General features: G+C 65.9%; 45 protein-coding genes and 1 pseudogene (2 of these 46 cut by a window edge). 22 read left to right on the top strand and 24 right to left on the bottom strand.

Annotated elements, in window-relative coordinates; genetic code table 11:
- Together BoBH3_RS09480 and BoBH3_RS09475 are read left to right on the top strand one after the other, a co-directional pair.
- Positions 1-6 carry the 3' end of an NAD(P)/FAD-dependent oxidoreductase gene (locus BoBH3_RS09480; protein ID WP_262330560.1) on the top strand. It extends 1,305 nt beyond the left edge of the window, so 6 of the gene's 1,311 nt are visible here — the last part of the coding sequence; its start codon lies beyond the left edge, outside the window; its stop codon occupies positions 4-6.
- 88 nt (positions 7-94) lie between these two features.
- The gene (locus BoBH3_RS09475; RefSeq protein WP_262330559.1) at positions 95-994 is read left to right on the top strand and encodes a LysR family transcriptional regulator; all 900 of its coding nucleotides are present in this window, start codon (positions 95-97) and stop codon (positions 992-994) included.
- Positions 995-1,004: 10 nt separating this feature from the next.
- Here BoBH3_RS09475 and BoBH3_RS09470 read toward each other — a convergent pair whose 3' ends face one another.
- The 4 genes from BoBH3_RS09470 to BoBH3_RS09455 are packed head-to-tail and all read right to left on the bottom strand — an operon-like array spanning position 1,005 to position 6,755.
- On the bottom strand, positions 1,005-2,387 hold the full coding sequence (locus BoBH3_RS09470; protein WP_262330558.1) for an NAD(P)/FAD-dependent oxidoreductase: 1,383 nt from the start codon (positions 2,385-2,387) through the stop codon (positions 1,005-1,007).
- A complete protein-coding gene (locus tag BoBH3_RS09465; RefSeq protein ID WP_262330557.1) occupies positions 2,384-2,701 on the bottom strand; it encodes a (2Fe-2S)-binding protein in 318 nt (105 codons plus the stop codon). Before BoBH3_RS09465 ends, BoBH3_RS09470 begins: the two co-directional genes overlap by 4 nt.
- Positions 2,698-4,686 (bottom strand): hydantoinase B/oxoprolinase family protein, encoded by a 1,989-nt coding sequence (locus BoBH3_RS09460; protein WP_316045094.1) that lies wholly within the window; start codon positions 4,684-4,686, stop codon positions 2,698-2,700. The genes BoBH3_RS09465 and BoBH3_RS09460 overlap by 4 nt, the downstream gene beginning before the upstream one ends.
- A 5-nt stretch (positions 4,687-4,691) precedes the next feature.
- Positions 4,692-6,755, bottom strand: a complete 2,064-nt coding sequence (locus BoBH3_RS09455) for a hydantoinase/oxoprolinase family protein (protein WP_262330556.1) — start codon at positions 6,753-6,755, stop codon at positions 4,692-4,694.
- 184 nt (positions 6,756-6,939) lie between these two features.
- On the opposite strand from BoBH3_RS09455, the gene BoBH3_RS09450 reads away from it, so the two are divergent.
- Positions 6,940-8,082, top strand: coding sequence for an NAD(P)/FAD-dependent oxidoreductase (locus BoBH3_RS09450; RefSeq protein WP_262330555.1), 1,143 nt, complete (start codon positions 6,940-6,942; stop codon positions 8,080-8,082).
- 79 nt (positions 8,083-8,161) lie between these two features.
- Here BoBH3_RS09450 and BoBH3_RS09445 read toward each other — a convergent pair whose 3' ends face one another.
- The 7 genes from BoBH3_RS09445 to BoBH3_RS09415 all read right to left on the bottom strand — a co-directional run bounded on the left by BoBH3_RS09445 (position 8,162) and on the right by BoBH3_RS09415 (position 14,659).
- A complete protein-coding gene (locus BoBH3_RS09445) occupies positions 8,162-9,346 on the bottom strand; it encodes a trans-sulfuration enzyme family protein (protein WP_262330554.1) in 1,185 nt (394 codons plus the stop codon).
- 2 nt (positions 9,347-9,348) lie between these two features.
- Positions 9,349-10,590 (bottom strand): amidohydrolase, encoded by a 1,242-nt coding sequence (locus BoBH3_RS09440; RefSeq protein ID WP_262330553.1) that lies wholly within the window; start codon positions 10,588-10,590, stop codon positions 9,349-9,351.
- Positions 10,591-10,611: 21 nt separating this feature from the next.
- The gene (gene ehuD, locus BoBH3_RS09435) at positions 10,612-11,271 is read right to left on the bottom strand and encodes an ectoine/hydroxyectoine ABC transporter permease subunit EhuD (protein ID WP_262330552.1); all 660 of its coding nucleotides are present in this window, start codon (positions 11,269-11,271) and stop codon (positions 10,612-10,614) included.
- Positions 11,261-11,920 (bottom strand): amino acid ABC transporter permease, encoded by a 660-nt coding sequence (locus tag BoBH3_RS09430; RefSeq protein ID WP_262330551.1) that lies wholly within the window; start codon positions 11,918-11,920, stop codon positions 11,261-11,263. The genes ehuD and BoBH3_RS09430 overlap by 11 nt, the downstream gene beginning before the upstream one ends.
- A gap of 17 nt (positions 11,921-11,937) precedes the next feature.
- Positions 11,938-12,822, bottom strand: coding sequence for an ectoine/hydroxyectoine ABC transporter substrate-binding protein EhuB (gene ehuB / locus BoBH3_RS09425; RefSeq protein WP_262330550.1), 885 nt, complete (start codon positions 12,820-12,822; stop codon positions 11,938-11,940).
- 35 nt (positions 12,823-12,857) lie between these two features.
- The gene (locus tag BoBH3_RS09420; protein WP_262331157.1) at positions 12,858-13,574 is read right to left on the bottom strand and encodes an amino acid ABC transporter ATP-binding protein; all 717 of its coding nucleotides are present in this window, start codon (positions 13,572-13,574) and stop codon (positions 12,858-12,860) included.
- Between the two features lie 206 nt (positions 13,575-13,780).
- Positions 13,781-14,659 carry a LysR substrate-binding domain-containing protein gene (locus BoBH3_RS09415; protein WP_262330549.1) on the bottom strand — a complete coding sequence of 293 codons (879 nt, stop codon included), beginning with the start codon at positions 14,657-14,659 and terminating at the stop codon, positions 13,781-13,783.
- Between the two features lie 209 nt (positions 14,660-14,868).
- Between BoBH3_RS09415 and BoBH3_RS09410 the strand changes: the two are divergent.
- A pseudogene (locus BoBH3_RS09410) lies at positions 14,869-15,579 on the top strand (adenylate/guanylate cyclase domain-containing protein); the annotation flags it as partial.
- Between the two features lie 180 nt (positions 15,580-15,759).
- Here the strand turns inward: BoBH3_RS09410 and BoBH3_RS09405 are convergent.
- From BoBH3_RS09405 to BoBH3_RS09390, 4 genes are all read right to left on the bottom strand, one after another.
- The gene (locus BoBH3_RS09405; protein ID WP_262330548.1) at positions 15,760-16,392 is read right to left on the bottom strand and encodes a MarC family protein; all 633 of its coding nucleotides are present in this window, start codon (positions 16,390-16,392) and stop codon (positions 15,760-15,762) included.
- 88 nt (positions 16,393-16,480) lie between these two features.
- Complete coding sequence (gene poxB, locus BoBH3_RS09400) at positions 16,481-18,214, bottom strand: ubiquinone-dependent pyruvate dehydrogenase (RefSeq protein WP_410050576.1); 1,734 nt, start codon at positions 18,212-18,214, stop codon at positions 16,481-16,483.
- Between the two features lie 138 nt (positions 18,215-18,352).
- Complete coding sequence (locus tag BoBH3_RS09395; RefSeq protein ID WP_262330546.1) at positions 18,353-19,123, bottom strand: acetoacetate decarboxylase; 771 nt, start codon at positions 19,121-19,123, stop codon at positions 18,353-18,355.
- 56 nt (positions 19,124-19,179) lie between these two features.
- A complete protein-coding gene (locus tag BoBH3_RS09390; RefSeq protein WP_262330545.1) occupies positions 19,180-20,343 on the bottom strand; it encodes a patatin-like phospholipase family protein in 1,164 nt (387 codons plus the stop codon).
- 251 nt (positions 20,344-20,594) lie between these two features.
- On the opposite strand from BoBH3_RS09390, the gene BoBH3_RS09385 reads away from it, so the two are divergent.
- Together BoBH3_RS09385 and BoBH3_RS09380 are read left to right on the top strand one after the other, a co-directional pair.
- Positions 20,595-21,677 carry a lactonase family protein gene (locus BoBH3_RS09385; RefSeq protein ID WP_262330544.1) on the top strand — a complete coding sequence of 361 codons (1,083 nt, stop codon included), beginning with the start codon at positions 20,595-20,597 and terminating at the stop codon, positions 21,675-21,677.
- 380 nt (positions 21,678-22,057) lie between these two features.
- A complete protein-coding gene (locus tag BoBH3_RS09380; protein ID WP_262330543.1) occupies positions 22,058-22,726 on the top strand; it encodes a response regulator in 669 nt (222 codons plus the stop codon).
- Here the strand turns inward: BoBH3_RS09380 and BoBH3_RS09375 are convergent.
- Complete coding sequence (locus tag BoBH3_RS09375) at positions 22,689-24,200, bottom strand: sensor histidine kinase (protein WP_262330542.1); 1,512 nt, start codon at positions 24,198-24,200, stop codon at positions 22,689-22,691. The two genes, BoBH3_RS09380 and BoBH3_RS09375, sit on opposite strands and share 38 nt — an antisense overlap.
- Positions 24,201-24,382: 182 nt before the next feature.
- Between BoBH3_RS09375 and BoBH3_RS09370 the strand changes: the two genes are divergently transcribed.
- From BoBH3_RS09370 to BoBH3_RS09355, 4 genes are all read left to right on the top strand, one after another.
- The gene (locus BoBH3_RS09370; RefSeq protein ID WP_262330541.1) at positions 24,383-34,726 is read left to right on the top strand and encodes a peroxidase family protein; all 10,344 of its coding nucleotides are present in this window, start codon (positions 24,383-24,385) and stop codon (positions 34,724-34,726) included.
- Between the two features lie 77 nt (positions 34,727-34,803).
- Positions 34,804-36,588 (top strand): type I secretion system permease/ATPase, encoded by a 1,785-nt coding sequence (locus BoBH3_RS09365; protein ID WP_262330540.1) that lies wholly within the window; start codon positions 34,804-34,806, stop codon positions 36,586-36,588.
- On the top strand, positions 36,585-38,843 hold the full coding sequence (locus BoBH3_RS09360) for a cadherin-like domain-containing protein (protein ID WP_262330539.1): 2,259 nt from the start codon (positions 36,585-36,587) through the stop codon (positions 38,841-38,843). The genes BoBH3_RS09365 and BoBH3_RS09360 overlap by 4 nt, the downstream gene beginning before the upstream one ends.
- Before the next feature lie 18 nt (positions 38,844-38,861).
- Positions 38,862-40,211 carry an HlyD family type I secretion periplasmic adaptor subunit gene (locus tag BoBH3_RS09355; protein ID WP_262330538.1) on the top strand — a complete coding sequence of 450 codons (1,350 nt, stop codon included), beginning with the start codon at positions 38,862-38,864 and terminating at the stop codon, positions 40,209-40,211.
- A gap of 37 nt (positions 40,212-40,248) precedes the next feature.
- Here BoBH3_RS09355 and BoBH3_RS09350 read toward each other — a convergent pair whose 3' ends face one another.
- A complete protein-coding gene (locus BoBH3_RS09350; RefSeq protein WP_262330537.1) occupies positions 40,249-41,160 on the bottom strand; it encodes a LysR family transcriptional regulator in 912 nt (303 codons plus the stop codon).
- Between the two features lie 159 nt (positions 41,161-41,319).
- Here BoBH3_RS09350 and BoBH3_RS09345 point away from each other — a divergent pair, with 159 nt between their 5' ends.
- Positions 41,320-42,084 carry a type 1 glutamine amidotransferase domain-containing protein gene (locus BoBH3_RS09345; protein ID WP_262330536.1) on the top strand — a complete coding sequence of 255 codons (765 nt, stop codon included), beginning with the start codon at positions 41,320-41,322 and terminating at the stop codon, positions 42,082-42,084.
- A gap of 172 nt (positions 42,085-42,256) precedes the next feature.
- Positions 42,257-42,940, top strand: a complete 684-nt coding sequence (locus tag BoBH3_RS09340; RefSeq protein WP_262330535.1) for a glutathione S-transferase family protein — start codon at positions 42,257-42,259, stop codon at positions 42,938-42,940.
- 18 nt (positions 42,941-42,958) lie between these two features.
- Here the strand turns inward: BoBH3_RS09340 and BoBH3_RS09335 are convergent, their stop codons facing one another.
- Positions 42,959-43,549, bottom strand: coding sequence for an Lrp/AsnC family transcriptional regulator (locus BoBH3_RS09335; protein ID WP_262330534.1), 591 nt, complete (start codon positions 43,547-43,549; stop codon positions 42,959-42,961).
- Between BoBH3_RS09335 and BoBH3_RS09330 the strand changes: the two genes are divergently transcribed.
- Positions 43,548-44,774: an aminotransferase-like domain-containing protein gene (locus BoBH3_RS09330; protein WP_262330533.1), complete on the top strand. Its 1,227-nt coding sequence runs from the start codon at positions 43,548-43,550 to the stop codon at positions 44,772-44,774. The genes BoBH3_RS09335 and BoBH3_RS09330 overlap by 2 nt on opposite strands.
- Position 44,775: 1 nt before the next feature.
- A complete protein-coding gene (locus BoBH3_RS09325; protein ID WP_262330532.1) occupies positions 44,776-45,453 on the top strand; it encodes an RraA family protein in 678 nt (225 codons plus the stop codon).
- Positions 45,454-45,531: 78 nt separating this feature from the next.
- Here the strand turns inward: BoBH3_RS09325 and BoBH3_RS09320 are convergent, their stop codons facing one another.
- Genes BoBH3_RS09320 through BoBH3_RS09310 form a run of 3 tightly spaced genes read right to left on the bottom strand, consistent with a single transcriptional unit; the run spans position 45,532 to position 48,904 of the window.
- Positions 45,532-46,767, bottom strand: coding sequence for an SAM-dependent methyltransferase (locus tag BoBH3_RS09320; RefSeq protein ID WP_262330531.1), 1,236 nt, complete (start codon positions 46,765-46,767; stop codon positions 45,532-45,534).
- Positions 46,764-47,567 (bottom strand): DUF1365 domain-containing protein, encoded by an 804-nt coding sequence (locus BoBH3_RS09315; RefSeq protein ID WP_262330530.1) that lies wholly within the window; start codon positions 47,565-47,567, stop codon positions 46,764-46,766. Before BoBH3_RS09315 ends, BoBH3_RS09320 begins: the two co-directional genes overlap by 4 nt.
- Complete coding sequence (locus BoBH3_RS09310; RefSeq protein ID WP_262330529.1) at positions 47,564-48,904, bottom strand: NAD(P)/FAD-dependent oxidoreductase; 1,341 nt, start codon at positions 48,902-48,904, stop codon at positions 47,564-47,566. Before BoBH3_RS09310 ends, BoBH3_RS09315 begins: the two co-directional genes overlap by 4 nt.
- 142 nt (positions 48,905-49,046) lie before the next feature.
- On the opposite strand from BoBH3_RS09310, the gene BoBH3_RS09305 reads away from it, so the two are divergent.
- Genes BoBH3_RS09305 through BoBH3_RS09280 form a run of 6 tightly spaced genes read left to right on the top strand, consistent with a single transcriptional unit; the run spans position 49,047 to position 53,174 of the window.
- Positions 49,047-49,646, top strand: coding sequence for a hypothetical protein (locus BoBH3_RS09305; protein WP_262330528.1), 600 nt, complete (start codon positions 49,047-49,049; stop codon positions 49,644-49,646).
- A gap of 29 nt (positions 49,647-49,675) precedes the next feature.
- Positions 49,676-50,044, top strand: coding sequence for a DUF2147 domain-containing protein (locus BoBH3_RS09300; RefSeq protein ID WP_262330527.1), 369 nt, complete (start codon positions 49,676-49,678; stop codon positions 50,042-50,044).
- Positions 50,045-50,069: 25 nt separating this feature from the next.
- On the top strand, positions 50,070-50,732 hold the full coding sequence (locus BoBH3_RS09295) for a sigma-70 family RNA polymerase sigma factor (protein WP_262330526.1): 663 nt from the start codon (positions 50,070-50,072) through the stop codon (positions 50,730-50,732).
- Positions 50,729-51,355: a ChrR family anti-sigma-E factor gene (locus BoBH3_RS09290; RefSeq protein WP_262330525.1), complete on the top strand. Its 627-nt coding sequence runs from the start codon at positions 50,729-50,731 to the stop codon at positions 51,353-51,355. The genes BoBH3_RS09295 and BoBH3_RS09290 overlap by 4 nt, the downstream gene beginning before the upstream one ends.
- Positions 51,352-52,155, top strand: coding sequence for a DUF1295 domain-containing protein (locus BoBH3_RS09285; RefSeq protein WP_262330524.1), 804 nt, complete (start codon positions 51,352-51,354; stop codon positions 52,153-52,155). Before BoBH3_RS09290 ends, BoBH3_RS09285 begins: the two co-directional genes overlap by 4 nt.
- The gene (locus tag BoBH3_RS09280) at positions 52,152-53,174 is read left to right on the top strand and encodes an SAM-dependent methyltransferase (protein ID WP_262330523.1); all 1,023 of its coding nucleotides are present in this window, start codon (positions 52,152-52,154) and stop codon (positions 53,172-53,174) included. Before BoBH3_RS09285 ends, BoBH3_RS09280 begins: the two co-directional genes overlap by 4 nt.
- A gap of 11 nt (positions 53,175-53,185) precedes the next feature.
- Here the strand turns inward: BoBH3_RS09280 and BoBH3_RS09275 are convergent, their stop codons facing one another.
- The 3 genes from BoBH3_RS09275 to BoBH3_RS09265 all read right to left on the bottom strand — a co-directional run bounded on the left by BoBH3_RS09275 (position 53,186) and on the right by BoBH3_RS09265 (position 55,249).
- Positions 53,186-53,599, bottom strand: a complete 414-nt coding sequence (locus BoBH3_RS09275) for a DUF2177 family protein (protein WP_262330522.1) — start codon at positions 53,597-53,599, stop codon at positions 53,186-53,188.
- 118 nt (positions 53,600-53,717) lie between these two features.
- Entirely contained in the window at positions 53,718-54,494 is a 777-nt protein-coding gene (locus BoBH3_RS09270; protein WP_262330521.1) for an SDR family oxidoreductase, read from the bottom strand.
- Between the two features lie 26 nt (positions 54,495-54,520).
- Entirely contained in the window at positions 54,521-55,249 is a 729-nt protein-coding gene (locus BoBH3_RS09265) for a GntR family transcriptional regulator (protein ID WP_262330520.1), read from the bottom strand.
- A gap of 134 nt (positions 55,250-55,383) precedes the next feature.
- Between BoBH3_RS09265 and BoBH3_RS09260 the strand changes: the two genes are divergently transcribed.
- Positions 55,384-56,646, top strand: coding sequence for an ABC transporter substrate-binding protein (locus BoBH3_RS09260; protein WP_262330519.1), 1,263 nt, complete (start codon positions 55,384-55,386; stop codon positions 56,644-56,646).
- Positions 56,647-56,809: 163 nt separating this feature from the next.
- A protein-coding gene (locus tag BoBH3_RS09255; RefSeq protein WP_262330518.1) for a branched-chain amino acid ABC transporter permease crosses the window boundary here: on the top strand, positions 56,810-57,671 show its 5' portion. The gene runs 14 nt beyond the window's last position; only the first 862 of its 876 coding nucleotides appear in the window; the start codon lies at positions 56,810-56,812; its stop codon lies beyond the right edge, outside the window.

The raw sequence follows: 57,671 nt of genomic DNA, 5'->3' as shown, positions 1-57,671 counted from the left end.
CGATAGATCGGGAGGCAAGCCCCACAGCGCTTGAGGCTGGACATCCGCGCCCACGGCGGCGATGTCTGCGCTATCGCCTTTGATGGGACGACAGATGCGGGCGCGCCAACTCGAAGTCTTCTGCACGCTGATGCGCTGCGGCACGGTCACCGGCGCGGCAGCGATGCTGAACATCTCGCAGCCGGCGCTGAGCCAGATCCTGCTCCATGCCGAGGACCAGCTCGGCTTCAAGCTGTTCAACCGCGTGCGCGGCCGGCTGGTGCCGACACAGGAGGCGGAGGAACTCTATTCCCAGGCCGAACACATCTTCGGCGAACTTGATGCGCTCCGGCGCCGGACGGTCGACATGCGACATGGGCGCACCGGCCTCGTGCGGCTCGCTGCCTCCGCTCCGCCTTCGATGTCGATCGTGCCGCGCGCCCTGACAGCCTTCCGGGAAGCCCATCCCGAGATCGTGGTGCGCTCGCTCATCGGCTCGCAAACATCCATCGTCGAGATGCTGCGCAATGGCGAGGTCTCACTCGGCATCGCCATGAACAACCTCCCGCATGCCGGCATCCATGCCGAGACGGTGGGGCGGGCCTCGCTGGTCTGCGTCGTCTCGGCCGAGCATCGGCTGGCGAAGCTCGACTGCGTCCGCTTCGCCGATATCAGCGACGAGACCCTGATCTCCTATCGCGCCGACACCTTGCCGGGGCGCTTGCTGGCCGCCTCGGCGGAAGCCGAGGACTTCTCCTATGCACCCGCGATCGAGATCGACCTGTCGATCACGGCCCTGCCCTATGTGCGGGACGGTCTCGGCATCGCCATCGTCGACAATCTCCTGCCCTGGGAGCAGTTCAACGGCGTCGTCACCCGGCCGTTCGAGCCCCGGATCGAAGTGCCGATCGCGATCCTGACCAGCAACGACCGGCCGCTCTCGCCCAGCCATGAATTGATGCGCGATTGTCTGCGCGCAGCCTGCCGGGCCCTCAATCGCTCGCCTGGTCCCTGAACACGCCGCCCTATCCCCCTGCAGCCGCATCCTGAATCAGGGCGGAGATCGGTGCCGGCCTCACCGGCGCCTGCCCACGCAGCCGCCCCGCTTCCCCTGCACTGTGATAACCCGCGCAGCCGGCGACGATCTCCGCTGCGGCGAGTTCGCAATAGCGCCCCTGGCAGCGCCCCATCCCGGCACGCCCGAGCGATTTGACGCGGTTGACCTCACCGCCTCCGAAATCGACGGTCCGGCGCAGTTCGCCGGCCGTCACGCCTTCGCAGCGGCAGACGACCGTCTCATCCGGCAATTTGGCCGCAGTCTCAGCCGGCCAGGGAAAGGCCGCAGCGACGCCGCGCGCGAAGCGGCCGAGATGGACAAGGCGGCGTCTCTCCGCCGCAATGTCAGGGGCCGGCAAGCCGAGGTCCCGCAGACAGGCCGCAGCGGCAAGCCGACCCGCGACCTCTGCGCCGTCGGCCCCGAGTATCCTGAGCCCGTCCCCGGCGAGATAGACGCCGCGTCCCGCCCGCCCCATGGCGTCGGCCTGCGGCAGCCATTGCCGCCAGGTCTCGTCATAGGCGAAGTCGCATCCGGCCAAATCCGCGAGGCGTGTCTCCGCCCGCAGGTGCCAGCCGAGGCCGACCGCATCGCAGGCCGTACGCTGCTGCTTCCCGTCGGCGTCGCGCCAGAGCACGGCAACCGGGCCCCGCTTATCCGTCTCGATGCGATCCAGCGTGACACCGGCCTGGTAGAGCCTAGCGAGACGCTGGCGCATCATCAGCCCACGCAAGGCGAAGAGCGGCCGCGCCGCTAGACCCGAAAAGCCGCGCCACTGCTGGCGCATGGGCGTGGTATCGAGCACCGCCTCGACCTGCCCTCCGGCCTTCAGCAATTGCACCGCAAGCAGGGTGAGAAGTGGGCCGGAGCCGGCCAGCACGATGCGCCGTCCGAGCGCGGCCCCTTGCGCCTTCAATGCGATCTGCATTGCGCCGAGCCCGTAGACGCCGGCACTCTCCCAGCCCGGCACGGGCATGACGCGATCCATCGCTCCGGTCGCGAGGATCAGCCTGTCATAGGAGATCCAGCGCGACCCAGCACCATCGAGCACCTGCAACCGCCCGTCCACGATGGCGACGACGGAGCTGCGGGGATGATGAACGAGGCGGCCTGCCGCCGCCATGGCATCGAAGGTCTGGTGCAGCGCGACGGCCTTCGGAGCTTCCGAGCCATAGAGGGCCTCGGGCGGACGCGTAAAACCCTGCGGTGGCCGGCGATAGATCTGGCCGCCCGCGCGCTCGCCCTCGTCGATGACGATGGGGGTCAGGCCGCCGGCAACCAGTGTCTCGGCTGCCCGGATGCCCGCGGGCCCGGCCCCGACGATAACGACTCGCGGCGCTGCCCCCTGGCTCATGGCCATTCTCCCGGAGCGTCGGACAACAACCGCATGTCCTCCGCCAGCGGCGTCGAACAGGCTCGCAGCCGCGGTCCATCCTCCTGCCAGATCCAGCAATCCTGGCAGGCGCCCATCAGGCAGAAGCCGGCACGAGCCTCCGGGCCGAATTCCGAGCGGCGCAGGGCTGGCGCGACCGAGAGCACCGCGCTGAGCACGGTGTCTCCGGTCAGTGCCCGGCGTTCGCTACCATCGAGGAAGAAGCGCAGCGGAACACGATCGATCTCGGCCAATCGGACCAGCCGGCCAGCCCCTTCGCTCCCGGCTTTACTCATTCGGCCGCCTCGGCATGGACCAGCCTCGGCTCCGGCATCTCCGGAAACCGCGCCTTTGCCGCTGCAAAAGCCTCGTCGACACCACGCGCGCCGGCCCTGCCCTTCATGCGGCGGAAGATCTCCGTCTTGGCGAAGAAGCGCCAGTGGATCGGCAGGCCGGCGAGCAGGGCCGTCAGCCTGTCATAGGCATCCCGCGTCCATTGGGCTTCATAGCCCTCGCGCTCGGGGCCGAAATGGAAATGGCCGGATACCGGCGAGCGATCGGCGCGCCGCGCCTTCGTCGCTTCCTCGTCCAGCACTTCGCCCTGCATGACGACGCCGTAATCCCGCTCCGCCGCTTCAGGCGAAACATAGCCACGCACGACATCCTCCGCGACGCGCCACGCCTCCCGGTCGAAGGGGTGTCCGCGGCCGCCGCCGCCGGCCGAGCGGATCTCCAGCACGTCTCCGGGCTGGAGGACGGCGGTATCGATATTGCCGAGCCGCCGCTCCTCCGCCTGCCCCGGATTGACCACCATGTCGGAGAGCCCTGCGGCCCTGCCGCCCAGCACGCCCCAGGGCCGGAAGAAGCTGCGGTCACGGTTGCGGGCGGTGATGCGGCTGTCCGGCGCGAAGACGCGGAATGCCATTTCGGTGGCGAGCCCACCGCGCCAGCGCCCGGCGCCGCCGCTGTCCTTGGCCAGCCCGTATTTGACGAACTCCACCGGTGTCTCGGTCTCGGTGATCTCGATCGGCGTGTTCTTGAGATAGGCTGCGTCCGCCCCCGAACCATTGGTGCCGTCGCGATGCGGCATGCCGCCGCCGCCGCCCACGACCGGGTTGACGGCGGCGATGACGGTCCGGCTCGTGCGCTCGTCCGTTGTCATCACGTTGACGATGCAGTTGTTGCCGGCAGGCGCCGCGGGCAGCCGCTCAGGCACAGCCTGCGAGAACGCCCCGAAGATCACCGAGCGCAGCCGCGCGCAGGTCAGCGAGCGCATGCCGACCGCCGCCGGGAAGACCGGGTTCAGAACCGTTCCCTCCGGCGCGATGCAGGTGAAGGGGCGCGTCAGCCCGGTATTGAGCAGGATCTTCGGGTTCAGCGTGTAGAGGACGTAATAGACCCCGACCAGCAGGATCGTATGCCGCGGATTGCCGCCGCTCGGCACGTTGAGCGAGGAAGCAAGCTGCGGATCGGAGCCGGTGAAGTCCAGCACCGCCTCATCACCGCGGATCGTCAGCTTGAGCTTCAGGCGGCAGGGATTGGCCTCGACGGAATCCTCGTCAGCATAATCGGCGAATTCCCAGGTTCCGTCCGGCATGCCGCGCAGGACCTCGCGTGCCTGCGCCTCGGCATGGTCGAGCAGCGCCTCGACACCGCCGAGGAACGCCTCCCGGCCGAACTTCTCGATCATGGCCAGCACCTTGCGCTCGCCGGTGTTGAGCGCGCCTACCAGCGCCTTGATGTCGCCGATATTGAGGTCCGGCTTGCGCACATTCGTCGTCATGATCCTGAGGATCTGCTCGTCGAAGACGCCTTCGTTGACGAGCTTCATCGGTGGGAAGCGGATGCCTTCCTGATGGATCTCGGTCAGGGCCCGCGAGAGCGAGGCCGGCACCGCGCCGCCCATGTCTGTGTTGTGAATATGACCGCCGGTCCAGGCTACGATCTCGCCCTCGTGGAAGACCGGCTTCCAGAGATGGGTGTCGGGCGCGTGGGTGGCGACGAAACAGGAATACGGGTCGTTGGTGAAGGCGACGTCGCCCGGCTTGTAGTCCTCGACCATGGAGAGCGCCGGCGCCCAGGACAGGCCGGGATACCAAGTCGCGCCCAGCTCCATGGGCACGGCGAAGGTGTCACCGCTGCGGCTGATCAGCATCACCGTGAAATCCTCCGTCTCCTTGACGAAGGCGGAATGGGCCGTGCGGTGCAGCGTATGCGCCATGTTCTCGGCGGCGGCGCGTGCATGGTTTGCGAGCACCTGAAGTTTCATCCGGTCGAACATCGGTGTCACTCCGCGAAAGTCAGGTGAAGGTTGAGATGGCCATCGACCCGCGCCGTCGCCCCGGCGGGGATGGCGACCGTGGTGTCCTCCTGGGCAACGACGGCCGGGCCGACGAAATGGCTGCCGGGCGGCAGATCGGCCCGGCGGTAGAGGCCGACGGCTCTTCGCACCCCTCCGGTATGGATATCGAGCGCGCATTCCGGCCTCGCGACCGCGTCGATCTCGCCGATTTCCGGGAAGGAGAGAACCGGCCCGGCACCAATGGCGGAGAGGCGCAGATTGACGATCTCGACCCGGCCGTCCGCATCGTCGAAATCATAGATCCGCTGATGCGTCCGATGGAATTCGCTGGCGATTGCGGCCGGATCGCCGGATTCCAGCCAGGCCGGTTGCAAAGGCACCTCGATCTCGTAGCTCTGGCCGACATAGCGCATATCCGCCGAGAACCTGAGATCGGCCGGCCCGGCATGTCCTTGGGCCGCAAGCCAGCTGCGCCCCTCCTGGACCATGGCGGCCGAGGCCGTCTTCAGCTGCGGCAGCACCATGGGGGAGAGTTCGGCGAAAAGCGTGCGGACGAAATCGCCGCGCAGATCGGCGACGAGGCCGCCCAGCGCGGAGACGACGCCCGGCCGGCGCGGCGCCAGCAAGCGGGTCATGCCGAGTTCGCGGGCGAGGAAGGCTCCGAGCATCGGGCCACCGCCACCGAACGGCATCAACGTGAAATCCTTGAGATCGACGCCGGCCCGCGACGACAGCTTCTCGACCTCGACGAACATCTCGGAGACGGCGATGTCGAGGATCGCCTGCGCCGTGTCGTCGAGCGGCCGGCCGAGCTTCTCGGCCAGACGCGAGACGGCCGCGCGGGCAAGCCCGGCATCCATCTTCAGCTGGCCATAGGCCATCTCGCTATGGCCGAGCCAGCCGCAGACCACCATGGCGTCGGTGACGGTCGCCTGCTCGCCGCCGCGTCCATAACAGGCCGGCCCGGGCGTCGAGCCGGCCGATTCCGGCCCCACCCGCAACACACCCTGCCCGTCGACCGTCGCGATCGAGCCGCCGCCGATGCCGATCGAGCTGACCGAGACAGATGGGATATAAAGGGGGAACTCGCCGATCATCTCGCCGGTGCCGTATTGGGGCTCGCCGTCGATGATCAGGGCGAAATCGGCGGATGTGCCGCCGATATCGAGCGTCAGCACGCGCTTCTCGCCGGCCTGCCGGGCGAACCAGGTCGCGCCGATCACGCCCGAGGCCGTGCCGGACAGCAGCATCGAGACGCAGGCGCGCTTGCCCTCGGCGGCGTTCATCACGCCACCGTTCGACTTGGTCAGAAGAGCGCGGGCAGGCACGCCGCGATCCGCCAGCCGCTGCTCCAGCGCCGTCAGATAGCCGGCGATGCGCGGATGCACATAGGCATTGAGGATCGCCGTCGTCGTCCGCTCGTATTCCCGGATCACCGGCCAGACCTCGGCCGAGGTGAAGACGAAAAGGTCAGGGGCAAGCCGGGCGATCTCCGCCTTCACCGCCTCCTCCTGCGCGCCGTCGCGCCAGGCATGCAGGAAGGCGATGACGATGCCGACGGCTCCGCGCGCCTTGGCCAAAGCGACAGCGGTCGCGACGACATCGAGATCGGGCTTGACGGTCTCGCGACCGTCCGAGCGCATCCGGGCCGGAATGCCGAACACCCGGTCGCGGGTGATGAGCTGCTCCGGGCGGCAGCAGAACAGCGAATAGGTCTCGGGCATGCGCAGGCGGGCGAGCTCGATCACATCCTCGAAGCCCGCATTGGTGAAGAGCGCCAGCGGCGCCCCCTTGCGCTGGATGATGGTGTTGACGCCGACCGTCGTGCCGTGGACGAAGCGGGTGACGGCTCGCGGATCGAGGCCTTCGCGCTCGGCCAGCAGCGAGAGGCCGGTCATCAGCTCCGCGCCCGGATCGTCTGGCGTCGTCAAGACCTTCAGCGACGCGACCTGGCCCGAGCGCGTCTCGAGCGCGCAGAAATCGATGAAGGTGCCGCCGATATCGACGCCGACCTTCCAGTCCGCACTCGGCACAGTCTCACCGTCCATATCCGCTCCTCTTTCTGGTGCCTGGAAGCTGGCACGGAAGCGGCGGGCCGGTCCAAGAGACATGCAGGGCAGGACCATAGGCTGGGCTTATGGCCTGCGGGCCATCGCGTCTTTGACGGCTCCGCGCGCCCGCGTCAGGTTCGGTCGCGTGGAAAGTTGCCACCACGGTGGCAAGAGGCTGGACATGGATGTGATCGTGCTCGGCGGCGGCCTGATGGGGACCGCCGCAACCTTCTTCCTGAGGCGGCGCGGCCTGAAGGTCACGCTGATCGAGCGCAACCGCGTCGGGACGGGCGCCACCGTCGCCTCCTTCGGCAATATCCGCCGGACCGGGCGCCACCTCACGCAATTGCCGCTGGCGCACCGTTCCCGCGCCCTATGGGGCGATGCGGAGCGCCTGCTCGGCCGCGACGTAGAGTTCCGCTCGACCGGCCACCTCCGCCTGATCTTCGAGGAGGATGCGCTGGCAGACATGCGCGCCTATGCCGAGGCCGCGCGCCCCTGGGGGCTCGAACTGGAGGAACTCGGCGCCAACGAGGTCCGGGCGCGCTTTCCAGGCCTCGGCCCCGGAGCGATCGCGGCCTCCTTTTCTCCGCATGACGGCTCCGGCAATCCGCGCTTGATCGCGCCGGCCTTCGCCGACGCTGCGAGGCGGCTGGGCGCGGAGATCGTTGAGGAATGCGAGATCAGCAGCATCGACAGGACCGAATCCGGTTTCCGCGTCACCACGTCCAAGGGCGTGTTCGAGGCCGGTAAACTGCTCAACACCGCCGGCGCCTGGGGGATGCGGATCGCCGCGCAATTCGGCGAGCCGGTACCCCTCACCCCGCGCGGGCCGCAGATGGGAGTCACCGAGCCCCTGCCCCATCGCATCCTGCCGGTCGTCGGCATCTGGACGCGGCGGCACGGAACCGACGCCTATTTCCGCCAGGTCGAACGCGGCAACATCGTCTTCGGCGGCGCCGCCGAGCGGGTAGACGTCGCGCTCGATCCTGGCCACGCCAAGGCCGACCCGGCAAGGCTGCCGGCCCAGCTCCGCGCCCTGCGGCAGCTCTTGCCGGCCCTGGAGAAGGTCTCGGTCATCCGCACATGGTCGGGCTGCGAGGGCTATCTCGCCGACATGCTGCCTGTCATGGGCCCGTCCGGCACCACGCCGGGGCTGTTCCATGCCTTCGGCTTCAGCGGGCACGGCTTCCAGCTCGGCCCCGGCGTCGGCGACACGATGGCCGAACTGATCGCCACGGGCATGACTGACATCCCGCTCCACGACTTCCGGATCGAGCGCTTCGCCACTGCCGACAGCGGCCGCAGCCCCGCGGCGGCTTGAAAGCGCCGGCTAGCTCAAAGCTTGGAGCGGAGCCGGCAGGCCTCGTAAATCGCCAAATCGAGGTCGGAGCTGCTTCCGGTCAGGCCGCCTTGTTCGCCGAGGGCTGTCCGAGCACCGAAAGCAGCCGGCTCAGATCAGCCCAGAGCTCCTCCGGTTCCTCGAGACCGATGCTGATGCGCAGCAGCGGTCCTTTGGCGGTCCAGGCCGTCGCGCTCCGGTCCTGCCCGACAGCCTGAGGCGCGACGAGGCTGCGCGTACCGCCCCAGGAGGCGCCGATCGCGAAGACACGCAGCGCGCTCAGGGCCGCGCTCATGGCCTCGTCATCGACGGGCTTCAGCACGAGGCTGAACAGCCCGGAGGAACGGCCCATGTCACGCTTCCAGATCTCGTGGCCCGGGCAGGACGGTAGCGCGGGATGCAGCACGCTCTCGACCATCGGGTGACCCACGAGCCGGCGGGCGAAGTCCTCGGATACCTTGCCCATATGGGCGACGCGCACGCCCATGGTCTCGATGCCGCGCAGCGCGAGCTGGCATTCGTCCGGCGAGACGCCAATGCCGAAGCCGCGCAGGATCTCCTTCATCTTCTGGCGCAAGGCCATGTCCTTGACGGTGATCGAGCCGAGCAGCAGGTCGGAATGGCCGCCGACATATTTGGTCAGCGCCTCGCAGGCGAAATCCGCGCCGTGCTCCAGCGGCTTGAAGATCAGAGGCGTCGCCCAGGTGTTGTCGCAGCCGACGAGCGCGCCCTTCGCCTTCGCTGCCGCGACGATGGCGGGCACGTCCTGCACCTCCATCGTATTGGAACCGGGCGACTCGACCCAGACCAGCTTGACCGTCTCGTCGATGAGATCGGCGATGCCGGCCCCGATCATCGGATCGTACACGCCATAAGCAATACCGCGCGGCGCCAGATACTCGGCGCAGAAGCTTCGGACCGGCGGGTAGGCATGGTCGGGGATCAGCACCTTGTCGCGCGGCATCAGCACCGAGAGCATCACGATCGTCACGGCAGCCTGTCCGGACGGCACGAGAACGGTGCGCACGCCATCGTGCAGAGCCGTCAGCTGCGCTTCCAGGGTGCGCGTCGTCGGGGTGCCGTGCAGCCCGTAGGTATAGCCGTCGAAGCCGCGATATTTGCGGGCCATGAAGCTCGCGCCGTCTGGGTAGACGATCGTCGAGGCGCGGTGCGTCGGCACGGCGAGCGAGGCATAGCCCTCCTCGTTGACGGCCGGGTGATGAACGCAGAGTGTCAGGTCATGCATGGTTATTTTCCCTTGTCGGGCAGATAGTCAAAGCTTTGAAAATTCGCGACAATCCGCCCTGCGGCATCGGGCGATGCCATGGCGTTATGGCTTGGCGCCGCCGTCTTCAGGACCTGCTTGGCGAGCGCATGCATCCAGTCGATCGCGACGGGCAGGATCGCGTCGTTGAAGTCGTAGCGGGCATTGTGAAGCTCGCCATCCACGCCCGCTGGGCCGTTACCGATCCAGACATAGGCGCCGAGCCTGTCCCTGATCAGGAAGGAGAAGTCATCTCCGGTGGTGCTGGGGCGCAAATCGGTGCGAACCTTGGCGCCGATCGCTTTGCCGGCTTCGATCGCGAGCTTCACTTCGGCCGATGTGTTGATGATGGCCCGGCCCGTCGAAAGAATCTCGACATCCGCGCGCATGCCATAGGCTTCGCAAGTGCCGGCGATCAGGCTTTCCATGCGTTTGATGACCGCTTCGCGCACCTCCTGCCGATAGGTGCGCAGCGTGCCGATCAGCGTGACGCTTTCGGGAATCTGGTTGCTGACCACGCCGCCCTGGATCTGGCCGATCGACAGCACCACGGCATCGCAAGGGTCGACATTGCGCGAGATGATGGTGTGCAGCCCCATGATCAGATGCGCAGCCGCCAGGATCGGATCGCGCGTCTGGTGCGGGATCGCGGCGTGGCCGGCAAGCCCGTGCAGCGTCACCTGCCAGCGCCCGCCGGCCGCCATCACCGGCCCGTCATGGACCGCGACGGTTCCGGCTTCGAGCCCCGGCCAGTTGTGGAAGGCGAAGATGCGCTCCATCGGAAAGCGCTCGAACAGCCCATCGGCGATCATCGCCTTGGCGCCGGCGCCGTTCTCCTCGGCCGGCTGGAAGATGAACTGGATCGTGCCTTTCCAGTCCGGGTCGGCGGCGAGCATTGCTGCCGCGCCGAGCAGGGCAACCGCATGCCCGTCATGGCCACATGCATGCATCACGCCCGGCGTCTGCGAGGCATGGGCCGCATCATTGCGTTCGGCGATCGGCAAGGCGTCGATATCGCCACGCAGGCCGACCGAGCGGTTCGAGCCCGGCCGCGACAATGTCGCGACGATGCCGGTGCCGCCAATGCCAGCCTCGAAGGGAATACCCAACTCGCGCAGCCGGTCCTGCAGGAAGGCCGAGGTCTTCGTCTCCTTCTCGGAGAGCTCGGGATGGGCGTGGAGATGGCGGCGCCATTCGGTCAGCCGGGGGAGAAGCGTGTTGTCCATGATCGGTCCGTAAGTCAGCAGTCAGCGTTTCGCCGAAAGCAGCAGATGCTCTTCGAGCCGCCTGACGAACCAGGCGAGCAGGAGGGCGATGGCGAGGAAGATCGCGCCCACAACGACCATCGGCTCGGTGTAGCGGAAGGTGTCCGACGCGATATCGAGCGCCGCGCCGAAGGCTTCGTAGACGGCGATGGCGGCGAGGTAGGGCGTCGATTTGAAGATGCCGATAAAGTAGTTGCCCATCGGCGCGGCGATGTTGCGCAGCATCTGCGGCGCGATCACCAGAACGACGGTCTGCAGCCGCTTCAGGCCCAGCGCGCGCGCCGCCTCGAACTGGCCGGGCTTCACGCCGTCGATGCCGGCCTTGAACACCTCGGCCAGATAGCCGCTGTAATAGATGCTGATCGCAATGACGCCGATGGCCAGCGCCGGCAGCTTGATGCCGTAGGATGGCAGGACGAAGTAGAAGAAATAGAGCTGCACGAGCAGCGGCGTCGAGCGGATGAAGTCGATCAGGAAGCGCATCGCATAGCGCATCACCCGGTTACTGCGGCGCGCGACCTCCAACCCGAAACCGAGCAGAGACGCCCCGACGCAGCTGAGAAGCGCGACCAGGATCGAGGTCCAGAGAGCACCGGCGATCTTCGGCACGATCGAGAGGGCGAAGCTTGGGTCAAACAGCATGGTCGAGCTTCCGTCCGGCGCCGACCTTGCGCTCGACCCAGCGACCGATGACCGTCGCGGGGTAGCAGAGGATGAAATAGGCGACGAGCAGCGCGAAATAGACCTTCGGCGGATCGTAGAAGAGCTGAGATATCTCCTTGGCGCGGAAGGTCATGTCGGTCAGCGTCACCAGCGATACCAGCGCCGTGCCCTTCACCAGCTGGATGAACTGGTTGATGAAGGTCGGCACCATCGCGAGCAGAGCCTGCGGCAGCTCGATCAGCATCAGGATCTGCCAGCCGCGCAGACCGAGCGATCGCCCAGCCTCGCTCTGGCCCTTGTCCAGCGCCTGGAGGGCGCCGCGCACCGCCTGGCTGCCATAGGCGCCGATATGCAGGCCGAGCACCATCGAGCCCACGGTGATGCCCGACATCCGCAGTCCGAACGACGGCAGCGTGTAGTAGAAGCCGTAGAGCAGGATGACGACCGAGGTCGAGCGCCAGAACTCGATGATGGCGGTGATCGCCCCATAGGCAAGGCCACGCCAGCTGTGCTGGGCGATGCCGGCGGCGAAGGCGAAGGGCACGGCATAGAGCATGCCGAGCGCCGTCACCGTCAGCGTGACGCCCAACCCCTGGAAGATGCCCGAGAGGACTTCGAGAAAGCTCATGATGCCGGCCGCCGCGCTCAGCCGTTGCCGGCGCAGATCTGCTCGGTGGTCACGGAGCCTGCATCCTCATCGGCGGTGAAGTTGTACTTCTCCATGATGGGCTTCAGGCCGCCGCTGGCGCGCAGTTTGGCGAGCTCGGCATTATAGGCGTCGCGCAGCTTGGCGCTGCTCTTGGGGAAGACCGTGCCGGTATAGAGCTTCGCGGGCTGGCCGTTCGGCTTGATCAGGCCCTTGAACGGCACGGCGCGCTCGATGCCCTCGACCTTCTGCTCGTCGATCACGCCGATCGCGCTGGGAACCGACAAGGTGGTGACGTCCGCCCTGTCCGCGAGGATCGCGCTGACCGCCGCCTCGTTGTTCGGGAACAGCGCGATCTGCGATTCCGGCACGCCGGCCGCGATGGCGTTCTTGGTGTTCTCCGAGCCGCGGCCGCCGGCGAGGCGCACCTTCGGGTTCTTCGCGATATCCTCGTAGGAATGCAGCTTGAGCGGGTTGCCCTTCTTGACCAGCAGGCTGTCGCCAACAGCCACGTCCGGCTCGCTGAACAGCACCTGCTCGCAGCGCGGCGGCGTGATGGCGACGCCGGATGCGATGATATCGAAGCGCCCGGCCAGCAGACCCGGGATCATTGCGCCGAAGTCGGAGACGACGAACTCGAAATCCTTGACGCCGAGCGGGGCGAAGACGGCCCTGATCACGTCCGAATGGATGCCGACGACGTTGCTGTCCTTGTCGCGATAGGCCCAGGGCGTGCGGTTGTGGATGCCGACGACGAGCTTCTTTCCGGCCCATTCGGAGGTCTGGGCCTGCGCCTTCGATGAGTGCAAGCCGCCGAAGACCGAGAGTGCCGCAACCGCACCGGCGAGAAGGAGAGGAAGGCGGCGGCGCGAGATGACGGTCATGTGGTGGGTCTCCGGTCCGAAAGGCTTGAGTCTGCTCAGTGCAGGATCTGGCTGAGGAAGAGCTTGGTGCGCTCGTGCTGGGGGTTCTTGAAGAACGCGTCGGGGGTGTTCATTTCGACGATCTGGCCGGCGTCCATGAAGATGACGCGGTCGGCGACCTGGCGGGCGAAGCCCATCTCGTGGGTGACGCAGAGCATGGTCATGCCCTCGTCGGCCAGAGAGACCATGGTGTCGAGCACCTCCTTGACCATCTCCGGGTCGAGCGCCGAGGTCGGCTCGTCGAACAGCATGATCTTGGGGCTCATGCACAGCGAGCGGGCGATCGCCACGCGCTGCTGCTGGCCGCCCGAGAGCTGGCCCGGATATTTCAGCGCCTGCTCGGGGATCTTGACGCGCTTGAGATAGTGCATCGCGATCTCCTCGGCGTCCTTCTTGGGCATCTTCCTGACCCAGATCGGCGCCAGCGTCAGGTTCTCCAGGATCGTCAGATGCGGGAACAGGTTGAAGTGCTGGAACACCATGCCGACGTCACGCCGGATCTCGTCGATCTTCTTGAGATCGTTGGTCAGCTCCGTCCCGTCGACGATGATCTGGCCCTTCTGGTGCTCTTCCAGACGGTTGATGCAGCGGATCATCGTCGACTTGCCCGAGCCCGACGGGCCGCAGATGACCAGCTTCTCGCCGCGGGACACCTTCAGGTTGATGTCGCGCAGCACGTGAAACTCGCCATACCACTTGTTGACGCCGATCATCTCCACCGCCGTCGCCGTGTTTAGCGAAGTCGGCTTCAGCGCCGCGGGACGGGAGTCATCGCTCGCAGGCCCTGCGGCCCGCTGCATGGTGGAATTCATCTGACCCCTCGAAATCGCGTCTCTGGCGCGTTTCCAAGGAGGATAGCCGCGGAGGGCAGTCACGCAATTCGAGCCAAGGCATAGCTCGATGCCGGATTGTTATGGTCTCAGCGTGCTTCCATCAGGCAATCGATGAAGTCGCGGACCAGCTGCGACTTCGGACGATCCGGCGGCAGGATGAGGAAGCTCCGGCTCTGCACCGGTGGCTCGAATGGACGCAGCACGATCTGGGTCTGGTCATGGCCGGCGATGGCATAGGGGCTGACCAGCCCGACCCCGACGCCCTGCGCCACCAGGGAGCAGACCGTCGCGGCATAGATCGTTTCGACAACGACGCGAGGGGGGGCAGCTCCTGCTTCCGACATGATCATGTCGAAACGCTGCCGGGCCCGATCTTCCGGAACATAGGCGACGAAATCGACACCCGAGAGATCGTGCGGGCCGATGGTTTCGCGTTCGGCCAAGGGGTGTCCGAGCGGCATGGCGCAGAGCGCGCGAGGCTGGACGAAGACCTGGTGCACGACTCCCGTCACATCGATCTCATCGGCAGCGAGGCCAACATCGTAGATGCCGGACGCGACACCGTCCCGCACGTCGCGGGAGGGCAGGACCATCAGGGTGACGGTCGCGTCGGGGCGCAGGGTGTGGAAGCGCAGCACGGCGTTCGGGACGATCGACGAGCTCAGCGCCGACAGCGTCGCAACCCGCAACTGGCCGGCTCCGTAGTCGCGGATACGGGCCGCACTCGCGCGCAGCCGGTCCATGCCGCGGAAATTCGCCTCGACCTCTGCGAAGAAGGTTCGCCCCTCCGGCGTCGGCACGATGCGATTGCGCACGCGGTCGAACAGGGCAAAGCCCAGAGACTTCTCGAGCTCCGCGATCAACCGGCTCACACCAGGCTGGGTGACCCCGAGAATCTCGGCGGCGCGCGAAACCGTTCCCGCTTTCATGACGGCGCCAAAGACTTCGATCTGACGGCTGTTCAATGCGATAGGCTCCCGGCATCTTCCTGGGAGGATGCTAGCGCATGTCCGCCGCAAGTGCGTCGTCACTGATGCCTATGCAGGCCCAGATTCTGGAGAGCGTGATCGCGGGCGACGTGCTGGTCGAGCCGAATTACGCCGTCGTCATCGAGCTGGCGGTCGCACTGCTTCTCGGCATCGCAGTCATCTGGCTGACGCCGACACTCCCCGCCCCGCTCAGCAATGCGATCCTGGAGCGGAAAGGCACGATCGACAAATACATGGGCGACGCCATCCTGGCGTTCTGGAACGCGCCGCTTGATGATGCCGTTCACCAGATCAACGCCTGCGAAGCCGCGCTCGACATGCTGGACTGCATCGAGGCGCTCAATCGAGAGCGCGAGCGCGAGGCGAAGGAGAGCGGCAAGGCGTTCCTGCCTTTGAATGTTGGCGTCGGCCTCAACACGGGAACCTGCGTCGTCGGAAACATGGGTTCCGATCTGCGTTTCGACTATTCAGTCCTGGGAGACACGGTCAACCTCGCCTCGCGTCTCGAGGGACAGTCAAAAGCCTACGGATTTCCGATCCTCAACGCCTCCGCTACGGCGCTGGCAGCCAAGGACAAGTTCGCGATTGTCGAGGTCGACTTCATTGCCGTGAAAGGCAGAACGGAGCCCGAGGTCGTCTATGCCGTTGCAGGGCGGGCGGACATGGCCCGTTCCGAGAACTTCCAACAACTTCGCCAGCTCATGGTCGACATCCTCGCGAGCTATCGCGCCAGGGATTGGCACAGGGCTCTCGAAGCCATCCAGCGCGCAAGGTCGCTCGAAGGCGCGGACCGCTTCGCAACTGTCATGGATCTCTACGAGGCGCGGATATCGGCATTCAGGGTCGAACCGCCGGGCGAAGGATGGAACGGAGTGGCGGTGCTCCTCCGCAAGTAAGCTGCCACACCGCGTCCTGCCACGGCCGACATTCGGGCTCCCGGGAGCGAAGGCGGGAATGTCCGGGCCGCTCGAATACCCCTCCGCAAATAGCAGACCCAGCCGATCCATGGGGCCGCAATCATCGGCTTCCCAGCGCGCTCTTCACGCGAACCTGTGTCTGCCTCGCCCGAGAATCCTCTAGATCTCCGGCAGGTGCAGCCATAGCGCGGCGGCGCTGAGAATCATGTTCACCGCGAGCGCCGCGAGAAGCAGCCCCATGACGCGGCGAACCAGGCCTGTCCCGTGCGGACCAATCAGATGGCGCACCAGCTCGCCGAGCAGGAAGACTGCAAGCAGCACAGCGAGGACGATCGCCAGGGCCAGGATCGTCAGGGCCTGTTCGTGCGGGGTGTGCCGGTTGTTGTCGACCAGCAGGAGGATGGTCAGCATCGCGCCGGGTCCGGCGATGATCGGTGTCGCGAGCGGGTAGATCGCGATGGAGGACGCGGAGGCGGTCTGGTCAGCATGCGGGCTCGCCAGCTCACCATCCCCCAGCACCATTCTGATCGCAAACAGCAGGATGATCAGGCCGCCGGCGATCTGGAAGGACAGCAGCGAGATGCCCATGGCGTGAAGCAGGAAGGGACCCAGCAGCCCAAAACCAGTCAGGATGCCGAAGGCGATGACCACGCTGAGCCAGGCTGCGCGTCGGCGCGCGGCCAAATCGAGCGTCGTCGTCGCTCCGAGAAAGAGCGAAAGATGCCCGATTGGATCGAGCACGGCAGCCAGGATGACAATCTGGGTGGTCAGGAGCCTGTAGTCTTCAAGCACGGATCAATGCTCCCCGGAGGCCATTGCGATCGCAATCTAACCCGGCGGGTCCTACGGCCAGGTTAGCAGCGCATCGCGGCATCCTGCCTCAGCGCGGCAGCAGGTTCTGCTTGGCCAGGTCGAGGACCTCGTCGCCGCGCCCGCTCATGACCGCGCGTAGCATCCAGAGCCCGAAGCCCTTGGCCTGATCGAGACCGATCGTCGGCGGCATGGAGAGTTCCTGCGTCGCCGTGACGACATCGAGGACGGCCGGCCCGTCATGCGCCAGCACGCGGCGGATCGCGTCCGGCAGATCGCCGGGGTCCTCGACCCGCACGCCGAGGATGCCCATCGCGTTGGCCATCGCGGCGAAATCGGGGTTCTGCAGGTTCGTGCCCAGCTCGACGAAGCCGGCGGCTTTCATCTCCAGCGCCACGAAGCCGAGCACGCCATTGTTGAAGATCACGGTCTTCACCGGCAGCTTCTCCTGCGTCAGCGTGATCAAATCGCCCATCAGCATCGTGAAACCGCCGTCGCCGGAGAGCGAGACGACCTGTCGCCCCGGCTGGGCGGCCTGGATGCCGATCGCCTGAGGCAGCGCGTTGGCCATCGACCCATGGACGAGCGAACTGACGAGGCGGCGTTTGCCGTTCATTTCCAGATACCGAGCCGCCCAGATCGCCGGCGTGCCGACATCGAAGGTGAAGGCTGCGTCCTCGGTCGCAAGATCGCTGACAAGCTTTGCGAGATACTGCGGATGGATCGGCTTGCGCCCCGGCGTCCCCTTGGCGAGGGAATCGAGGCCCTCGCGGGATTTGACATAGCGCGCCAGGCTCTCGTCGAGATGGGAGCGGTCGGTCTTGATGGTCAGCCGCGGCAGCAGCGCCGCGATCGTCGCCTTGACGTCGCCCACGATGCCGAGATCGAGCTTGCAGCGCCGGCCGAGATTGGCCGGCCGGATATCGACCTGCGCGATCTGGATGCCGGTAGGCAGGAACTGCTTGTAGGGGAAGTCCGTCCCCAGCATCAGCAGTACGTCGCAGGCATGCATCGCTTCATAGCCCGAGGCGAAGCCGATCAGCCCCGTCATGCCGACATCGTAGGGATTGTCGTATTCGACATATTCCTTGCCGCCGAGGGCATGGACGATCGGGGCCTTCAACGTCTCGGCAAGAGCCATCAACTCGCCATGCGCGCCGGCGCAGCCGCGGCCGCAGAACAGCGTGACGCGCTTGCCGCCATCGAGCAGCCCCGCCAGCGCCTCCAGTTCAGCCTCGGCGGGGGTCACCACCGGCGTCGGCGGCAACAGTCCTCGCGGCGGGGAGACCGGGCGTTCCGGCGCCGGGCTCAAGCCGACATTGCCGGGAATGACGATGACCGCGACACCGCGCTGGCCGACGGCCGCACGGATCGCATTCTCCAGCACGTACGGCATCTGCTGCGGGTCGGAGACCAGTTCGCAATAGACGCTGCATTCCTGGAACAGAGCCTTCGGATTCGTCTCCTGGAAATAGCCGCCCCCGATCTCCGCCGAGGGGATCTGAGCCGCGATGGCGAGCACCGGCGTGCGGCTGCGCTGGGCATCGTAGAGGCCGTTGATCAGATGGAGATTGCCCGGCCCGCAGGAACCGGCACAGACGGCGAGCTTGCCGGTGATCTGCGCCTCTCCGGCAGCGGCGAACGCCGCCACCTCTTCATGCCGGACATGCACCCAGCGGATCGTGCCTTTGGTCCGCAGCGCCTCGGTCAGGCCATTGAGGCTGTCGCCCACCACGCCGTAGATGCGCTCGACGCCCGCATGCCCAAGGGTTTCGACGATGAGTTCGGCAACGTTCTTGGACATGACCATCCTGCCATGGAGAGAATTGGAGAAGTTCTCGCGGGTGAAGAGGATTCTCGCGGGCGCAGGTAATGTAAATCATCGATCCGCGTTACCGCATGAAGGAGCGCCGTCCGTCTCTCTCTTGCCGTTGACACTGCGTCAACCGGCAGCCTCGCCCGCGGCCAGATAATCGAAAACCACCTCGCCGAGACCGAGCGTCAGGTCGGCGATATAGTGGCTGGCAGAGACGACCTCGCGCACCGGCAGGCGCGCCACGTCGCACATCGCATGCTCGAAGAGCTGCAGCGCGGCGGGGCCGGACCAGGCGCCCTTCAGCTTCACATCCTCCATGTAGTAGCGCACCAGCTCGCAGATGCGCGGCGAGCCGTCGACATGGGGGATGATCTTGATCATGAAGGCGGGCTTGGCCATCGCCTTGGCCAGCGGCGCGAGATCGAGCTCGCGATGCTTGTAGCCCATCGTGGCGGAAACGCAGAGCACCGAGCCGTAATGCAGGGTGCCGACGAGCGTCTCCTGCTCATGCGCCAGCTTCGGCGTCGCCAGTTTCTTCGGGAAGCCCCAGATTTCGCGCCCACCGGCAATGGGTGAATTATCGTCGAGATACATGGCGTGGACATAGCCGCCCTCCTGCACCTCGCCCGACGCAGTCTTGAAGCGCACGGGGATCACCTGCCCCGTCTCGGTGTAGTCGCCGAAGCCGGTCGAATCCGGCATGCGGATGAACTCATAGGCAACGGTATCGCCGACCACCTCCAGCGGTTCAGGCACCAGCGCGCGCAGCCGCTCCGGGTCGGTCCGGTAATTGATGACGACGAATTCGCGATTGTAGAATTTGTAGGGCGGCCGCGGATAGGCGGGGTTGTTCAAGGGCATCGCGAAGGCATTCGCGCGCACATCGGCGATCTTCATGGCGGGGCGTCCTCAGTGTGGGTAATGATCGGGAGTGTCGAGAGAGAGGGTGGCTGCTAGGGCCCGCCAGGCTGCGCCAGTTCAGCCAGGTCGAAGGTCGCGACGCCATCGGGGCCATCGGCCGGCCGCAGCACCTCGGGATGGCTAAGGGTCTGCGATGCATCGGCGTAGCCTGACGCCCAGTGCTCCTCCATCGTCGCGCGCGAGAACTCGTAGTCCTTGGAGGCGCCCTCATAGCTCTTCGAGCGGTAGATCAGATGGACGATGTTGTAGATCTTCTCGTCCGCCTCGGAGATCAGTCCGAGAATGTCGGGATCGGCTTTGACGAGTGCGGATTTCGGGACATGCTTGATGAGATGGCCCAGCGCCCTCCTCAGGCTCTGGCTCTTGCGGAACTGATCGGTCGCGGCGCGCGTCCTGCTCGAGAAGCGAATGTCCTTCAGGCGCGAGTCCTGGCTTGTCAGATCCTGAGGAAACGCTCCCTTCGCGCTCCAGAGATCGACCTGGAAAGCCAGCGTGTCCTGACGCGGCCTGCTTTCCAGAACCCACTGCAGCGGCGTGTTCGACACCAGCCCGCCATCCCAATAGTGCTCTCCGTCGATCTCAACCGCCGGAAAGCCCGGCGGCAAGGCGCCGCTGGCCATGACATGCTCCGGCGCGATGACATGGGTCGTCGTATCGAAATAGGCGAAATTGCCAGTCCTGACATTCACCGCGCCCACGCTGAAGCGCATCGGACCGGCATTGATCCGGTCGAAATCGACCAGCCGTTCGAGCGTCGCCTTGAGGGGGCCGACATCGTAGAAGCTTTCGGCCGAAGGGGTTCCGGGGGCCGAGAGGAAAGGCGGAACCGGGCGGGGGCTGAAGAAGTCTGGTGCGCCGCCCATCAGCGTGGCGAAGGCCTGCGTCTGGTTGAACCAGCCATGAGCGAGATCGCTGTTTCCAGCCATCGCGCCGACTATCGACGAGATCATGGCGGGGAGCCCCGGCGGCGGCGCGGTCACCGCCTCCCAGAACGCCCGCAGCGCATCCACCCGCTTTCCCGCCGGATTGCCGGCAATAAGGGCCGAGTTGATGGCGCCGATCGAAATGCCAGCCACCCAATCTGGATGCAGGCCCGCCTCGGCAAGTGCCTGATAGACGCCAGCCTGATACGAACCGAGGGCCCCCCCACCCTGCAGCAACAGCGCGATCCGTTCGAACGGCGGACGATTGGTCATGAGAAGCACCCAGTCGGCGAGAGGAGACCGTCGCCCATCTTGCATCGAAACACCGGCCTCTCTGCAAGACCCAAGCCTTCTGGCGCGCTGCAGCGAAGGGCCTCGACGCTCGCGCGATCCAATCGACGATACGCCGATTGGATCGATCGATACGCCCTTTGAGCTGTCCGTCCCCGATCCCGCCTCGAATAATCCTGCCCTCAAGGTCGCGCGCCAGCCATGGCTTACGAAAGACCATCAGGGGGACTACGATGCCGAGGAAGAACACTGGCGCGGCCGCGCTGCTTGCAGCCATCATGCTCACCATGCCCGCAACCGCCAAGACTATCGTCTATGTCTCGAACGCCGACAGCCGCGAGATCAGCGTGCTGGAGCTCGATGCTTCGTCAAAACAGCTGAAGCCGGTCGAGACGGTCGCTGTCACCGGCACCGCGATGCCCATGGCGATCTCGCCGGATCGCCGCCATCTCTACGTCTCGCTGCGCTCGCAGCCCTTCTCGGTTAGCTCCTTCGCCATCGATCGGCAGAGCGGCAAGCTCGACCTGCTTTCAACCGTGCCGCTGCCGGACAACATGGCCTATCTCGCGACCGACCGGACCGGCCGCTTCCTGCTGAGCGCCTCCTACACCGGCAACAAGATCGCCATTAACCCGATCGGTCCGCAGGGCTTTGCGCAGGCCGACCCCGTCCAGGTGGTCGAGACGCGCAAGCATGCCCATGCGATCCTGACCGACCGCTCGAACAGGCATCTCTTCGCCACCAATCTCGGCGGCGATGTCCTGCTGCAATACCGCTTCGACGCGGCAACCGGGAAAGTCACCGCCAACGATCCGCCCTTCGTCGAGACCAAGCCGGGTGCGGGTCCGCGCCACTTCGTCTTCCACCCCAATGACCGCTTCGTCTATCTGGTCAACGAGCTCGATGGCACGCTCGACAGCCACCGCTTCGACGCAGCGAAAGGCGTGCTGTCGAAGATCGGCAGCTCGAGCGTCGTACCGCCGGGCTTCAGCGGTGGTGCACCGGCCAGCGCCGAAATCCGCATCACGCCGGACGGGCGTTTCCTCTATGCCTCGGAGCGCACCTCGAACACGATCGCGGCCTTCAAGGTCGACAGCGATACAGGTGCGCTGACACCGGCTGGAAATTTCGCAACGGAAATGCAGCCGCGCGGCTTCAACATCGATCCGCGCGGACGCTTCCTCGTCGCGGCCGGCCAGAAATCGAATTCTGCGACGCTCTACGGTATCGATCCTGAAACTGGCGCGCTCAAGGAACTGCAACGCCTCGCTCTCGGGAAGAACCCGAACTGGGTCGAGATCATCGATCTGCCGTGACGAGCCATGAGTGGATCGGCCTTGATGCCGACGAACCCGATATTGGGGCCAGGCGCGAGACCGATAGACTGCATTCCTAGCGGGACCTGCTGGTCTGTGCCGCGATGACAGAGGCCGGTTTGCCCCGCCCCATGAAAGCGCCCCGCCGCTGACCAGCGGCGGGGTTTGTCGCTGAGAGAGCCTGAGACGAACCGGTCAACGGCCTCCGGCGGTGTGCTGCTCGCATGCGCGACGTCCACAGGCTTTGGAGGGGGGGATGATCTGCGCAGGAGCGGCGCCGACGACCCAGGGTTAACCGTTCTTTAACAGCTCGGTTTACATTAGAATCGTTCAATGAGACATTCACTCGACGATTGCTCTCAGTTTACGTAGCGGTTCCAATGGACAGGCTTACGATCGGCATCGTCGATGATCACCCGCTCCTTGCGGAAGGCATCGCAGCAGTCCTCACCAGGACGGGGCGCATGGACGTCGTCTCGTTGGGAGCCTGCGCCTCCGATCTGGTCACGATCGTCGACACCAAGCACCCGGACATCATGCTCGTCGACCTCAACATGCCCGGCGATGCGTTCGCGGCCATCGAGGATGTGAGCGGCCGGGCGTCCGACACCAAGATCATCGTCTTCACGGCATCGACGAGTTCCGACCATGCGGTCCGCGCGCTTTCGGCCGGCGCCGCCGGCTTCGTGCTGAAAGGCAGTCAGGCGACGGAACTGGTCGAGGCGATCGATACAGCCCGGCGCGGCGATGTGTTCATCACGCCCTCGTTCGCCGCGCGCGTGATCTCCGCCCTGCACGCGAAGACGGCCGAAAGGCGGGCGCAGCAGAACGAGGTGCGCCTGAGCGTCCGCGAAGAGCAGATCGTCAAGCTGCTGCTCTGCGGCAAGCAGAACCGGGAGATCGCCTCCGCGCTGGACCTCAGCGAGAAAACGGTCAAAAGTTATATGACCAACCTCATGGCGAAGCTGCACGCACGCAACCGGCTCGAGGTCGTGATCGCGGCGCAAAAGCTCATGCCGGAAGCTCGTCCTCCTCAGTCAGATCGATAGCTGTATTGAGCGAGCGCGCCCGGACGGGCAGCCGGACCTGAACGACCATCCCGCCTGACTCTCTGCGGCCTACGGCCAGGCTGCCGTTGAGCGCCGCGACGCGGGTCTTCATGCCGCGAAGGCCGAGCGCCTCGCCCGTCGAAGCGACCGCGTCCGGTTTGGCGGCGCCGTCACGATGGCCACCATCCTCGACCGCGATGCTGAGAAAGCCGTTCTGGAAGCGCGTCGCGACCGAGGTGCTGGCGCCGCCGGCATGCTTGTAGGCGTTCATCAGCGCCTCCTGGACCACGCGAAAGGCGCAGATCCGGATCGCCTCCGGCATGTCCGCCGGCAGATCCCCGAAGTTGCGTGTCACGGTGGTCCCCGTGTAGCGCTCATGCCGGGTCACGGCCGACTCGATCGTTGCCGCCGGGCTCAGGTCCCGGATCTCTGGCAGGACCAAGCCCGAGGTGAGGCTGCGCAGTTCCGCCAGAGTTTGGATGATCAACGGCAGGAACTGCTTCCTGATCTCCTGGAGTGCCGGGTCGGCCGATTCCTGCGGCAAGCGCAGCATCATCAGGCTGAGCATCTGGATCGGGCCGTCATGCAGGTCGGCGCCGATGCGGGAGAGGTACTCCTCGTTCGTCACCGCCGCGTTGAGCCGGGCGCGATCGGCAGCGCGTCGCAGCGCACTGTTGCGCCGGGCGAGGCCGGCCGCCCGCGACAGATTGGCCTCCAGCTCGGCCTGCTGGCGGGCGATGACGCGGCTTGCCCGGCGGATCATCGCGTAGAGAACGATGGCGATGATGCAGCCAATATGGAAGACCAGGAACCAGATCGCATATTTCAACTGGTTGATCTCGCCGTCGACCAGATCGCTCCGCTTGTAGAATTCCCCGATGAGAACGATGCGCGAATGGGAAGGGTCGTGGATCGGCGCGTAGATTTCGATCAGCCCATTGCGCGCGGCCGAGGCATGGTTGGACGCGGGCGCGACGATCTCGCCGCGCAGCAGCCGCGATAGCTGTGGCTGCCGCAGCTGCTCGTCGCGCGGTCCGCCCGCCGTCGAGAACAGGAGCTTGCCCTCCGTCGACCAGATCTTGATGACCTTGACCTGAGGGCCGAGCGGGCCGTCGCCGATCAGGTTGCGCAGCTTCTCCTCCGCGGCTGGCGGGAGCGCTCTGCCCGGCACCACCTCATCGACATGCGGGGCAACGACGGCTTCGAGATAAGTGGCCGCGATCTCGGCCATGGTCTGTGTCCATCCGGCGCGAACGCGACGCTCGACCCAGTGGCCCAGCACGATCATCGCGATCGCCACGACCACGGCCGTGGCGATGCTGAACCGCCGTTCCAGCGAGAAGCCGCCCCACCAGTCGAGCAGCCGCTGCGATACCGACCTTCGGCGGTAGCCGGACCCGACCTTCTGCGATTGCGGCTCTACCTCCTGAAGACCCGCAATTGGCTCGACCTTGACTTCTACCGGCGGCGGCATCGCGGGGGCATCCTGCGGTTAACGAGACGTTAAGGAGGCCAATATCCGTCGTCCTTCAAAGGATGAACGGACGGTTACCTTACCGCACCCGAGGGAACGAGCAAAGCCGACGCCAATATTCGCTGTTGCGAAATCGTATTTCGCGAATGCGAAATCATGTCCTGATTTAATGGAGCACGACGATGTTCAAGCTGAACCAGCATGATCTGGCATTCGTCCTGAAGCAGATCAAGATCGGCGAGGCGCATGCGAATGGTGCGTCGCTTCTGGAGATCCGTCTCGATCCCGCGACCGGCGAAGTCGTCACCGACCCCGGCCTGTATAATCCCGACGGCACCTTCAACGGCCCCACAACATGGGTGCGTGCCATTCCCGACGAGCAGACGCCCTTCGGCATCCGCACCGTCGACGGCAGCTACAACAACCTCGTTCCCGGGCGCGAGTTCTGGGGCGCCTCGGGTCAGCCCATGCCGCGGCTGCTCGATAGCAACTTCATCAACGAAGGCAACGACACCTGGAATGTCGACTTCGACGGACCGTTCGGCCCCGCTCAGGCTGTCGACCTTACCGACAACTACGGCGCCGGCGGCAATATCGCCGATCGCGATCCGCGCCTGATCTCGAATCTCATCGTCGACATGAGCGCCGGAAACCCCGCCGCGCTCGTGGCTGCATTGACGTTCGCGGGATCGGAAGACCCGCAGGGCGATCTCGAGGCCTTGCTGGCCCTGCGGATCACGCCCGCGCAGGCGGCCCAGGGCCTCCTTGACGCCCAGGCCAATCTCGGCCTCGCGCAGAATGCGTTGCAGCAGGCGATCGAGGCCTATCAGCTGGCCCCCTCCGACGCGACGATCGATGAGGTCCAGGCTACCGCCGCTCATCTGACGACGGCAGAGACAGCTGTCGACGAGGCGCAGGCCCTTGTCGACGATCCGGGCGCGGCCTTCCTGGCCAAGGCGACCGAACTCGGGCTCCAGTTCGATTCACGCGGCTCGCTGCTCATCCCCAACGTCGCGCCGGATGAAGGGCTTTCGGCGCCGTTCAACTCCTGGATGACCTTCTTCGGCCAGTTCTTCGACCATGGCCTCGACCTGATCACGAAGGGCGGCAACGGCACGATCTTCATGCCGCTGAACAACGACGACCCGCTGGTGGTGGGCGCCGACGGCGTCTTCGGCACGGGCGACGACCTGCCGGCGCAACTGCGCTTCATGCAGTTGACGCGCTCGACGCCGGTGACCGGCCCGGACGGCGTGACCCAGGAGAACGTCACCACCTCCTGGGTCGACCAGAACCAGACCTACACCTCGCACGCCTCGCACCAGGTCTTCCTGCGCGAGTACAGGGCCGACCCGCTGACCGGCGAGGTGTTCGCCACCGGCAAGCTGCTCGATGGCAAGGATGCCGATGGCCGGCCCAACGGGCTGCCGACCTGGAAGGACATCAAGGAGCAGGCCAGGGATGTTCTCGGCATCGACCTGACGGATGCCGATGTCGGCCATGTGCCGATGCTCCTGACCGACGCCTATGGCAACTTCATCCCGGGCGACAACGGATTTCCGCAGATCATGGCGGCGGTGGCGCTCGACGGTTCGCCGATCTATGTCGAAGGCAACCCGGAAGCACCGATCAATCCCTCTGCGATCCAGCTTCTCGTTGGAACCGTCATCATGGACGGCACGCCGGACGGCCGCACGATCGGTGCTAACGATACCGTTTCGGCGATCCGCACGCCCAACTCCTTCCTCGACGACATCGCCCACAATGCCCAGCAGGTGAACAGCCGCGGGCAGGTTCTTACGGCTGATCTGGACGACACCATCGGACAGCCCGGCGCGGGCTTCTACGACGACGAACTTCTCGACGCGCATTTCATCACGGGCGACGGCCGCGGCAACGAGAATATCGGCCTCACCGCCGTCCACCACATCTTCCATTCCGAACACAACCGCCAGGTCGAGGCTCAAAAGCTGACGATCCTGCGCAGCGACGACCTCGACTTCATCAACGAGTGGTTGAGCTCCGACCTCGGCGCCGGCGATCTGCCTGACAACCTCGCCACCATGAGCGCGGCCGCCCTGACGGAGTTCGCGAGCGAGTTGAGCTGGGATGGCGAGCGGCTGTTCCAGGCCGGTCGCTTCGCGACCGAGATGCAGTACCAGCATCTCGTCTTCGAGGAGTTCGCCCGCAAGATCCAGCCGGCGATCGACCCCTTCGTGTTCAATTCGGTGACCGATATCGACCCGTCGATCTTCGCCGAATTCGCCAACGTCGTGTACCGCTTTGGCCACTCGATGCTGACGGACTCGATGCCGCGCGTCTTCGTCGACGAGAATGGCAACGTCACGGGGAGGGACGATCAGGGCCTGATCGATGCCTTCCTCAACCCCCTCGCCTTCAACTCCGACGGCACGAACACGATCTCCGCCGAGGAGGCCGCCGGCGCTATCGTGCGCGGCATGACGGTCGAGCGCGGCAACGAGATCGACGAATTCGTCACCGGCGCGCTGCGCAACAACCTGCTCGGTATTCCGCTCGACCTGGCCTCGATCAACATCGCGCGTGGCCGCGACACCGGCATGCCGACGCTGAACGAGGCGCGCGAGCAGCTCTACGCCGCCACGAGCTCGACCTTCCTCAAGCCCTATGAGAGCTGGACGGAGTTCGCGGCCAACCTCAAGAACCCGATGTCGGTGGTGAACTTCATCGCCGCCTACGGCAACCACACCTCGATCGAGACGGCGACGACGATCGCGGACAAGCGGGCTGCCGCCATGCTGCTCGTCTTCGGCGGTGAGGACGAGCCTGCTGACCGCCTGGACTTCCTGAATGCCACCGGCAAGTGGGCCCGCAGCTACGCGAACACCCCTCCGGACGTCCTCCCGGCTATCAACGACGATCCGGATCCGACCGGCAGCCTCGGCGGCCTGAACGACATCGATCTCTGGATCGGCGGCCTGGCCGAGAAGAAGATGCCGTTCGGCGGATTCCTCGGCTCGACCTTCAACGCGGTCTTCGAGGCACAGCTCGAGAATCTGCAGGATGGCGACCGCTTCTACTACCTCACCCGCACACAGGGCCTGAACGCCCTCAACGAGCTGGAGCAGAACTCCTTCTCGAAGATGATCATGGCGAACACCGACATCGCCCAGCCCGGCCCCGACGGCATCCGAGGCACGCCGGACGACATCATCCTGCGCCATATCGGCATCGACTCCTTCGCCAATTACGACTTCGTCTTCGAGGTCGATCCGACCAAGCAGGCGGATTACGACCCCGACAACGAAAGCATCTCCGGCGTCGATCCCGTCGGCAACGATGCGGTGCTCGAGGCGCTGGGCCTCGGCAAGGTCATCCGCGACAACCCGAACACGCCCGGCGCGGACGAGAATTATTTCAGGACCTTCGGCGGCGAGCATGTCGTCGTGGGCGGCACGAACGGCAACGACATCATCGTCACTGATTTCGGCGACGACGCGATCTGGGGCGATGCTGGCAACGACCGCATCGAAGCCGGTGCGGGCGTCGATCTCGTCAACGGCGGCGCCGGCGACGACATCATCACCGACTCCGGCGATACCGGCGACTTCCTCAAGGGCGAGGAAGGCAACGACGTCATCGCCAACTCCAACGGCCTCGACATCCTGATGGGCGGCGACGGCCAGGACGTGGTCTTCGTCGGCGTCGACGACACCGAGGTCTTCGGCGGCGACGGCGACGACTTCATTCTCGGTGGCGACGGTGTCGACTTCCTGCTGGGCAATGAGGGCGACGACTGGATCGAGGCCGGCGGCGGCTTCGACACCACGGCCGGCGACAACTCGGAGCTCTTCTTCAACTCGAGCATCATCGGCCACGACGTGATGTTCGCCGGCTCCGAGGAGCATGATTTCGACGCCGAATCCGGCGACGACATCATGGTCCAGGGCGAAAGCGTCATGCGCAACGAGGGCATGCTCGGCTTCGACTGGGCGATCCACAAGGGCAATGCCGAGGCGGCCGATTCCGACCTCACCAAGCCGATCTTCACCACCGATGCGGCAGACATCCTCCGCGACCGGTTCGACGCCGTCGAGGCGCTGTCGGGCTGGGAGAAGAACGACGTCCTGCGGGGCGACGATCGCGGCGCAACGCCGCTGGATGGAGCGGACGGCGCAGGACTGACCGGCGCCGAAGGCACGATGGTCGGCCATGAGCTCGACGAGGCCGGCATAGCCCGGATCCACAACCTCAACACGATCATCACATCCAACCTGCTGCAGCAGGTCGAATACATGGCCGACGGCTCCGGCGATCAGAAGCTCGCCTTCGTCGGCGGCAACATCCTGCTCGGCGGCGCCGGCAGCGACATCATCGAAGGCCGCGGCGGTGACGACGTCATCGATGGCGATGCCTGGCTCAACGTCCGGATCAGCATCCGGGTCGAGGGAGCCGACCAGGAGATCACGACGATCGACAGCCTCAAGCACGTCTTTCCGTCGGCGCCGCGTAACCCGAGCGACCCGGATGACCCGGCTGACCCCTACAACCAGATTCCTGACGAGTGGCACGGCCGTTCGCTGTCCGAGCTGATGATCGATCGCGTCATCGTGCCCATGCAGCTCAATATCGTCCGCGAGATCGAAGTCGCAGACGGAGCTGGCGACGTGGACGTCGCCGTGTTCAACGACAGCTTCCTCGATGCGAATGGCGCCCCCAACTACACCATCGTCCAGAATGACGACGGGACGTTCACGGTGACGCATACCAACGTCACCATCGCCATCGATCCCGATACCGGCCGGCAGATCGTGTCGGACGGCGTCGACACGGTGCGCAATGTCGAGGTCCTGCAGTTCACGGACCGGGCCATCTCGCTGGCCAAGCCAAAGCTCGAGCTGAACGGGTTCGACCCCGTCACCCGTAACTGGGCCGACGACTTCACCACGCGCGCCTACGCCAACAACACCGGCACGACCTCGAGCTTCACAGGCAATTGGATCGAAACTGGCGACAGCGGCGCCGCGCAGAGCGCAACCGCAGGTTCGATACAGATCACGACACTGGGAACACTGACCTTCTCGCAAAACAATGCCGACAACTCATCCATCGCCCGGTCGCTGAACCTCGCCAACGCACTATCGGCAACCGTGTCTTTCACGATCACCGATCAAAACATCACCGGAGCCGACAATGAAGAGATTATCTTCGAAATGTCGGGTGACGGGGTGAACTTCACCACGGTGGCGACATTCGACAATGGCGATGGCCCGCAGACGTTCAACGTGCCGGCGAGCGCTCTCACTGCCGGCGCGGTCCTGCGCTTCCGGTCGAACAACACGCTCGATGCGGGCGAAACCTTCTCGATCGACAATGTCGCCATCAATGCCGTCTTCCTGGCGCCGTCGGCGACGCCGTCTGTCAACATCACGACGAACTATGTCGAGGACGCCGCCCCAGTCTCGATCGGATCGGATCCCCGCATCACGGACTTCGGCACGACGCTCGCCTCGGCCCGCATCGTGCTGACCAACGCCTTCGCCGGCGACACGCTGGTGGTCCCGGCAGCCCTGACGGCGAATGGAGCCCCCATCGCGGCCACGACCCAGCTCGTGGGATCGACCATCGTCGTCACGCTCACCGGGACGGCGTCGCTGGCCGCCTATCAGACGGCCATCCAGTCGATCGGCTTCCGCTCGATCTCGCAGGCCCCGGACACGACGCCGCGCATCATCGAAACCACCGTCAATGGCGGCTTCTTCGAAAGCGATCCCGCGATCACGACCATCACCGTCCAATCGATCGATGATCTGGTCGATGCCAACAACGATACGGTCATCACCAATGTCCTGCCCGGCACGCCGATCCTGGTGCCGGAATGGGCGCTGCTCGCCAACGATACAGATCCGGACAACACGATCGACATTACGGCGGTCGGCAATGCCAGCGGGCTCGTCGCGACACTCGGCGCGAACGCCATCACGGTGACCGATACCGGCGCTCTGGACGGTTCGTTCCAATACACCGCCACCGGCGGACCGGCGACCAACAACGCGACGGTCACCCTCGACACGATCGCAGCCACAACGACCCTGAGCGAGGCATTCGGCAGCACCAGCTACACCGACAACGACGGTGCCTGGCAGGACAATTGGGTCGAGACCGGCGACGACAATAGCAGCACAAGCGACAACGGCCAGATTCGCATCAACGCGGGCCGCTTGGAGTTCGACAACGGCAGCACCGTCGCCAACAGCAACGGCGCCTCGATCCTGCGCGAACTGTCCGGTCTCGCCGGAGCAGGATCTGCGACGATCTCCTACGATGTCACCGAAGCGCTTGACGCAAACGAAACGGTGACCGTTCAGTTCTCGAGAAACGGCGTTGATATCCAGCAGATCCAGCTCATCAACAGCGCCACCGGCAACAATGGTGTCAGTAATTTCAACCTGACGGGTCCATTTACTGCTGATGCCTTTATTCGCTTCACGGTGTCGTCGCTCGACGATGTCGACGATCTTGTCAGCATCGACAACATCAGCGTCACCTTCCCGAGCGCCATCAACGGCGGCGGCAATGCCGAAATCCTGATCGGCGACGTGAACGGTTCCGCGTTCAACGCCGGCGGCGGCAACGACATCATCATCGCCGGGGTCGGCAACGACACCATCGATGGCGGCACCGGAAACGATACGATCGCCTGGAACGCGAACGCCACGGGCGCCACGGACGGTCGTGACTTCATGAACGGCGGCGGCAATACCGACACCGTTATCGTGAACGGAAACGCCACCAATGAAGCCTTCGTCGTCTACAGTCGCGCTTCGGCGATATTGAACGGCATCACTGGCCTGAACGGCGCCACCGAGATTGTCATCACCCGCAACGGAGCCGTGATCGCCGAGCTCGATAATATCGAGGAGATCGTCATCAACACTGGCGACGGTGCCGACACCGTGACGACGTCCGGTACGTTCAACGGGACGAGCCTGAACTTCAATACGATCACGATCAACGGTGGCAACGGCGACGACACGGTCGACGTGTCCGATCTCCAGTCCGCGCACCGGATCGTCTTCCGTTCGAATGGCGGCCACGACACCATCGTCGGCAATCTTCGGCCGCAGGACGTGGTGGAGTTGGCGGCGGGTCAGGACCTTTCGACCTACGACCTCGTCGACAACGGCGACGGCACCAGCACCTTCAGCAACGGCACCCACTCGATCACGTTCACCGGGGCCGTGCCGCCGCAGTTCGGAGGCGACTCGACCCCGGACGAAGACACCATCGACGGCGCCTTCGAGCTGACGCCGCGCGATCTCGAAGGGCTCAAGAAGCTGGTCAATGGCGAGCGGCCCTTCGACGATGACGACGACGCGGCAGGTGCACTCGGGCCCCGCGAGGTCTCCGGCCAGAACAACAACGAGGATAATCCGCATTCCGGCCAGGCCGACACGCCCTTCATCCGCCTGACGGAGGCTCGCTACGGCGAGGCCGACGCCGCGATCAACAACCGCGACCTCAACCCGATCTATGACGGCCTCGATCCGCGTGCGATCTCGAACATCCTCGGTGCGCAGGAGGCGGGCCTCCCGCATGCCGGCAACGACGCCAACATCTTCTTCATGGCGTTCGGACAGTATGTCGACCATGGCCTGGACTTCCTGCCGAAGAACGCGATCAACGGCTCGATCCAGATCGGCGCGCCCGGCACCGGCCACCCCGGCCAGGGCAACCCTGCCGACCTGACGCGCGGCGAGGTCTATGCGACCGAGGACGGGGTGCCGCAGCACCTCAACAAGACCTCGGCCTATGTCGACCAGAACCAGGCCTATGGCTCGCACAACCTCGTCACGCAGTTCCTGCGCCAGGGCGACGGCAATGGCGGACTGACCTCCCATCTCCTGAAGGGAGCTCCGGACCCGTCGAACCCATCCTTCAACCTGCTGCCGACACTGCGCGAGGCCATCCAGCATCACTGGGACAACAACACGATCTTCACCGATCCGTCCCTGCCCGGCGGCCAGATCGCGTTCCGGACCTACTATTCCAACTATCCCGTCTCGGAAGGCGTCACCGGCGACCTGGTCGATGCGACAGGCGGCTTCGACCCGCAGGTCTACTCGAAGCTGGCGAACAACTTCATGGCCTCCGGCCAGGCGCTGCTGCTCGACAGCAACCCCTTCATCAGCGCGCTGGATCACTATGTCGCCGGCGACGGGCGCACCAACGAGAACTTCGCGCTGACCTCGATGCACACGATCTGGGCGCGGAACCACAACTTCCACGCCGACCAGCTCGAGGCGGCGGGCTTCGACGGCACCGAACAGGAGCTGTTCGACGCAGCCAAGATCCTCAACGAGGCCGAGTACCAGCGCGTCGTGTTCAACGAATACGCCGACACCCTGCTCGGCGGGCTGCGTGCCCGGGACGGCAGCGGTGGTGATCACGGTCACGACGGCTACAACCCGGATGCGAATGCCGGCATCAGCCATGAGTTTGCCGCCGCGGCCTTCCGCTTCGGTCACTCGCTGATCGGCCAGACGCTGACGGTGATGGACGAGAACGGCCAGCCCAAGCAGGTCAGCCTCGTCGATGCCTTCCTGAACCCGACCAACGACGCCAGCGCCTTTGCGGCACCGCTGCCTCCGGGCTACGTCCCGCAGCCGGGCTACGCCCAGTATGGCGTCAATGCCATCCTGGAAGGCGTCGCCCAGCAGCCGGCCGAGGATGTCGATTTCAACATCGTCGACGCGGTGCGCAACGACCTCGTCCGGATCCAGGCAGACCTGTTCTCCTTCAACCTGGCCCGCGGCCGCGATGTCGGCCTCGGAACCCTGAACCAGATCCGCAGCGACCTGGCGGCCTCCAACAACTCCTATGTCGAGGAGGCGGTCGGCTTCGCCGGGAACATGTCGGCCTATGAATCCTGGGAGGATTTCCAGCAGCGCAACGATCTGAGCGATGCCATCATCGCGCAGTTCAAGCAGGCCTATCCGGATCTCGTGCTCGACACGCCGGAGAAGCTCGCTGCCTTCGTTGCCGCCAACCCGGACATCGAGCTGGTCAACGGCAACACCGTGAAGGGCATCGACCGTGTCGACTTCTGGCTCGGCGGCCTGGCGGAGAAGCATATCAACGGCGGCATCGTCGGCCAAACCTTCTGGGTCGTGCTGCACGAGCAGTTCGACCGGCTGCAGGAGGCGGACCGCTTCTACTACAAGGACCGCCTCGAGGCCTTCGACTTCTATGACGACTTCATCGACGGGCAGGAGTTCTCCGACATCGTCGCCCGCGTCACCGGCCTCACCGATCTCGGAGAGCATATCTTCGAGGCCGATCAGGAGGATGGCGACGACAACGACGACGACGATCAGGACGACGAGGACGATGACGACGACGTCGGTTCCGGCGGCGGCGACGATGAAGACGAAGACGATGATGAAGACGACGACCAGTCCGGTGAAGACGATGAAGACGACGAGGACAATGACGACCAGTCCGGCGAGGACGACGAAGACGACGACGACCAGTCGGGAGAGGACGACGAGGACGACGACCAGTCCGGCGAAGATGACGACGACGACGACTGCGGCTGCGACGACGATGACGACACGCCGACGCTCCCCGTGCCGGGCGCCGGCGGCCTGAGGACCGGGACCGCCCAGGCAGACGTTCTGATCGGCTCGGCGGTCGCGGACAGCATCATCGGCCTGGCCGGTGACGACGTCCTGATCGGCAACGGTGGAGACGACGTGATCTCCGCCGCGGAAGGGGCCGACTTCGTCGATGCCGGGGCGGGCAAGGACATCGTGGCCCTTGGTGCCGGCAACGACATGGCTCTGGGTGGGGAAGGTGACGACGGGATCTTCGGAGACGAGGGGAACGACCGCATCTTCGGCGGCGCCGGTGCCGATACGCTCGACGGCGGCGCAGGTGACGACACCGTCGTCGGCGGGGCTGGAGACGACCTCCTGGTTGCTTCGGCGGCCGGGGACGGCAACGACACCTACTACGGTGACGATCTCGGCGGCGGCAGCGGTGTCGATACGCTCGATATGTCCGCCATCACCGCGAACATCGCCGTCGATCTTGGGACAGGCATGTTCGGACGCGGCAATGCCTTCAGCAACCAGACCGGGGTCGACACGCTGTGGTCGGTCGAGAATGTCGTGACCGGCTCCGGCAACGACACGATCACCGCGAGCAACGCCGTGAACGTGATGGAGGGCGGCGCCGGCAACGACACCTTCCGCTTCACCAGCGTCGAGGCTGCAAACGGCGACACGATCCAGGACTTCGAACCGGGCGACCGGCTGGACCTCGCCGCGATCGATGCCGACCGCGGCGCCGCGGGAGAGCAGAGCTTCACCATCGTCAGCGGCGGCGCCTTCACCGCCTCCGCCCAGTTGCAGGTGACCTACGAGACCCGCGCCGACGGCGACTACACGGTGGTGAGGGGCAATGTCGATGCCGACCTGGATGCCGAGTTCGAGCTCGACCTCAAGGGAACCCACACCCTGAACTCTGGGAATACGACGCTCTGAAGGTGCCTTCGTGAAGCCCGCTCGGCCAACGGTCGAGCGGGCTTTCGGCCCCCTTCCTTCCATAAAGGTGACGTGCCATGTCCGGCCAAAGCCTGAACCTCGCGCGCAAGCGCGACGCCGCAAAGCTCACCGAGGGGATGCACGGCGTCGTCGTCTACCTGCTGGCGATCTCCTGCGTCATCAACCTGCTGGCCCTCACCGGCTCGCTCTACATGATGCAGGTCTATGATCGCGCCCTGACGAGCGGCAGCGTGCAGACCCTGATCGCGCTCTCCGTCATCGCGCTCGGCCTTTACATCTTCCAGGGCGGCTTCGACGCCATTCGCACCCGCATGCTCGTCCGCGTCGGAGCACGCTTCGACCATACGGTCGCGCCGATCGCGCATCGCGTGACGATGGATATGCCGCGCTTCGGTTTCTCCGGCACGGAGGCGCTGGAACGCGGCCGCGATGTCGACACCGTCCGAAGCTTCCTGTCCGGCCAAGGCCCGGGTGCGCTCTTCGACCTGCCCTGGATTCCGATCTACCTCGCCTTCATTTACCTGCTGCATCCCTGGCTCGGCGCGCTCACGCTGGCAGGCGCCGTGGTGCTCACCCTGATGACGCTCGGCGCCGAGGTGGCCGCCCGCCGCAGCGCGACCGAGGCGCGCCAGGCTGCGATGACGCGCAACGCCATCGCCGATTCCAACGCACGCAACGCCGAGGTCATCAAGGCGATGGGCATGGCGGAGCGCGCCGCGCGCCGCTTCGCTGCAGCCAATGAAGCGCATCTCGCGCTCCAGACCCGCGCCAGCGACGTTTCTGGCTCCTTCGGCACCGTCTCCAAGGTGCTCCGGATGGTGCTGCAGTCGGCCGTGCTGGGGCTGGGCGCCTTCCTGACCATCAAGGGGGAACTCTCGGCCGGTGCCATCATCGCCGCCTCGGTCGCCTCGTCGCGCGCGCTGGCGCCAGTCGACCAGGCGATTGCGAACTGGAAACCCTTCGTGGCCGCGCGCCAGAGCTTCGCCCGGCTGCGCGAGACCATCGTCGCGCTGAGCAAGGCCGGCGAGCCGATGCCCTTGCCGGCACCGAACCGCCACCTCAAGGTCGATCGCATTACCGTTTCAGCGCCGGGCAGCGGTCAGATCCTGCTCAGCGATGTGAGCTTCGAGGTGATGGCCGGCAGTGCCGTGGGCATCATCGGCCCCAGTGGCGGCGGCAAGACCACGCTGGTGCGCGCGCTCACCGGCATCTGGCCGACGCTGCGCGGCTCGGTGCGGCTCGACGGCGCCGAGCTCGAGCAGTGGCTGGAGGAAGATCTCGGCCGCGCCATCGGCTACCTGCCGCAGGAGGTCGGGCTGCTCGACGCGACCGTGGAGGAGAATATCTCGCGTCTCGCCGAGAACGAGGACTCCAAGGCGGTGATCGCAGCCGCCACCGCAGCCGACATCCATGACATGGTGGTCCGGCTCCCGGGCGGGTACCGCACGCCACTCGGCCCGCAGGGCACCTCGATGTCGGCGGGCCAGCGCCAGCGCATCGGCCTGGCGCGCGCGCTCTACGGAAGTCCTTTCCTCGTGATCATGGACGAGCCGAACTCGAACCTCGACGGCGAGGGCGAGGCCGCCCTGACGCGGGCGATCGAGCAGCTCAAGGCGCGCGGTGCGATCGTCGTCATCGTGGCGCACCGGCCCAGCGCGCTTGCCGCGGTCGATTATGTCGGCGTGATCCAGGCCGGCAAGCTCGCCGCCTTCGGGCCGAAGGAACAGATCATCAGGCCGGGCACCGCCTCGCCCCATGAACAGGCGAAGGCGTCGCCGGGTCTGCCGAGCGTCAACGCGTTCCCCATCCCGGGGACGATGGACAAGCGGGTGTCGGCATGATCGAGGTCAAAGCCGTTCGGCGCGCGGAAGAGGCGCCACAGACTGCGGGTCAGATCTACGCGCGCAACACGGACGCCGCGCCGGTTTTCTCCCGCGCCGCAGCCGTCTTCGCCGGGGTGATCATCGCGCTTGCGGCCTATGTCGAGAGCCTGTTCGCACGCACGACGCCCGCGGATGCGCTACCGCCGAAGGAGCCTGCAGCGAAGGAGGATGCGGCAGGCGAGACGGCGGCGCGCGGCGAAGGCGACGAGGAAGAGCCTGAACGTCGCAATCCCGCTGAGATGTCCCCCGAGGACGAGACGGCCTCGATCGGCAGGGAGAAGGACGTCGTCCTCGGCTCCGGTGGGCCTTCGCAGCCCGTGCCGGGACTACCGGACTATCTCGGCATCGATTCACCGATGTTCGATTTCGAGAAGTTCCCCTTCGTGCCGAGGGGCGAGTTTCGCTTCCCGATCGCATTCGACACGGGCGCGAGCAACGACAATGGCGTCCGCCTCAGCTTCTCCTTCTCCATGGGCGGCTCCTCGTCAGGAGGGGGAAGCGAGGATACGGGAATCCGCCTGCCGGACGTCATCGGCGGCCCATCGGTCCAGCCAGGGCCTGGCGGCGGGGGCGATGACGACGGCCCCGGCCCCGGCCCGGATACCGAACCGCGCAACCGCGCCCCCCGCGTCGGCCAGGCTCTGCGCCTGGCGGATGTGGGCGCCTGCCAGACGCTGACGCTGACCTTTGCGATGCTGCTGCTCGGCTCCAGCGACGCCGACGGGGACCCGCTCGGCATCCGCAACCTCCATGCTTCGCGCGGGCAGCTCACGCAGGGTGCCGACGGCTGGGTCTATACGCCGGAATCCGGCTATTACGGCACGGTCACGCTGAGCTATCAGGTGACCGACGGCGTCTTCGCTGTAATCCAGACGGCGAGATTCGATGTCGTCGAAGTGCTGGTCCAGGTCGGCACGCAGGCTGGCGAGGCCTTGGTCGGCACTGAATGCCGCGACCGGCTGGAAGGCCTCGGCGGCGACGATGTGCTCGACGGGCGCGGCGCGGCCGACGTGCTGCTCGGCGGCGCGGGCAACGACGTCATCTTCGGCGGCGCCGGCGACGACCTGATCGAAGGCGGAAGCGGCAATGACATCATCTATGGCGGCACCGGCAACGATGTGATCTGGGGCGGTTCCGGCAACGACCAGATCCATGGCGAAGCCGGCGACGACACCATCTACGGCGATGCCGGCGACGACGTGATCGACGGCGGCGCGGGCGACGACCGGCTCTTCGGCGGCTCGGGCAACGACCATGTCGCCGGCGGCGACGGCAACGACGTCATCCTCGGAGACGAGGGCAATGATCGTCTGGTGGGCGATGCCGGCGCCGACGTGATCCATGGCGGCGCGGACGACGACGTCATCGAGGGCGGCTCGGGCGATGACCGCATCAGCGGCGACGAAGGATCGGACATCGCCTTCGGTGGGGTGGGCGACGACCGGCTCGAGGGCGGCGCCGGCAACGACGCCCTGCTTGGCGAGGCGGGCGACGACTGCCTCATCGGCGGCGAGGGCGACGATTACGTCGCCGGCGGCGATGGCCAGGATGAACTCAAGGGCTCGGCCGGCAACGACACGCTGATCGGCGGCAATGGTGCGGACGATGTCGACGGCGGTAGCGGCAACGACACCGTTCTCGTCGATGCCGATTGCGCGAACGACAGCTATGACGGCGGCTCCGGAACGGACACGCTCGATCTCGGCCAGCTGTCCGCGGGCGCCTTCGTCGATCTCGTCAGCGGCGAGCTCCACTCTTCCCAGGCGGGAGAGGACAGGATTGACGGCTTCGAGGTCGTCATCGGTGGCGCCGGCGACGACACCTTCCTGATCGGGGAGCAGACGGCCATGACGCTTTCCGGCGGGCGCGGCCGCGACACCTTCAAGTTCGAGGTCGACGGGGATGACGCCGGCGAAGAGGCCGGGGAGCTCATCCATCGGATCCTCGACCTCGAGGTCGGGGACAAGATCGTCGTCAAGCAATACGCCCTGCACAGCGACGACGATGACGAGAGCAGCGACGAGACGAGTCAGGACGGCTTCACGCGCATCTATGGCGACGATGATGCCGACCGGCCCTTCCGCTTCCGCATCGAGAAGATCGGCGATCGGGAATCGACCTTCATCGACGTCTCGATCGAGCAGGAAGGCGAGAAGGATTTCTCGATCGAAATCTCCGGATCGCACCGATTCTTCTATTACAATTTCGATTGATGTTTCGTGGGGACCGCCATGAACGCGCTGAACTTTGATCGCAACATGATCGACACCGCCCGGATACTTCCGGAGACGGGGCGGCGGCCGCAGTTCTCTCTGCGGTCCCACATTGTCGCCGGCATCGCCCTGACGCTGGTGCTGGTGCTCGGGTTCGGCGGCTGGGCAGCGACGGCGCGCCTTGCCGGCGCCGTCGTCGGACAGGGCGTCGTGAAGGTCGACCAGAACGTCAAGGAGATCCAGCATCGCGACGGCGGCATCGTGAAGAGCATTGCGGTCCGCCAGGGCGATGCGGTCGAGGAAGGCCAGATCGTGCTGCGCCTGGAAGACATCCAGATCAGGACGGAGCTCTCGATCATCCGCTCGCAGCTGGCCGAGAACCTCGGCAGGCGCTCCCGCCTGACGGCGGAACGGGGCGGGCTCGCGACCATGCCGGAGGTGCCAGGGCTCGCCAGCATCTCCGAGGAGGCCGAGCAGATCATCGCCGGCGAGCGCCGCCTGTTCGAAGGCAACAAGCAGAACCGCGACAGCCGCAAGGAGCTGCTCGAGATCACGATCATCCAGTCCGGCGAGGAGGTGAAAGGTCTGGAGGCACGTGGGACAGCCAAGAACGAGGAGCTGCGGCTCGTCGAGATGGAACGGAAGAAATATCTCTCGCTCTTCGAGAAGGGCTTCATCGACGGCGTGAAGGTGTTCAACATCAACCGCGAATGGGCCCGCCTGCTCGGCGAGCGCGGCGAGATCGACACCATGGTCGCTCGCGCCCGCCTCCGCATCAACGAAGCGCGCCTGCAGATCATGGCGGTGGACGAAACCGCCCGGACCGAAGCGCAGCGCGAGCTCAATGTGGTCGAGACCAAGATCTCGGAGCTGTCCGACCGGCGCGCCGCCTCCGAGGACAGGCTGGCGCGAACCGAGATCCGCTCGCCGGTCTCCGGCATCATCAACGAGCTCAGCGTCTTCACGGTAGGTGGTGTCCTCACCCCGGCGGCCAAGGTTGCGACCGTCGTGCCGCGGTCGGCGACGCTGATCGTCGAAGTCCGCATCGCGCCTGCCGACATCGACCAGATGCAGGCCGGGCAGCCGGCGCGGTTGCGCTTCGCCGCCTTCAATCGCAACACCACGCCCGAGCTGCCGGGTCGCGTTCGCCATATCTCCCCGGCGACGAGCCGCGATCCGCAGAGCGGAGCGAGCTATTACGTGGCGGAGGTCGAGCTGACCGAGGAGGGCAAGGCCAGCCTCGTCGGCAAGACCCTGGTGCCCGGCATGCCTGTGGAGGTGCTGATCACGACGGAAGACCGCACCGCCCTCTCCTATCTGGTCAAACCGGTGCTTGACCACGCACATCGCGTCTTCCGCGAGCGCTAACGCCTGGCGGCCCGATGTCGATCGAAATCGGGTCCGCTCAGGCCGGATCCGCGCGCCGAAGCCGTGAGCAGGTTTCGATGAAGGCTCTCAGCTTCGGTTGCGTCCGCGCTGTCCTGGCGAAATAGAGGAAGAGTGCGTCGGTGCTGGGCGAATGGTCGAGCAGCACCGGCTCGAGCAGGCCCGCCTCGATCTCCCTCGACGCGTGATAAGTCGACGAATAGATCAGCCCCAGCCCCTGACAGGCCATCTGGCGCATCAGCTCGGCATCGTTGACGGTCATCGGCCCGCCGGGCTCGATCCTGACCTGCTGCCCGTCCTCGACGAACTCCCACCGATAAATGTCGCCCTGGCGCGGCCTGCGGAACCGTATGCAGTGATGCGAGGCGAGATCGCCCGGCCTCTCCGGCCGCCCGTGGGTCGCAAAATAAGCAGGAGAACCGAAGGCCGCCCATCGGAACGGAGGCGAGAGCCGCACCGCGATCATCTCCTCAGAGAGGTAGGAGCCGATCATGATCCCGGCATCGTAACCCTCGCCAACGAAATCCGCCTTCCGGTTGCTGACGCTGATGTCGATGCCGACGCCGGGGTAGGCCTCGCGGAAGGCAGGCAGGACGGTGGGGAGAACCTGCGTCAGAGCGACCCGTTCGACGATGAGCCTGAGCGTGCCGACCGGTTGCGCCGAGGCCTGCAGAGCCTCCTCCAAACCGATGTCGATCGCGTCGGCAGCGGGAGCGATCCGGGCCAGAAGAGCCTCGCCCGGGCCGGTCAGCGATAGTCGCCGGGTGGTACGGTGAAACAGGGCGACGCCCAATCGCCGCTCGAGCCTTTGCAGCGCCTGGCTGACCGCACCCGGCGTGAGGTCCAGCGCTACGGCGGCGCCTCGGACGCTCTTTTGCCGGGCGATGGCAAGGAACTCCGGCAAGCCATCGAAGCGGCTGTGGCGGCTCATCGGCAATTCTCCTCAGCGATCCAATGCAACGCATTTCCCTCTATAATGAGATTTCAATCGAGTGGCTTTGCTAAACAATCCGTTTAGCGGGCGCGTCTATCCGGCGGCCCTCCGCATGGCGATACAGCGAGGACGTGCAACCCAACGGATCGAAATCCCATGTCTAAGCGAATTGCTGCGCTGTTCCTGGCGCTGACGACCATCGTGGCATTGCCGGGCCTCGCCAGCGCGCAGAGCCGCCCGAGCAACCCGAAGAAGATCCTCATCGTGGTCTCCAGCCTCGACAAGAAGGCGCCGAACCTCGTCGGCGGCTACTGGTTTCCGGAGCTGACGCACCCTGTCGAAGTCTACGACAAGGCGGGGATCGACTTCGACATCGCCAGCCCGAAGGGTGGGCTGGCGCCATTCGACGGCTTTGACCTGAAGGACCAGGCGACGTTGGATTTCTGGACGAATGCCGGCCACCGCAACAAGATCGCGAATTCGATCAGGCTGTCCGAGGTGGACCCGAGCAAGTATGCCGCCATCCAGCTCGTCGGCGGTCATGGCCCGATGTGGGATTTCGTCAATAATCCCGAGCTGGACGCGATCATCCGTTCGATCCACGGCCGGAACGGCATCATCAGCGCCGTCTGCCACGGCCCGGCGGGGCTGCTGAACGTGACGCTGCCGGACGGGCAGCGCCTGATCAAAGGGAAGAAGCTGACCGGCTTCACCGCCGAAGAAGAAGCTGCCCGCGCCTATGACAAGATCGTCCCGTTCGAACTCGAGGGCGCTCTCAAGGCCGCCGGGGCTGTTTTCGAGGAAGCGCCGATCTTCCAGAGCCGCGTCGTCGTCGATGGCCGGCTCATCACCGGACAAAACCCGGCTTCTGCCCGCGAGTTCGGTGAAGCAGTCGTCAAAGCGCTCGAAGCAAGATCGTAAGCCACGACGCAGGGCGCCGCCCGCCGCCGCTCACGACGGGGAGCGAGCCATGCGACCTGTCCCGCGCGAGATGACACGCATTTTCCCGGCGGCTGCCCCCGCCGGGATTCTTCAGCCGAAGAGATGGGCGCGTTCCGCCGATCCGCAGAAAGCCAGGTTCTTGGAGAGCATGATGAAGATTTTCGACATGGAAGGGACGCCCAACGCAGCCCGCATTCGCATCGTCGTTGCGGCGAAGGGGCTGGACGACGCAATCGCGTTCGAACGCGTGGATTTGATCTCTGCCGAGCAGAAACGCCGCGAGTTCCTGGCCATGAATCCGATCGGGAAAATCCCCGTCCTCCAGCTGGATGACGGAACGATCATCTCCGAGTCCACGGCGATAACGGAATATCTCGACAATCTGGATGGAAGCCCCGCCCTCACCGGCAGGAGCCCGCGGGAGAAAGCGCTGATCCATATGATGCAGCGTCGTGTCGAGCAGCTGGTGCTCGAACCGCTGGACGACCATTTCCACTATGCCACCTCGGGCCTCGGCAAGGCGCTCGGGCCCTGGCGGATGCCGGAATGGGACGGGCGCCACGAATGGGGTCGACGGCGTGGTGACATGGCCGCGAGAGGCTTCGCGTATTTCGACGAGGTTCTGGCGGACCGGCCCTATCTCGCCACAGAGGCCTTCGCGATGCCCGACATCACCCTCTACATCAGCCTGATCTTCTCGGATTATGCCGGGATCCCGACATCGCACCTGCCGTCGCTTGCCGCCTGGCGTGCCAAGGTCGCCGACCTGCCGATCGTGAGAAATCGCAGCGGTCAGGATCTGGCCCCCGGCGATTTCGAACGCCTCACGCAGTAATGCGAGCCCCGGTCGGCTCTAGCGCAAGGCGTTGGCAGGATAAGACGACTGGTCGAGCACCAGCATGGTCGAGGTCTCGGCCACAGCGGGGACGGCCTGGAGCGTGCTCGTGATGAATTCCCGCAGCGCTTCGATATCCGCCACCCAGACACGCAGCAGATAGTCGGCCGCCCCGGTGATCAGCAAGCATTCGCTGACCTCGGGCCGGTCGCGGATCGCGTTGCGGAACTGCTCGTGCCCCTCCGGGCCGTGGCGCGCCAGCTTGACGGAGACGATGACGCACAGCGTCAGGCCGAGTGCAGCCGGGTCGATCCTTGCCGCATAGCCGTCGATGACGCCGGCCTCCTCGAGCTGCCGGAGACGGCGGCTGCACGGCGATGGCGAGAGGCCGACCCTCTCGGCCAGCTCGAGATTCGACATCCGCCCATCGCTCACGAGCTGGCCGAGAATGCGCCGGTCGATCGCGTCCAATCGATATTGAGGCGAGTTTTTTCGAGAAAGCGGATTCACCCGGCGCATTTCACTCAGAGAGTAGAGATTTATCTCCAATTTTGCATGCAATCGCCCCGGATGCGAGAGATATGATGCGCCGAAACCGGAGTCGATCATGTCCCGTGCTTCCGTTGCCGGCCGCCCTCGCCCCTCTTTTGCAGGATGGCTGGGCAAGACCAACGACATCACCCGCACCTTCCTGTCGGCGGGGCGCATTCCCGGCCTCATCAACATGGGCGGCGGCCTGCCGGAACCCGCGACCTTTCCAGTCGCCGAAATCGCGCGCATCGCCGGCGAGGTCGTGGCCGCTCATCCGGGCGAAGTTCTGGGCTATGGGCCGATCGAGGGTCTGCCGGAGCTGCGCGATGCCCTGGCACGCCGCTTCAGCGGGCCGACGACGCGGCTGACGCGCGAGAACGTCTTCATCACGTCCGGCGGCATGCAGGGGCTCGATCTCCTCGGCAAGGTCCTGATCGACGAAGGCGGGCTCATCGCCGGCCAGTTCCCAACCTATCTCGGCGCACTCGACGCCTGGCGCCCCCGCCAGCCCTCGTTCCGCAACATGCAGCTGGAAGACCCCGCCTTCGATGCCCAGGCGGCGCTCGCGGGGGCGCAATTCGCCTATGCCGTGCCGAATTTCTCCAATCCGACCGGCAGGATGGTCGACCTCGTGACCCGCAAGGCGCTGGTCGATGCGGCCCATCGCACCGGAACATGGCTGGTCGAGGACGACCCCTATGGGTTGCTGCACTATGATGGCGACCCGCTGCCGCGCCTGATCGACATTTCGGCCGGGATGGCGCCTGCGCCGACCTATGCCGGCCCCGTGATCTATATGGGCACTCTGTCCAAGGAGATCGCGCCGGGGCTGCGCATAGGCTGGGTCATCGCGGCGCCCGAGATGATCGAGGCCTTGACCATGGCCAAGCAGGGCTCGGATCTCTGCACGAGCGGCCTGACTCAGCGTGTCGCGCTTGCGGCTCTGGAGGCCGGCCTCATCGAGCGGATCCAGCCCACGATCCTTGCGACCTATCGCGCCCGGCGCGATGCGCTTTGCGCGGCCATGCAGGCAGAGCTTGCAGGCTGGTTCGAGTGGGAGGTCCCGGTCGGCGGCATGTTCGTCTGGGCCGTCGCCCGCGACCCGGCTCTCGACACCGACCTGCTGCTTCCTCATGCATTGGATGCCGGGGTCTGCATCAGCCCCAGCAGCGTGTTCGACGCGACCGGCCGCAACCGCCGCGCCATTCGCATCAACTTCACGCTCAACGAACCGGAGCGGCTGGCCGAGGGCGTAAGACGGCTGGCCGTGGCCCTGACGAAGATGCAGGCGAGGAGAAGCTGAGATGGCCGTGACGATATGGGACGTGGCCATGCCGCAGATCGCGCCCGAGGACATCGAAGCCTGGCGAAATGTCCCTGTGTCGGTCGCGGTCGATCTGGCGCGCGATATCGGCCAGATCGATCCCGCGATCCGCCCGCTCAACCCGCCGGGCAACCAGCCTGCCCTGTTCGGCCGTGCGGTCACCGTGTCGTGCGAGCCGCCGGATTTCGGGGCGGTGATCCATGCGCTCGATGTCGTCCGGCCCGGCGACGTGTTGATGATTGCGGCCGCGGGCAATGCCGAATTCGCGATGATCGGGGATATATTGTGCGGCCATCTGCGCAACCGCGGCTGCGCCGGCCTGGTCTGCGATGGCGCCGTGCGCGATGTTGCCACTCTCGCAGGGTGGCGTGACTTCTCCGTCTATGCTCGCTCGGTGACGCCGCGTAGCCCCGCATCCGCCGAACGCGGCGCGATCAATCGACCCGTCGTCATCGGCGGGCATGTCGTCTCGCCGGGCGATCTCATCATCGGCGACGACGACGGGCTCGTGGCGTTGTCGCCGCCAAACGTTCGATCGCGCATCCAGGATGCGCGGCAGAAGATGGCGCGAGAGACCGCTTGGATTGCGGAACTGGCCAGCGGCCGCGCGGCCACCGACGTATTCGCCCTCAAGCCCGCTCGCGTGATCGAAAGCTGATCGAGACGAGCCGTCCCCCATTAGGGAACGGGTTTCACCTGCCATATCGGCCCTGCCCTCGGCTCGATAGCGCCGGGTTCAGCGTGCTTGCAGGGCGATGAGGTTGACGTCGATCTTTCGGGTTCGGAATCCCGCCTCGCAATAGCAGAGGTAGAACTCCCATAGCCGGCGAAACGGCTCGTCGAAACCCATCGGCGCGATGTCGGCCCAGCGCTCCAGAAAGCGCCGCCGCCACTCATTGAGGGTCAAGGCGTAACTCTCGCCGAAATCAACCCGGTGGACGACGCCGAGATCGACCCGATCGGCCTCCCGCTCCAGCGCATGGACGGATGGCAGGCAGCCCCCTGGAAAGATGTGGCGCTGGATGAAGTCGGTGCCCTCCTGATAGGATTCGAACAAGTCCTCGTCGATCGTGATCGCCTGGAGAACCGCGCGGCCACCCGACTGCAGTGAACGGCTCAGCGTGGCGAAGTAGGAGGGCCAATAGGCGCGCCCGACGGCCTCGATCATCTCGATCGACACGATCCGGTCGAACTGGCCGGAAATGTCCCGGTAATCCTGCAATCGGAGGCTGACGCGTGCGGACAGGCCGGCCTCGGCGACGCGTTGCCGGGCCGCCTCGAGCTGCGCAGGCGACAGGGTGATCGCGGTGACCTGGCAACCTTCGCGCGCGAGCCGCTCCGCCAGTGCACCCCAGCCGCATCCGATTTCGAGGACATGCTCGCCGCCTTTCAGGGCGAGCATCTCGACGATCTTGTCGAGCCTGCGCTGCTGGGCCGCTTCGAGCGTCTCCACCGGCGTTTCGAAGAGCGCTGACGAATACATCATGCTGGCGTCGAGCCAGTGACCGTAGAATTCGTTGCCGAGATCGTAATGCGCCATGATGTTGCGGCGGCTGCCGGCGCGGCTGTTGGCATTCAGCGCGTGCCGCAGGCGGTTGAGCAGGCGCGCCGGCCAGGAGCCCGAGATCAATCGGCGCAAGGTCGCGTCATTGCGCGCTCCGAGTTCGATCAGCGCGGTGAGATCCGGCGTATCCAGATCGCCGTCGCGATAGGCTTCGGCCAAGCCGATATCGCCCTCGCGCAAGAGACGCCGGATCGCTCTCCAGTTCCTGAGCACCATGGTCGCGTGCGGGCCGGGCGCGGCGTGTCCGCTGTGAAGACGCTCGCCCTCCGGCGTGATCACCGTCAGGCGGCCGATGGCGATGCGCGACAGCAAAAGGCGCAGGAACCAGCGCGACGGCCCGAAGCCACGCGGCAGCGCGAGCGTTCCCTCGACTGTCGGGAGATGCTGTTCGGTGTCCGGCCGGCTCATGGCTGCATCGGTCCTTTCGCGTGAGGCGCCACGGCGCTAGCGCGGCTGAACGGCTGCGCGGGTGGCGCCGGATGCGACTGCCACCGAATGCGCTTCGCCAGCAGTCGCAGCGCGTGCCAATGGATGGCGCCCGTGACCTTCAGCGTGAGCAGCGGATGGCTGGCGAGCAGCCGCAGCAGTGCGGCATCGCTCAACGCCATGCGCGTCCCACTCATCGTCGCGGTGATAAGGCGCCCCTCGGCATCATGGCCGTCGATGGCGATCGAGACGCGCTCGGCCGGCGGCACCACCTTGAACGCGTAGCGCATGTCCAGAGCCATGAAGGGCGAGACGTGGAAGAGCTTGTCGGCCTCCTGCCGCAGCGTCTCGCCGATGGCGTCGGCCGGCGCGACGTAGCTGTGAATCTCGCCGAAGGTGTTGTGCACCTCGTAGACGGTGGCGCAGAGGCTGCCGTCGCGGCGATAGCAGAAATAGGTGCTGAGCGGATTGAAGGCGTAGCCGAGGATCCGCGGCATCGTCAGCAGGCGTACCGCCCCGTCGTCCCAGGGAATGCCGGCGCTCGCCAGAGCCTCGGCGATCTGCGTGCGCAGAGGCCGGCCGCTGCGGTCGCCGTAGTCGGCGTCGTGGAAGGCGTAGAGATTGAAGCGGTTGCGCGAGAAGCTGCGCAGGCTCCTGGCGAGTGCGTCGACCTCGTCGAGATCGAGCAGCATCCAGAAGACGCGATAGGCCAGCGCGTGAGGCTTCGGCCGGAACCGATGATGCCGCACTCGGCCGACATAAAGCGCAGAGCCCCAGCTCATGCCGCCAGCTCGCGCTGTGCGGGCAACGGGATCCGCCCGGACTCGTCCTGCACGCGCCACGGCCGCCGCCCGCCGCCGAGCGCCTCGGCCACCGCGAGCCCGGCCTGCAGGCCGTCCTCATGGAAGCCGGCACCGAAATAAGCCCCGCAGAACCAGCTGCGCCGCACGCCCTGGAGCGACCAGAGCTGCGTCTGGGCGTGCAGGGCCGCCGCGTCGAAAACGGGATGCTCGTAGACTTCGTGATGGAGGATCGCATGCTCGCCCGGCATGTCCGGCGGATTGAGCGTGACGAAGAGCGGTCGCTTCTCAGGGAGACCCTGGAGGCGGTTCATCCAGTAGGTCACGGCGCAAGCGGCATTCGGCCGGCTGCCGTCGCCGATATGGTTCCAGCTCGCCCAGGCCTGCCGGCGCCTCGGCATCAGACCGGGGTCCGTGTGGAGAACCGCGCGATTGCGGCTGTAGCGAAACGCGCCGAGAGCGGCCGTCTCGGCAGTTGCGGGATCGGCGAGCATCGCCAATGTCTGGTCGGCATGGGTGGCGAAGACGACCTGATCGAAGCTTTCGCTCCAGCCATCGCCCGCAACGACCACGTCGTTCGGCCCGCGCCGGACTTGCTTCACCGGCGAGCCCATCCTAATCTCGCCGCAAAACAAGCTGCGCAAGTGCTCGACATAGACAGCGCTGCCGCCTGTCACCGTGCGCCAGACGGGCCGGTCGGTAAGCCGCAGAAGCCCGTGATTGTGGTGGAAGCGCAGGAAGGCCGCGGCGGGATAGGACAGGATCTCGGCGCAGGGCGCAGACCAGATCGCCGCCGCCATCGGCAGCAGGTGATCGTCCCGGAACCCGGCGCCATAGCCGCCGGCATCGAGGTAGTCGCCCAGCGAGATTCCGGCGGCACCGCCGGCCTGCGCGTCTCTCGAGGCGTTCCGATAGAAGCGCCCGATATCCTGCAGCATCGACCAGAAGCGCGGGCTGACCAGATTGCGCCGCTGGGCGAACAGGCCGGCGACGCTGGTGCCGCTGTATTCGAGGCGGCCGCCGTCGAGCGAGACGCCGAAGGACATTTCGGTCGGCTGCGTCGCGACATCGAGATGCTGCATCAGCGCGACGAAGTTGGGATAGGTCGCCTCGTTGTAGACGATGAAACCGGTATCCACCGCCGTTTCGACGCCATCCGGCCCAGCGACGCGAACCGTGTTGGCGTGCCCGCCCAGGCGCGAGGCGGCCTCGAACAGTACGACTTCATGCGCCTGCCCCAGCAGCCAGGCGGCGGAAAGGCCTGAAATGCCGCCGCCGATCACGGCGATCCTCGTCGCTTGCTGCTGTGATCCCTGCATCGCCACCCCATTGCCTGACATGACCGATATACGCAGCGGGTCCCGGTCTGGATTTGCCGGGCAGGATCAAAAAGCGCCTGGGGCATGACCCGACGATGCGCCTCCGACGTAAGGGGAGACAGGGAAGCCAAGAGGGTCGGCGATGCCTGTGAACGGCCTGAAGCAGTTGGCTGCGGCGATCCGTGCCCATGCTGCACACCTCGATCCGCGGGCGGCGCTGGCGAACACAGTCGCGCTGGTGATCGTTTCGAACCAGCCGTTCTACCCGCTCTATCTCTATTGGGCGGTGTCGCCGGAGATCGCGCCGGCCTATCTCACCTTCCTGTCGACACCGTTCTTCGCGGCCGTCCCTGCCGCCATGCGGCGCAGCCGGCTTCTGGGGCGCGCGCTGCTGCTCGTCGCCGGCATCGGCAACACGCTGCTCTGCCTTGTCGCCTTCGGCCTCTCCTCAGGCGTCGAAGCTTTTCTGTTCCCATGCCTCATGCTGGCGCTGCTGCTCTTTCGACGATCCGAGCGCGCCTTTTCCCTCGGCTTCATCGCCCTGACCTTCGCCGCCTACCTTCTGCCGGCAGCGATCCCGGGCGCGCCGATGCATCTCTACGAACCGGCCGAATATGCCGCGTTGCAGCGCCTCAATTTTCTCAGCGCGGCATCGTTGACCGTCCTGATCGGCTGGCTCTTCGTATCGCGTCTCGACGACATGTCGTGCCCCGACAGAACCGAGGGCGCGCGCTCGACGTAGAAGGCGGACAATCGCGAAAGGATACCGTCATGAGGCGTCTTCTGCTCGCTCTCCCCCTCCTCTGCCTTTCGGACATCAGCTCGGCCACGACCGAGCTTGACGGCGTCTGGCTGCGCGACGACGGCAATGCGCGCGTGCGCATCGCACCCTGCGGAGACAATATCTGTGCGACCAATCTCTGGATCGGCGACACCAGTGGCGGCGAGGCGGTCGGCGACAGGCTCGTTCTGACACTGGTCCGCGAGCCCGACGGGACCTTCTCCGGAAATGCCTACGATCCCAAGCGCAATTGGAACTATGCGATGACGATCACGGCATCCGCCGGGGCGCTGACCACGCGCGGCTGCATCATCGGGCGCCTGATCTGCCGCGACGTGACCTGGAAGGCATCGAAGTAAGACTGGCGGGCGCTGTTGAAGGCCGGTGACCGGTGATCCACAACTGAAAGGCCGGCGTATCTGGGTCATGGTTGCCGCACACGCCCTGACTGTCGATGACATGCGCGAGGTCAGAGCCGCAGCGCAAGGAGGTCGGTTCTTCGCCTTGTTCGACCCCAATGCATTGATTGCCGCGATCGCGCGCTCGGGCGACCGAGCAGCTTTCGCCGAATTGTTCGACCACTTCGCCCCGCGGGTGAAGGGATTGCTGATGCGCGGCGGGGCATCGGCCGAGCTCGCCGAGGAGATCGCGCAGGAGACGCTGCTGGCCGTGTGGCGAAAGGCCGCCCTGTTCGACCCCACAAGGGCAAGCGCATCGACCTGGATCGCGACCATCGCGCGCAATCTCCGCATCGATATCGCCCGCCGGGAAACCCGGTCGCGGCTGTCACAAGTCTACGAGATTCTGGATGAAGAACCGCCCGAACAACCCGATGCGACCCTTTCCGGCGCCGAGCGCGATGCGCGCGTGCGAGCAGCGATGACGCAGCTTTCCGCCGACCAGTACCGCGTCGTCGAGCTCGCCTTCCTCGAAGGCTTCAGCCATCAGGACGTGGCGAGCCGCCTCGCGATTCCGCTCGGCACCGTGAAGTCGCGGCTGAGGCTCGCGCTGTCGCATCTGCGCGGCAGGCTGGAGGATCTGCGATGAGCGCCGTGCATCGTCCGTCCGACGAAACGCTCGCAGCCTTCGTGGCAGGGCAACTCGACGAAGGCCTCGCGCTCGTCGTCGCCTGCCATGTCGAGGCCGATCCGGCGAGCCGTCAGCGCCTGCGCGACCTGCAGGCCGTTCAGGGCGCACTTCTCGACGCGGCCGATCCGGTGGCAATGGCTTCGGGGCCGCGGGATGTGCGCGCGGCGGGGCAAGGCTCCCGCTCGCCCGCCAGCGCTCCGTCGGCTCCGGAGGCCGGCATGCCTCAAGTGCTGCGTCCTTATGGGCTCGGTCCCTGGCGGTCGATCGGCATCAAGGTCGCGATGAGGCGCGTCGTCGTTCCCGATGCGGAAGCCCGCGTCTTCATGCTGCGCGCCGGGCCGGGCATCGCATTGCCCCACCACAAGCATAGCGGCCTCGAATGGGCGACGATCCTGTCAGGGGCCTACGAGCACGAATATGGACGCTACGCGGCGGGCGACTTCGACGAGGCCGACTCCAGCCACGTCCATACCCCGCGTGTCGACCCCGTCGAAGGCTGCACCTGCATCGTTGCCATGACCGGGAACGTGCTGTTCCAGGGCTGGCTCGGCCGTTTGCTGCAGCCATTGGTGCGGCTGTGACCATCGCGTCTCTGGCGGTGGCCATCGTCTTCGCCGCCGCCGCGATGTCGGCGTTCATGGCGCTGGCGACGCTCATAGAGCGCCGGACCGGCAATTCTGGCTGGATCGATGTCGTCTGGACCTTTGGACTGGGAACGACCGGAGTGGCCGGAGCGCTGCTGCCTTTCGGAGCCGGGCCGATGCCGCGGCGATTGCTGGTGGCCGGTCTCGCGCTCGCATGGTCCTTTCGACTCGGCTTGCATATCGCCCGCCGCACGAGCGGCATTACCGAGGATCCGCGCTACGCCAAGCTCAAGCGAGACTGGGGCGCCGACGCGCCACCGCAAATGGCCAGGCTGCTGCAGATGCAGGCGCTGGTCAGCATCCCGCTCGCGCTCGGCATCGTGTTGGCGGCGCATAACCCCTCGCCCGCGTTCGGTTGGCAGGATTTCGCCGGGATCATCGTCTTCGCCTGCGGCCTGGCAGGAGGCGCGGTGGCGGACCGGCAGTTGCGAGGCTTCGCCCGCTCGGGGCGCCGCGGCGTCTGCGACCACGGTTTGTGGGCCTGGTCGCGTCATCCGAACTACTTCTTCGAATGCGTGCTGTGGTGTGCCTATGCCGTGATCGCGCCGGCTATCGCCTATCCCTTCGGCTGGCTCGCCGTGCTGGCGCCGGGCTGCATGACGCTGCTGCTGACCCGCATCTCAGGAATCCCTCCTCTGGAGGAGCACATGCTCGCCAAGCACGGCGCGGCCTATCGCGACTATCAGGCCAGGACCAGCGCTCTCGTTCCGCTGCCGCCGAAAGGAGCGACACCATGACGATCCTCCAGAGGCTCTCGAATTGGGGCGAGGCGCTGCCGTTGCCCGACGCCGTCAGCCGCATGGTGATCGCATCGCTGGTCGGGCGCACGAACCGTTCCTTGAATGAGCAAGCGGCCGATGCTGCCGCCTTCGCGCGCGAGATGACGGAATTCCCGATCGCGCTCCATGCCGACGCCGCCAATGCCCAGCATTACGAGGTGCCTGCCGCCTTCTTCGAGCAAGTCCTTGGGCCCCGGCGAAAATACTCGTGCTGCTACTTCGCCGATGCCGGCGATACGCTGGCGACCGCCGAAGAGGCTGCGCTCGCGCTCACGGCGGAGCATGCCGGCCTCGCCGACGGGCAGGATATCCTGGAGCTCGGCTGCGGCTGGGGCTCGCTGTCGCTCTGGATGGCGGAGCACTATCCGAACGCCCGCATCGTCTCGGTTTCCAACTCTGCCTCACAGCGCGCCCATATCGAGGAGCAGGCGCGGCTTCGCGGCTTCGGAAACCTCCGGGTCATCACCGCCGACATGAACGACTTCGTAACGGCCGAGCGCTTCGATCGCGTCGTCTCCGTGGAGATGTTCGAGCATATGGCGAACTGGCACGCGCTTCTGGTGCGTATCCGGGCATGGCTGAAGCCTGAAGGAAAGCTGTTCCTCCATGTCTTCGCTCACGCGCGCGGCTGCTATCGCTTCGATGTCGCCGACGCTGGAGACTGGATCGCCCAGCACTTCTTCACGGGCGGTCTCATGCCGAGCGCCGCGCTTGCGCACCAGTTTCCCGATCTATTCACCGTCGAGGCCGAATGGCGCTGGACCGGTGAGCACTACCGGGCCACGGCCGAGGCCTGGCTGGCGAATTTCGATCGCAACCTCCCGGCTATCGAGCCGATCCTGCGCAATGTCTACGGCCAGGATGCTCCGCTATGGCGCCGGCGCTGGCGCCTGTTCTTTCTGGCGACGAGCGGGCTGTTCGGCCATGCCCGCGGCGATCCCTGGGGCGTGAATCACTACAGATTGCGCATCGCCTGACGCGCAAGACGTCAGACCCAACCCCATCCGGCGGCGCGGCGAACCACTTCATAGGCGACCCAGGTGCAGAAGCCGACGACGACAGTGCCATAGGCGAGGTCCGCGAGCGTGATGGTCAGCGTCCACGGCTTCAGCGTGGCGTAATTCGTCAGGTCGTAGGTCGCGTATGCGAGCAGGCCGATCAGGGCACCGTTGATCACGGCCGCGCTCGAACTTCCGTCGCGCAGCGCGGGCATGAGCGCGAAATGCACCACCCCGAGCGGGAAGCCGAAATAGAACAAGGCCGCAGGCCAATAGCGCACCTGGTCGACGATCAGGTAGCCAAGCGCAGGCCGATACAACCGGGACGTCATCGTCCCGAGCCAGATGGCATCACAAATTCCGAAGGCGACGAGAAAGGCGATGTAGCCGGCGACGAAACGCATGACGACCTCCAGGAGATGGTCATGCAGATACGCCGCCCAGCCCCGTCCGGTTCAGCCTCGCCGAGGCTTTCGCCCATCGGCGAACAGCCACCGAGGCTGGCCCCGCGGTGCCGCCCGCTCAGGCCAGCATCCGGGTGTCGCCGCAGACCGAGATTTCCTGGCCCGAGATCGTCTTCGCGAAGGGCGAGGCCAGGAAGACGATCTGCTTGGCGATGTCGGCCGGATCGACGAACTGCTTGATCGAAACGCCAGCGAAGAGCCGCTGCGTCATCTCCTCATGGGAGACGTTGAAGCTGCGCGCCTTGTTGGCGATGACGCTCTGGATGCGCGGCCCCTCGACGAGGCCGGGGCAGATCGCGTTCGCCCGGATGCCGAACTCGCCGAGCTCGGCCGAAAGCGCCTTGGTGAAGCCGATCACGCCCCATTTCGCCGCAGCATAGGGCGAGCGCAGCGGGAAGCCGTGCTTGCCGGCCTGGCTGGAGAGGTTGATGATCGAGGCATTGCTCGACTGTTTCAGGTGCTCGACCGCGAGCCGCGTGCAGTTGAACTGCCCCGTCAGGTCGATGGCGACGCAGGAATCCCAGTCGGCGGGGTCGATCTCGTCGACGCGGCCGGTCGGCCCGGCGACGCCGGCATTGTTGACCAGGCAATCGAGACCGCCGAGCGAGGCAATCGTGTCTTCGAAAAGATGGCCGACAGCGGCGCGGTCAGAGACATCGCAGACCGATCGGGTCATTGCGGGGTCGCTGATCGCCATCTCGGCCAAGGCCGCCCGATCCACATCGCAGATATGCACCTTCGCCCCCTCCGCCACGAAGGCGCGCGCCGTCGCGCGGCCGATGCCGTTGGCGCCGGCCGTCACCAGCACGCGCAAGCCCTTGATCTGCAAATCCATCCTTGCGTCTCCCGTTCAGATTGCTTTCAGGCGCTGAGCTGGCCCGTTTCCTCGATATGTGCGGCGGCAGCCGAGATGTCGTCTTCGAGCGCCGCGCGCGCGGCGGCTGGATCCTGCCGCCGCAAGGCCTCCAGCAGGCGGGAATGCGCCTGCATGGCGCTGCCGCCCTTGAGGCGACGCGGCTCGTCGCGCATGTCGATGTTGAGGATAGGCCCGGCCTTGAGCCAGAGCCGCTCGATCATCTCGATCAGGCCCGGCATTCCGGCCGCCTCGTAGAGCGCGAAATGCAGGTCGCGATTGGTCGCTACGGCGCCGGCGCTGTCCGGCGGATCGGCACTCGCCGCTTTGCGGAACGCTGCATCGAAGGTCGCGACCCGCGCGATATCCCGGGGGGTCGCTTTGCGCGCCGCCTCCTCGGCAGCGAAGCCCTCGACGACGAGCCGCAACCGCGTCAATTCGCGGAACTGTGCCAGCGTCAGAACGGGAACGCGCACCGCCCTGCCCGGCAGCACCTCGAGCGCCCGGTCGGCGGCAAGCCGGCTCACGGCTTCGCGCACCGGCATCATCGAGACGCCGAGCGCTTCTGCCACACGGCGCAGCGACAGCTTCTCGCCCGGAGCAAGCCTTCCTGCGACCAGCAGGGCCCTCAGCTCACCGGTAACGCGCTCGCCGAGGGTTTCGTGCTGGATCGCGCCGATCTGGTCCAGCGCAGAGCCGTCATGGTCCGGCGCGCCGGCGGCCGCTTCGGATGGCATCGGGAGGGGCTGGACAGGGGCAATCATGTCTGCCAACGTAACTGTGATCACAGATCACGACAAGCGGCATCAGACCGCTGATCTCAATCGGCCGACGCCGCAAAGGCGCGGCACTCGTTCTGGGAGGAGCGCCAATGTCAGACCTGTTGAAGACCACCCGCATTTCGCGCCGGCAGGCGCTGGCCGGGCTCGGTGTCGGCGCAGCGACCGGGCTGATCGCCAGCCCGTCGATCATCCTGGCGCAGACGCCGGACGTGATCCGCTTCGGCCACCTGACCCCGCGCACGGGTTTTCTCGGCCCGCTCGGCGAATACGGCGTGATGGCGGCCGACCTCGCGGTTGAGGAGATCAATGCGGCCGGCGGCATCAACGGCCGCAAGCTCGAGGCGCTGAAGGAGGATTCGGTCAATCCGCAGACCGCCTCGACCAAGGCCGAGCGCATGATCGAGCGCGACAAGGTAGCCTGCATCATCGGCGAGATTTCGTCCGCCTCGGCGCTGACGATCGCGCAGGTCGCCGGCCGCACGAAGACGCTCTTCGTCAATACCGGCGCCAATTCGGATGCTCTGCGCGGCGAGAGCTGCAACCGCTACATGTTCCATGTCGAGCACCAGAACTCGATGTATGTGAAGAGCTGCGGCCGCTCGCTGATGCAGCAGGGGCTCGTCAAGGGCAAGAAATGGTTCTCGCTGACCGCCGACTACGCCTTCGGCCATGACCTGCTCAAGGTCGCCAAGCGCTTCATGGAAAGCAATGGCGGCCAGTTCGCCGCCGACAAGCTGGTGCCGACCGACGCGACCGACTTCTCCGCGCTGCTGCTGGAGATCCGCGCCGCCAAGCCGGACCTCGTGATCTCGAATCTCGCCGGCAACCAGATCACCAACTTCCTGAAGCAGTATTCCGAGTTCGGCCTGACCTTCCCCGTCGCCGGCTTCGGCTTCGACACCGCTCTCGCCTGGGCCGCCGGCAAGGACAATTTCGGCGGCACCTGGCCTTCCGTCTGGCACCACCTCATCGACACGCCCTCGACGAAGACCTTCGTCGCGGCCTTCACCAAGAAATACGGCAAGCCGCCGGAGAACCAGGCCTGGGGCGACTACATCGCCGTGAAGATCATGGCGCAGTCGATGAACGAGCTGAAGAGCGCGGACACGCCCAAGATCCTCGACCATCTGGAAAAGGGCGCGAAATTCGACGTGATGAAGCCGCGCCAGGGCTATTTCCGCGCCTCCGACCACCAGCTCATCAGCGAGATGTACACGATCACAGCCCTGCCCGCGGCGCAGGTCAAGAACCAGTGGGACCTGTTCACATCCTCCCCGCCGGTGCCGGGGCCTGACGAGAACATGGAGGTCATCGCCACCAGCGGCGACGAGGCGGTCTGCAAGATGAGCTGATCGCTCCAGCGTCATTCTCGGGCGGCGCGACGCGCCGCCCGAGAATCTCGAGACGAGAAGGCTCTCGGCGCCTTCTCCGGCCTGAGATGCTCGGGTCAAGCCAGAGCATGACGGCTCGATCCGACCAATCGCCTCATCGCACACCCCGGACAAAGGCGAACCCTTGCTCACCCTCTTCATCCAGCAGGTGCTGAACGGGCTGCTCGACGGGGTCTATTACCTCCTGATCGCGCTCGGCCTGTCGCTGATCTTTTCGCTGGGCGGCATCGTCAACCTGGCGCATGGCGCCTTCTATGCGATCGGCGCCTATCTCACGATCGTGCTGGCGCCGCATATCGGCTTCGGTGGTGCGATGGTCGCCTCGCCCGTTCTGGTCGCGCTGATCGGCATCGTCGTCGAGCGCGGGCTCTTTCAGCGCTTCTACCGCTCGGACCCCATCCTCTCGCTGCTGCTCACCTTCGGCCTCGCCATGGTCGCCGAGCAGAGCCTGCGCATGATCTTCGGCGCGCCGCCGCTCTCCTTCTCGATCCCGCCGAGCCTGCGCGGCCAGATCTTCATCGGCGACTTCATCTATTCGCGCTACCGGGCGATGCTGCTGCTGATCGCAGCGGCCTGCGTGCTCGGCCTCTGGTTCCTGCTCCAGCGCACCGCCTTCGGCCGGGTCGTGCGGGCCGGCGTGCAGAACCCCGACATGGTCGGCGCGCTCGGCATCTCGCTGCAGCCCTACATGGTCGCGGTGGCGGGCATCGGAATCGGGCTTGCCGGGCTCGCAGGCGTGCTGCTGGCGCCGATCTACTCGATCCACCCGGCCATGGGCCAGGAGATCATCACACCGGCCTTCGTCGTCGTCGTCATCGGCGGGCTCGGCTCGTTCTGGGGCGTCGTCGTGGCCGCCCTGATGGTCGGCCTCGTCAAGGGCATCACGATCGGGCTCGGCTACACGCAATGGTCGACCGCGGTGATCTATCTGATGATGCTCCTCGTCCTGCTGTTCCGGCCGCGCGGCCTGTTCGGCGAACGCATCC

This window comes from Allobosea sp. BH3 (genome assembly GCF_025499465.1).
Taxonomy (GTDB): Bacteria; Pseudomonadota; Alphaproteobacteria; order Rhizobiales; family Beijerinckiaceae; genus Allobosea.
Note: the sequence above shows the minus strand (reverse complement) of the source record. Positions and strands in the feature narration are given on the sequence as shown.

Excerpts from the sequence above, each read along its gene's own strand:
- BoBH3_RS09475 (WP_262330559.1), top strand. The coding sequence starts at position 95 with ATGCGGGCGCGCCAACTCGAAGTCTTCTGCACGCTGATGCGCTGCGGC.
- BoBH3_RS09470 (WP_262330558.1), bottom strand. The coding sequence starts at position 2,387 with ATGAGCCAGGGGGCAGCGCCGCGAGTCGTTATCGTCGGGGCCGGGCCC.
- BoBH3_RS09465 (WP_262330557.1), bottom strand. The coding sequence starts at position 2,701 with ATGAGTAAAGCCGGGAGCGAAGGGGCTGGCCGGCTGGTCCGATTGGCC.
- BoBH3_RS09460 (WP_316045094.1), bottom strand. The coding sequence starts at position 4,686 with ATGTTCGACCGGATGAAACTTCAGGTGCTCGCAAACCATGCACGCGCC.
- BoBH3_RS09455 (WP_262330556.1), bottom strand. The coding sequence starts at position 6,755 with ATGGACGGTGAGACTGTGCCGAGTGCGGACTGGAAGGTCGGCGTCGAT.
- BoBH3_RS09450 (WP_262330555.1), top strand. The coding sequence starts at position 6,940 with ATGGATGTGATCGTGCTCGGCGGCGGCCTGATGGGGACCGCCGCAACC.
- BoBH3_RS09445 (WP_262330554.1), bottom strand. The coding sequence starts at position 9,346 with ATGCATGACCTGACACTCTGCGTTCATCACCCGGCCGTCAACGAGGAG.
- BoBH3_RS09440 (WP_262330553.1), bottom strand. The coding sequence starts at position 10,590 with ATGGACAACACGCTTCTCCCCCGGCTGACCGAATGGCGCCGCCATCTC.
- ehuD (WP_262330552.1), bottom strand. The coding sequence starts at position 11,271 with ATGCTGTTTGACCCAAGCTTCGCCCTCTCGATCGTGCCGAAGATCGCC.
- BoBH3_RS09430 (WP_262330551.1), bottom strand. The coding sequence starts at position 11,920 with ATGAGCTTTCTCGAAGTCCTCTCGGGCATCTTCCAGGGGTTGGGCGTC.
- ehuB (WP_262330550.1), bottom strand. The coding sequence starts at position 12,822 with ATGACCGTCATCTCGCGCCGCCGCCTTCCTCTCCTTCTCGCCGGTGCG.
- BoBH3_RS09420 (WP_262331157.1), bottom strand. The coding sequence starts at position 13,574 with ATGATCGGCGTCAACAAGTGGTATGGCGAGTTTCACGTGCTGCGCGAC.
- poxB (WP_410050576.1), bottom strand. The coding sequence starts at position 18,214 with ATGTCCAAGAACGTTGCCGAACTCATCGTCGAAACCCTTGGGCATGCG.
- BoBH3_RS09395 (WP_262330546.1), bottom strand. The coding sequence starts at position 19,123 with ATGAAGATCGCCGATGTGCGCGCGAATGCCTTCGCGATGCCCTTGAAC.
- BoBH3_RS09390 (WP_262330545.1), bottom strand. The coding sequence starts at position 20,343 with ATGACCAATCGTCCGCCGTTCGAACGGATCGCGCTGTTGCTGCAGGGT.
- BoBH3_RS09385 (WP_262330544.1), top strand. The coding sequence starts at position 20,595 with ATGCCGAGGAAGAACACTGGCGCGGCCGCGCTGCTTGCAGCCATCATG.
- BoBH3_RS09380 (WP_262330543.1), top strand. The coding sequence starts at position 22,058 with ATGGACAGGCTTACGATCGGCATCGTCGATGATCACCCGCTCCTTGCG.
- BoBH3_RS09375 (WP_262330542.1), bottom strand. The coding sequence starts at position 24,200 with ATGCCGCCGCCGGTAGAAGTCAAGGTCGAGCCAATTGCGGGTCTTCAG.
- BoBH3_RS09370 (WP_262330541.1), top strand. The coding sequence starts at position 24,383 with ATGTTCAAGCTGAACCAGCATGATCTGGCATTCGTCCTGAAGCAGATC.
- BoBH3_RS09365 (WP_262330540.1), top strand. The coding sequence starts at position 34,804 with ATGTCCGGCCAAAGCCTGAACCTCGCGCGCAAGCGCGACGCCGCAAAG.
- BoBH3_RS09360 (WP_262330539.1), top strand. The coding sequence starts at position 36,585 with ATGATCGAGGTCAAAGCCGTTCGGCGCGCGGAAGAGGCGCCACAGACT.
- BoBH3_RS09355 (WP_262330538.1), top strand. The coding sequence starts at position 38,862 with ATGAACGCGCTGAACTTTGATCGCAACATGATCGACACCGCCCGGATA.
- BoBH3_RS09350 (WP_262330537.1), bottom strand. The coding sequence starts at position 41,160 with ATGAGCCGCCACAGCCGCTTCGATGGCTTGCCGGAGTTCCTTGCCATC.
- BoBH3_RS09345 (WP_262330536.1), top strand. The coding sequence starts at position 41,320 with ATGTCTAAGCGAATTGCTGCGCTGTTCCTGGCGCTGACGACCATCGTG.
- BoBH3_RS09340 (WP_262330535.1), top strand. The coding sequence starts at position 42,257 with ATGAAGATTTTCGACATGGAAGGGACGCCCAACGCAGCCCGCATTCGC.
- BoBH3_RS09330 (WP_262330533.1), top strand. The coding sequence starts at position 43,548 with ATGTCCCGTGCTTCCGTTGCCGGCCGCCCTCGCCCCTCTTTTGCAGGA.
- BoBH3_RS09335 (WP_262330534.1), bottom strand. The coding sequence starts at position 43,549 with ATGATCGACTCCGGTTTCGGCGCATCATATCTCTCGCATCCGGGGCGA.
- BoBH3_RS09325 (WP_262330532.1), top strand. The coding sequence starts at position 44,776 with ATGGCCGTGACGATATGGGACGTGGCCATGCCGCAGATCGCGCCCGAG.
- BoBH3_RS09320 (WP_262330531.1), bottom strand. The coding sequence starts at position 46,767 with ATGAGCCGGCCGGACACCGAACAGCATCTCCCGACAGTCGAGGGAACG.
- BoBH3_RS09315 (WP_262330530.1), bottom strand. The coding sequence starts at position 47,567 with ATGAGCTGGGGCTCTGCGCTTTATGTCGGCCGAGTGCGGCATCATCGG.
- BoBH3_RS09310 (WP_262330529.1), bottom strand. The coding sequence starts at position 48,904 with ATGCAGGGATCACAGCAGCAAGCGACGAGGATCGCCGTGATCGGCGGC.
- BoBH3_RS09305 (WP_262330528.1), top strand. The coding sequence starts at position 49,047 with ATGCCTGTGAACGGCCTGAAGCAGTTGGCTGCGGCGATCCGTGCCCAT.
- BoBH3_RS09300 (WP_262330527.1), top strand. The coding sequence starts at position 49,676 with ATGAGGCGTCTTCTGCTCGCTCTCCCCCTCCTCTGCCTTTCGGACATC.
- BoBH3_RS09290 (WP_262330525.1), top strand. The coding sequence starts at position 50,729 with ATGAGCGCCGTGCATCGTCCGTCCGACGAAACGCTCGCAGCCTTCGTG.
- BoBH3_RS09280 (WP_262330523.1), top strand. The coding sequence starts at position 52,152 with ATGACGATCCTCCAGAGGCTCTCGAATTGGGGCGAGGCGCTGCCGTTG.
- BoBH3_RS09275 (WP_262330522.1), bottom strand. The coding sequence starts at position 53,599 with ATGCGTTTCGTCGCCGGCTACATCGCCTTTCTCGTCGCCTTCGGAATT.
- BoBH3_RS09270 (WP_262330521.1), bottom strand. The coding sequence starts at position 54,494 with ATGGATTTGCAGATCAAGGGCTTGCGCGTGCTGGTGACGGCCGGCGCC.
- BoBH3_RS09265 (WP_262330520.1), bottom strand. The coding sequence starts at position 55,249 with ATGCCATCCGAAGCGGCCGCCGGCGCGCCGGACCATGACGGCTCTGCG.
- BoBH3_RS09260 (WP_262330519.1), top strand. The coding sequence starts at position 55,384 with ATGTCAGACCTGTTGAAGACCACCCGCATTTCGCGCCGGCAGGCGCTG.